The organism is Enterobacter vonholyi, assembly GCF_040834095.1.
In the GTDB taxonomy this organism is placed as follows: domain Bacteria; phylum Pseudomonadota; class Gammaproteobacteria; order Enterobacterales; family Enterobacteriaceae; genus Enterobacter; species Enterobacter vonholyi.
The window spans coordinates 2,622,460-2,679,388 of record NZ_CP162152.1; the positions used below are offsets into that span (position 1 = coordinate 2,622,460).

57 protein-coding genes and 1 pseudogene (2 of these 58 running past the window's edge) are annotated in these 56,929 nt (G+C 54.9%); 26 read left to right on the forward strand and 32 right to left on the reverse strand.

Going from position 1 to position 56,929, the window contains the following annotated elements; genetic code table 11:
- Positions 1-295, forward strand: the 3' portion of a protein-coding gene (locus AB3N39_RS12350) for a RidA family protein (protein ID WP_008500498.1). 50 nt of this gene lie to the left of the window's left edge; only the last 295 of its 345 coding nucleotides appear in the window; the start codon falls outside the window, past its left edge; its stop codon occupies positions 293-295.
- Between the two features lie 6 nt (positions 296-301).
- Here AB3N39_RS12350 and AB3N39_RS12355 read toward each other — a convergent pair whose 3' ends face one another.
- A complete protein-coding gene (locus AB3N39_RS12355; RefSeq protein ID WP_008500497.1) occupies positions 302-484 on the reverse strand; it encodes a YoaH family protein in 183 nt (60 codons plus the stop codon).
- A 61-nt stretch (positions 485-545) separates the two neighbouring features.
- Between AB3N39_RS12355 and pabB the strand changes: the two genes are divergently transcribed.
- The 4 genes from pabB (at position 546) to AB3N39_RS12375 (ending at position 5,734) form a co-directional block, all read left to right on the forward strand.
- Positions 546-1,871: an aminodeoxychorismate synthase component 1 gene (gene pabB / locus AB3N39_RS12360; protein WP_133294670.1), complete on the forward strand. Its 1,326-nt coding sequence runs from the start codon at positions 546-548 to the stop codon at positions 1,869-1,871.
- Between the two features lie 6 nt (positions 1,872-1,877).
- Entirely contained in the window at positions 1,878-2,456 is a 579-nt protein-coding gene (locus tag AB3N39_RS12365; RefSeq protein ID WP_111964789.1) for a CoA pyrophosphatase, read from the forward strand.
- A 184-nt stretch (positions 2,457-2,640) separates the two neighbouring features.
- The gene (sdaA, locus tag AB3N39_RS12370; protein ID WP_023312197.1) at positions 2,641-4,005 is read left to right on the forward strand and encodes an L-serine ammonia-lyase; all 1,365 of its coding nucleotides are present in this window, start codon (positions 2,641-2,643) and stop codon (positions 4,003-4,005) included.
- Between the two features lie 130 nt (positions 4,006-4,135).
- Positions 4,136-5,734 carry a cyclic diguanylate phosphodiesterase gene (locus tag AB3N39_RS12375; protein WP_133294672.1) on the forward strand — a complete coding sequence of 533 codons (1,599 nt, stop codon included), beginning with the start codon at positions 4,136-4,138 and terminating at the stop codon, positions 5,732-5,734.
- Positions 5,735-5,740: 6 nt separating this feature from the next.
- Here the strand turns inward: AB3N39_RS12375 and yoaE are convergent, their stop codons facing one another.
- Positions 5,741-7,300, reverse strand: a complete 1,560-nt coding sequence (gene yoaE / locus AB3N39_RS12380; protein WP_111964792.1) for a CNNM family cation transport protein YoaE — start codon at positions 7,298-7,300, stop codon at positions 5,741-5,743.
- A gap of 463 nt (positions 7,301-7,763) precedes the next feature.
- Between yoaE and manX the strand changes: the two genes are divergently transcribed.
- From manX to mntP, 5 genes are all read left to right on the forward strand, one after another.
- The gene (gene manX, locus AB3N39_RS12385; protein ID WP_367896764.1) at positions 7,764-8,729 is read left to right on the forward strand and encodes a PTS mannose transporter subunit IIAB; all 966 of its coding nucleotides are present in this window, start codon (positions 7,764-7,766) and stop codon (positions 8,727-8,729) included.
- A 46-nt stretch (positions 8,730-8,775) separates the two neighbouring features.
- Positions 8,776-9,576 carry a PTS mannose transporter subunit IIC gene (gene manY, locus AB3N39_RS12390; protein WP_008500490.1) on the forward strand — a complete coding sequence of 267 codons (801 nt, stop codon included), beginning with the start codon at positions 8,776-8,778 and terminating at the stop codon, positions 9,574-9,576.
- A gap of 12 nt (positions 9,577-9,588) precedes the next feature.
- Positions 9,589-10,440 (forward strand): PTS mannose transporter subunit IID, encoded by an 852-nt coding sequence (locus AB3N39_RS12395; protein WP_028018668.1) that lies wholly within the window; start codon positions 9,589-9,591, stop codon positions 10,438-10,440.
- Positions 10,441-10,495: 55 nt separating this feature from the next.
- Positions 10,496-10,954 (forward strand): DUF986 family protein, encoded by a 459-nt coding sequence (locus AB3N39_RS12400; protein ID WP_136195767.1) that lies wholly within the window; start codon positions 10,496-10,498, stop codon positions 10,952-10,954.
- Positions 10,955-11,352: 398 nt separating this feature from the next.
- Positions 11,353-11,919, forward strand: a complete 567-nt coding sequence (gene mntP / locus AB3N39_RS12405) for a manganese efflux pump MntP (protein WP_127731419.1) — start codon at positions 11,353-11,355, stop codon at positions 11,917-11,919.
- Here mntP and rlmA read toward each other — a convergent pair.
- From rlmA to mgrB, 7 genes and pseudogenes are all read right to left on the reverse strand, one after another.
- The gene (rlmA, locus tag AB3N39_RS12410) at positions 11,916-12,731 is read right to left on the reverse strand and encodes a 23S rRNA (guanine(745)-N(1))-methyltransferase (protein ID WP_133294675.1); all 816 of its coding nucleotides are present in this window, start codon (positions 12,729-12,731) and stop codon (positions 11,916-11,918) included. The genes mntP and rlmA overlap by 4 nt on opposite strands.
- Positions 12,732-12,796: 65 nt before the next feature.
- The gene (gene ftsI / locus AB3N39_RS12415; RefSeq protein WP_136195768.1) at positions 12,797-14,503 is read right to left on the reverse strand and encodes a peptidoglycan glycosyltransferase FtsI; all 1,707 of its coding nucleotides are present in this window, start codon (positions 14,501-14,503) and stop codon (positions 12,797-12,799) included.
- A gap of 231 nt (positions 14,504-14,734) precedes the next feature.
- On the reverse strand, positions 14,735-14,944 hold the full coding sequence (cspE, locus tag AB3N39_RS12420; RefSeq protein ID WP_001062678.1) for a transcription antiterminator/RNA stability regulator CspE: 210 nt from the start codon (positions 14,942-14,944) through the stop codon (positions 14,735-14,737).
- A 13-nt stretch (positions 14,945-14,957) separates the two neighbouring features.
- Positions 14,958-15,102, reverse strand: a pseudogene (locus tag AB3N39_RS12425) (DUF2627 domain-containing protein).
- 526 nt (positions 15,103-15,628) lie between these two features.
- Complete coding sequence (locus AB3N39_RS12430; RefSeq protein WP_367896765.1) at positions 15,629-16,618, reverse strand: MBL fold metallo-hydrolase; 990 nt, start codon at positions 16,616-16,618, stop codon at positions 15,629-15,631.
- Between the two features lie 23 nt (positions 16,619-16,641).
- Complete coding sequence (locus AB3N39_RS12435) at positions 16,642-16,932, reverse strand: YebO family protein (RefSeq protein WP_111964798.1); 291 nt, start codon at positions 16,930-16,932, stop codon at positions 16,642-16,644.
- 74 nt (positions 16,933-17,006) lie between these two features.
- Complete coding sequence (mgrB, locus tag AB3N39_RS12440; protein WP_013096124.1) at positions 17,007-17,150, reverse strand: PhoP/PhoQ regulator MgrB; 144 nt, start codon at positions 17,148-17,150, stop codon at positions 17,007-17,009.
- A gap of 161 nt (positions 17,151-17,311) precedes the next feature.
- Between mgrB and AB3N39_RS12445 the strand changes: the two genes are divergently transcribed.
- A complete protein-coding gene (locus AB3N39_RS12445) occupies positions 17,312-17,551 on the forward strand; it encodes a YobH family protein (protein ID WP_111964799.1) in 240 nt (79 codons plus the stop codon).
- Positions 17,552-17,612: 61 nt separating this feature from the next.
- Here AB3N39_RS12445 and kdgR read toward each other — a convergent pair whose 3' ends face one another.
- Positions 17,613-18,404 (reverse strand): DNA-binding transcriptional regulator KdgR, encoded by a 792-nt coding sequence (kdgR, locus tag AB3N39_RS12450; protein WP_136195770.1) that lies wholly within the window; start codon positions 18,402-18,404, stop codon positions 17,613-17,615.
- Positions 18,405-18,583: 179 nt separating this feature from the next.
- Between kdgR and AB3N39_RS12455 the strand changes: the two genes are divergently transcribed.
- On the forward strand, positions 18,584-19,957 hold the full coding sequence (locus AB3N39_RS12455) for an MFS transporter (protein ID WP_136195771.1): 1,374 nt from the start codon (positions 18,584-18,586) through the stop codon (positions 19,955-19,957).
- Positions 19,958-20,007: 50 nt separating this feature from the next.
- Here the strand turns inward: AB3N39_RS12455 and htpX are convergent, their stop codons facing one another.
- The 4 genes from htpX to AB3N39_RS12475 form a co-directional block, all read right to left on the reverse strand.
- Positions 20,008-20,889 (reverse strand): protease HtpX, encoded by an 882-nt coding sequence (gene htpX, locus AB3N39_RS12460; RefSeq protein WP_136195772.1) that lies wholly within the window; start codon positions 20,887-20,889, stop codon positions 20,008-20,010.
- Between the two features lie 193 nt (positions 20,890-21,082).
- The gene (gene prc / locus AB3N39_RS12465) at positions 21,083-23,131 is read right to left on the reverse strand and encodes a carboxy terminal-processing peptidase (RefSeq protein ID WP_127731432.1); all 2,049 of its coding nucleotides are present in this window, start codon (positions 23,129-23,131) and stop codon (positions 21,083-21,085) included.
- A gap of 19 nt (positions 23,132-23,150) precedes the next feature.
- Positions 23,151-23,837, reverse strand: coding sequence for an RNA chaperone ProQ (gene proQ / locus AB3N39_RS12470; RefSeq protein ID WP_028018656.1), 687 nt, complete (start codon positions 23,835-23,837; stop codon positions 23,151-23,153).
- A 96-nt stretch (positions 23,838-23,933) separates the two neighbouring features.
- On the reverse strand, positions 23,934-24,431 hold the full coding sequence (locus AB3N39_RS12475) for a GAF domain-containing protein (RefSeq protein WP_008500476.1): 498 nt from the start codon (positions 24,429-24,431) through the stop codon (positions 23,934-23,936).
- Between the two features lie 132 nt (positions 24,432-24,563).
- Here AB3N39_RS12475 and yebS point away from each other — a divergent pair, with 132 nt between their 5' ends.
- The 4 genes from yebS (at position 24,564) to AB3N39_RS12495 (ending at position 30,316) form a co-directional block, all read left to right on the forward strand.
- Entirely contained in the window at positions 24,564-25,847 is a 1,284-nt protein-coding gene (yebS, locus tag AB3N39_RS12480) for a membrane integrity lipid transport subunit YebS (RefSeq protein WP_045908227.1), read from the forward strand.
- Positions 25,816-28,449 (forward strand): PqiB family protein, encoded by a 2,634-nt coding sequence (locus AB3N39_RS12485; protein WP_168708035.1) that lies wholly within the window; start codon positions 25,816-25,818, stop codon positions 28,447-28,449. The genes yebS and AB3N39_RS12485 overlap by 32 nt, the downstream gene beginning before the upstream one ends.
- A gap of 71 nt (positions 28,450-28,520) precedes the next feature.
- Positions 28,521-29,969, forward strand: coding sequence for a 16S rRNA (cytosine(1407)-C(5))-methyltransferase RsmF (gene rsmF / locus AB3N39_RS12490; RefSeq protein WP_205734053.1), 1,449 nt, complete (start codon positions 28,521-28,523; stop codon positions 29,967-29,969).
- 107 nt (positions 29,970-30,076) lie between these two features.
- On the forward strand, positions 30,077-30,316 hold the full coding sequence (locus AB3N39_RS12495) for a YebV family protein (protein ID WP_008500472.1): 240 nt from the start codon (positions 30,077-30,079) through the stop codon (positions 30,314-30,316).
- 34 nt (positions 30,317-30,350) lie between these two features.
- On the opposite strand, the gene pphA is transcribed toward AB3N39_RS12495, so the two are convergent.
- Positions 30,351-30,995 (reverse strand): protein-serine/threonine phosphatase, encoded by a 645-nt coding sequence (gene pphA / locus AB3N39_RS12500; protein WP_111964804.1) that lies wholly within the window; start codon positions 30,993-30,995, stop codon positions 30,351-30,353.
- Between the two features lie 167 nt (positions 30,996-31,162).
- Here pphA and AB3N39_RS12505 point away from each other — a divergent pair, with 167 nt between their 5' ends.
- Both AB3N39_RS12505 and AB3N39_RS12510 read left to right on the forward strand, forming a co-directional pair.
- Entirely contained in the window at positions 31,163-32,104 is a 942-nt protein-coding gene (locus tag AB3N39_RS12505) for a VirK/YbjX family protein (protein ID WP_288461905.1), read from the forward strand.
- Positions 32,105-32,277: 173 nt separating this feature from the next.
- A complete protein-coding gene (locus tag AB3N39_RS12510; RefSeq protein ID WP_133294683.1) occupies positions 32,278-33,174 on the forward strand; it encodes a benzoate transporter in 897 nt (298 codons plus the stop codon).
- A 440-nt stretch (positions 33,175-33,614) separates the two neighbouring features.
- On the opposite strand, the gene AB3N39_RS12515 is transcribed toward AB3N39_RS12510, so the two are convergent.
- Genes AB3N39_RS12515 through yobA form a run of 3 tightly spaced genes read right to left on the reverse strand, consistent with a single transcriptional unit; the run spans position 33,615 to position 35,212 of the window.
- Positions 33,615-33,953, reverse strand: coding sequence for a YebY family protein (locus AB3N39_RS12515; RefSeq protein ID WP_111964807.1), 339 nt, complete (start codon positions 33,951-33,953; stop codon positions 33,615-33,617).
- A 16-nt stretch (positions 33,954-33,969) separates the two neighbouring features.
- The gene (copD, locus tag AB3N39_RS12520) at positions 33,970-34,839 is read right to left on the reverse strand and encodes a copper homeostasis membrane protein CopD (RefSeq protein WP_127731440.1); all 870 of its coding nucleotides are present in this window, start codon (positions 34,837-34,839) and stop codon (positions 33,970-33,972) included.
- 1 nt (position 34,840) lies between these two features.
- Positions 34,841-35,212, reverse strand: coding sequence for a CopC domain-containing protein YobA (gene yobA, locus AB3N39_RS12525; RefSeq protein WP_115875680.1), 372 nt, complete (start codon positions 35,210-35,212; stop codon positions 34,841-34,843).
- A gap of 137 nt (positions 35,213-35,349) precedes the next feature.
- Between yobA and AB3N39_RS12530 the strand changes: the two genes are divergently transcribed.
- The 3 genes from AB3N39_RS12530 to exoX all read left to right on the forward strand — a co-directional run bounded on the left by AB3N39_RS12530 (position 35,350) and on the right by exoX (position 37,028).
- Positions 35,350-35,580, forward strand: a complete 231-nt coding sequence (locus AB3N39_RS12530) for a DNA polymerase III subunit theta (RefSeq protein ID WP_008500465.1) — start codon at positions 35,350-35,352, stop codon at positions 35,578-35,580.
- A 110-nt stretch (positions 35,581-35,690) separates the two neighbouring features.
- The gene (locus AB3N39_RS12535; RefSeq protein ID WP_367896766.1) at positions 35,691-36,341 is read left to right on the forward strand and encodes a nitrilase-related carbon-nitrogen hydrolase; all 651 of its coding nucleotides are present in this window, start codon (positions 35,691-35,693) and stop codon (positions 36,339-36,341) included.
- Positions 36,342-36,365: 24 nt separating this feature from the next.
- Positions 36,366-37,028, forward strand: a complete 663-nt coding sequence (exoX, locus tag AB3N39_RS12540; protein WP_010432611.1) for an exodeoxyribonuclease X — start codon at positions 36,366-36,368, stop codon at positions 37,026-37,028.
- Here exoX and ptrB read toward each other — a convergent pair.
- Both ptrB and AB3N39_RS12550 read right to left on the reverse strand, forming a co-directional pair.
- Positions 37,025-39,085: an oligopeptidase B gene (gene ptrB, locus AB3N39_RS12545; RefSeq protein WP_367896767.1), complete on the reverse strand. Its 2,061-nt coding sequence runs from the start codon at positions 39,083-39,085 to the stop codon at positions 37,025-37,027. The two genes, exoX and ptrB, sit on opposite strands and share 4 nt — an antisense overlap.
- An 85-nt stretch (positions 39,086-39,170) precedes the next feature.
- Positions 39,171-39,818 carry a tellurite resistance TerB family protein gene (locus AB3N39_RS12550; RefSeq protein WP_111964812.1) on the reverse strand — a complete coding sequence of 216 codons (648 nt, stop codon included), beginning with the start codon at positions 39,816-39,818 and terminating at the stop codon, positions 39,171-39,173.
- Positions 39,819-39,989: 171 nt separating this feature from the next.
- Between AB3N39_RS12550 and purT the strand changes: the two genes are divergently transcribed.
- Entirely contained in the window at positions 39,990-41,168 is a 1,179-nt protein-coding gene (gene purT, locus AB3N39_RS12555; RefSeq protein WP_367896768.1) for a formate-dependent phosphoribosylglycinamide formyltransferase, read from the forward strand.
- Between the two features lie 41 nt (positions 41,169-41,209).
- On the opposite strand, the gene kdgA is transcribed toward purT, so the two are convergent.
- From kdgA to zwf, 3 genes are all read right to left on the reverse strand, one after another.
- Entirely contained in the window at positions 41,210-41,851 is a 642-nt protein-coding gene (kdgA, locus tag AB3N39_RS12560) for a bifunctional 4-hydroxy-2-oxoglutarate aldolase/2-dehydro-3-deoxy-phosphogluconate aldolase (RefSeq protein WP_063409039.1), read from the reverse strand.
- A gap of 39 nt (positions 41,852-41,890) precedes the next feature.
- Positions 41,891-43,702, reverse strand: coding sequence for a phosphogluconate dehydratase (edd, locus tag AB3N39_RS12565; protein ID WP_115875686.1), 1,812 nt, complete (start codon positions 43,700-43,702; stop codon positions 41,891-41,893).
- Positions 43,703-43,935: 233 nt separating this feature from the next.
- Complete coding sequence (zwf, locus tag AB3N39_RS12570; RefSeq protein WP_008500457.1) at positions 43,936-45,411, reverse strand: glucose-6-phosphate dehydrogenase; 1,476 nt, start codon at positions 45,409-45,411, stop codon at positions 43,936-43,938.
- Between the two features lie 356 nt (positions 45,412-45,767).
- Between zwf and AB3N39_RS12575 the strand changes: the two genes are divergently transcribed.
- Positions 45,768-46,637, forward strand: coding sequence for a MurR/RpiR family transcriptional regulator (locus AB3N39_RS12575; RefSeq protein ID WP_115875687.1), 870 nt, complete (start codon positions 45,768-45,770; stop codon positions 46,635-46,637).
- Between the two features lie 140 nt (positions 46,638-46,777).
- On the forward strand, positions 46,778-48,220 hold the full coding sequence (pyk, locus tag AB3N39_RS12580) for a pyruvate kinase (RefSeq protein ID WP_008500455.1): 1,443 nt from the start codon (positions 46,778-46,780) through the stop codon (positions 48,218-48,220).
- 45 nt (positions 48,221-48,265) lie between these two features.
- Here the strand turns inward: pyk and lpxM are convergent, their stop codons facing one another.
- The 3 genes from lpxM to znuA form a co-directional block, all read right to left on the reverse strand.
- A complete protein-coding gene (gene lpxM, locus AB3N39_RS12585; protein ID WP_029741765.1) occupies positions 48,266-49,237 on the reverse strand; it encodes a lauroyl-Kdo(2)-lipid IV(A) myristoyltransferase in 972 nt (323 codons plus the stop codon).
- Positions 49,238-49,358: 121 nt separating this feature from the next.
- Complete coding sequence (gene mepM / locus AB3N39_RS12590) at positions 49,359-50,678, reverse strand: murein DD-endopeptidase MepM (protein WP_367896769.1); 1,320 nt, start codon at positions 50,676-50,678, stop codon at positions 49,359-49,361.
- 15 nt (positions 50,679-50,693) lie between these two features.
- On the reverse strand, positions 50,694-51,638 hold the full coding sequence (gene znuA, locus AB3N39_RS12595; protein ID WP_127732807.1) for a zinc ABC transporter substrate-binding protein ZnuA: 945 nt from the start codon (positions 51,636-51,638) through the stop codon (positions 50,694-50,696).
- Positions 51,639-51,715: 77 nt separating this feature from the next.
- Here znuA and znuC point away from each other — a divergent pair, with 77 nt between their 5' ends.
- Together znuC and znuB are read left to right on the forward strand one after the other, a co-directional pair.
- The gene (znuC, locus tag AB3N39_RS12600) at positions 51,716-52,468 is read left to right on the forward strand and encodes a zinc ABC transporter ATP-binding protein ZnuC (RefSeq protein WP_136195778.1); all 753 of its coding nucleotides are present in this window, start codon (positions 51,716-51,718) and stop codon (positions 52,466-52,468) included.
- Positions 52,468-53,253: a zinc ABC transporter permease subunit ZnuB gene (znuB, locus tag AB3N39_RS12605; RefSeq protein ID WP_045326744.1), complete on the forward strand. Its 786-nt coding sequence runs from the start codon at positions 52,468-52,470 to the stop codon at positions 53,251-53,253. The genes znuC and znuB overlap by 1 nt, the downstream gene beginning before the upstream one ends.
- Positions 53,254-53,305: 52 nt before the next feature.
- On the opposite strand, the gene ruvB is transcribed toward znuB, so the two are convergent.
- The 6 genes from ruvB to aspS all read right to left on the reverse strand — a co-directional run.
- A complete protein-coding gene (gene ruvB / locus AB3N39_RS12610; RefSeq protein ID WP_008500449.1) occupies positions 53,306-54,316 on the reverse strand; it encodes a Holliday junction branch migration DNA helicase RuvB in 1,011 nt (336 codons plus the stop codon).
- Positions 54,317-54,324: 8 nt separating this feature from the next.
- Entirely contained in the window at positions 54,325-54,939 is a 615-nt protein-coding gene (gene ruvA, locus AB3N39_RS12615; protein WP_023617042.1) for a Holliday junction branch migration protein RuvA, read from the reverse strand.
- 80 nt (positions 54,940-55,019) lie between these two features.
- Entirely contained in the window at positions 55,020-55,541 is a 522-nt protein-coding gene (ruvC, locus tag AB3N39_RS12620; protein ID WP_003859749.1) for a crossover junction endodeoxyribonuclease RuvC, read from the reverse strand.
- 34 nt (positions 55,542-55,575) lie between these two features.
- On the reverse strand, positions 55,576-56,316 hold the full coding sequence (locus AB3N39_RS12625; protein ID WP_008500447.1) for a YebC/PmpR family DNA-binding transcriptional regulator: 741 nt from the start codon (positions 56,314-56,316) through the stop codon (positions 55,576-55,578).
- 27 nt (positions 56,317-56,343) lie between these two features.
- Positions 56,344-56,787 carry a dihydroneopterin triphosphate diphosphatase gene (gene nudB, locus AB3N39_RS12630; RefSeq protein ID WP_008500446.1) on the reverse strand — a complete coding sequence of 148 codons (444 nt, stop codon included), beginning with the start codon at positions 56,785-56,787 and terminating at the stop codon, positions 56,344-56,346.
- Between the two features lies 1 nt (position 56,788).
- Positions 56,789-56,929 carry the final stretch of an aspartate--tRNA ligase gene (gene aspS / locus AB3N39_RS12635; protein WP_111964818.1) on the reverse strand. Its footprint extends 1,632 nt past the window's final position, so only the last 141 of its 1,773 coding nucleotides appear in the window; its start codon lies off the right edge, out of view; the stop codon is at positions 56,789-56,791.

Consider the following 56,929-nt stretch of genomic DNA (forward strand, 5'->3'; position numbering starts at 1 on the left):
CCATAACCAGACGCTCTACTACACCGGCGTACCGGCTAACCTGGATGCGGATGCGTTCGAGCAAACGGCTAACACTCTGGCGCAGATTGATGCGGTGCTGGAAAAACAGGGCAGCGACAAATCCCGCATTCTGGATGCGACGATTTTCCTGGCAAACAAAGATGATTTCGCGGCAATGAACAAAGCCTGGGATGCGTGGGTTGTGGCGGGTCACGCGCCTGTACGCTGCACCGTACAGGCCACGCTGATGAAGCCGGAATACAAGGTAGAGATTAAGATTATCGCGGCGGTTTAAGCACGATTACTCTTCATCTTCATCCTCGAAACGCGCCACGATCCGCTCGCCGGTATGCGTGGCGCGCAGTTCTTCCGCCACCTGGGAAATCGCCTGTCCGCTGCTCATCCCCTGGGACATCAGTTCCTGAATTCGCTCAACCGCTTTCTGCTGCTGTTCATGGCTCAGAGAAGGTAAACCTGCAAACATCGTCAACTCCTGCTAAATTATTCGCGCTAATTATTTCACGCTGCCCGGTAGTATGCCACACATGAACATGCGCTTCCCCACTGTTATTACCCTGCCCTGGCGAACAGACGCCGCTGAATACTGGTTTGCCCGCCTGAGCCATCTTCCGTTTGCGATGCTGCTGCACTCCGGTCATGCGGACCACCCCTACAGCCGCTTCGACATTCTGGTGGCCGATCCGCTAAAGACGCTGACAACCGATGACCTGTCCTTAACTGGCGATCCGCTGGCGCAGCTTCAGCAAGCCATTAACGCGCTGGGCTTATCAGCCGCGCCGAACCCGGACTTCCCTTTTCAGGGAGGCGCGCTGGGCCTGTTTGGCTACGATCTGGGTCGCCGTTTCGAAGCGCTGCCCGAGCATGCGCAGGCTGATATTTCCCTGCCCGACATGGCCGTGGGGCTGTACGACTGGGCGTTAATTGTCGATCACCAGAAAAAAACGGTTTCCCTGCTGAGCCATCATGACGTGAAGGCGCGTCTGGCGTGGCTTGAATCGCAGCAGCCTGCACCGGCACAGACGTTCACATTGACCTCCGGCTGGCGCTCAAATATGAGTGCAGCGGAGTATGCCGAAAAATTCGCTCGCGTTCAGGCATACCTGCAAAGCGGTGACTGCTATCAGGTTAACCTCGCCCAGCGTTTCCAGGCGACGTATCAGGGAGACGAGTGGCAGGCGTTTACCCGTCTTAATGCCAGCAACAAGGCGCCGTTTAGCGCGTTTGTGCGTCTGGAACAGGGTGCAATACTCAGTCTGTCACCCGAGCGATTTATTCATCTGGCCGAGGGCACGATTCAAACCCGTCCTATTAAAGGCACCTTGCCGCGTCTTGCCGATCCCGACGCCGATCGCCAGCAGGCGGAAAAACTTGCCGCCTCGCCGAAAGACCGCGCCGAGAACCTGATGATTGTGGACCTGATGCGTAACGACATCGGCCGTGTCGCCGAACCGGGCAGCGTGCGCGTGCCGGAACTGTTTGTCGTCGAGCCTTTCCCGGCAGTGCATCATCTGGTCAGCACCATAACCGCGCGTCTGCCCGCCTCTCGCACCGCCTGCGATCTGCTCCGCGCCGCGTTTCCGGGCGGCTCCATCACCGGCGCGCCAAAGGTGCGGGCGATGGAGATCATTGATGAGCTGGAGCCGCACCGCCGCAACGCCTGGTGCGGCAGCATCGGCTATATCAGCCTGTGCGGCACCATGGATACCAGCATTACCATTCGCACGCTGACGGCCTGCGACGGAAACCTTTACTGTTCGGCCGGGGGCGGTATTGTTGCCGACAGCCAGGTCGACGCGGAATATCAGGAAACCTTTGATAAAGTTAACCGTATCCTGAAACAACTGGAGTAATCACGGGTGGAAAAAGAGAACCTGACGCTGGATGATTTTTTATCTCGATTTCAGCTACTAAGACCGCAGGTCAACCGCGAGGCGCTGAATCAGCGTCAGGCGGCCGTGCTGATCCCGGTCGTGCGTCGCGCGCAGCCGGGCCTGCTGCTCACCCAGCGTTCTCCCCATTTACGCAAGCACGCGGGTCAGGTCGCCTTTCCGGGTGGCGCAGTAGACAGCTCCGACGCCTCGCTGATTGCCGCCGCGCTGCGTGAAGCGCAGGAAGAAGTTGCCATTCCGCCTGAGACGGTGGAGGTCATTGGCGTGCTGCCGCCCGTAGATAGCGTCACCGGTTTTCAGGTCACGCCGGTGGTAGGTATTATCCCGCCGGACCTGCAGTATCACGCCAGCGTCGATGAAGTCTCTGCAGTGTTTGAAATGCCGCTTGAAGAGGCGCTCCGGCTAAGCCGTTATCATCCGCTGGATATTCATCGACGAGGGCATGACCATCGGGTCTGGTTGTCCTGGTATCAGCATTATTTTGTCTGGGGCATGACGGCGGGCATTATTCGTGAACTGGCGTTGCAAATCGGCCTGAAGCCTTGACTATACTTTACATTCCATCCTTTTTCGCAGGTTTGCGATCCGCGTCGCGCTATTAGCAAAACCCATCGTCAACCATTAGTTTAATTCATGTGAATAGTTAAGCCGAGGTCGGTGTTCCCTCTTACACTATGCGCAGTTATAACATCGTTACTGGAACCCCGGTAACCCTGTCAGGAGTGTGAAAGTGATTAGTATATTCGACATGTTCAAAGTGGGAATTGGCCCTTCGTCTTCCCATACTGTTGGCCCGATGAAGGCCGGTAAACAGTTCGTCGATGATCTGGTCGAAAAAGGATTACTGGAAAGCGTTACCCGTGTCGCCGTGGATGTTTACGGCTCGCTGTCATTAACGGGTAAAGGCCACCACACCGATATCGCCATTATTATGGGTCTGGCAGGCAATATGCCGGATACCGTTGATATTGATGCCATCCCGGCATTCATCCGCGACGTGGAAACACGCGGCCGCCTGCTGCTGGCAAACGGCCAGCAGGAAGTCGATTTCCCGCAGGATGACGGCATGCGTTTCCGTAGCGACAACCTGCCGCTGCATGAAAACGGCATGACCATTCACGCTTACAGCGGTGAAAAAGAGATTTACAGCAAAACGTACTACTCCATCGGCGGTGGCTTCATCGTGGATGAAGAGCATTTTGGCAAAGATAGCGTCGGCGACGTCAGCGTACCGTACCCGTTCAAATCGGCTACCGAGATGCTGGGCTACTGCAAAGAGACCGGTCTTTCACTGTCCGGCATGGTGATGCAGAACGAACTGGCCCTGCACAGCAAGAAAGAGATTGAAGACTATTTTGCTAACGTCTGGCAAACCATGCGCGCCTGTATCGATCGCGGGATGAACACCGAAGGCGTTCTGCCGGGTCCACTGCGCGTGCCGCGTCGTGCCTCCGCCCTGCGCCGTATGCTGGTGACCACGGACAAGTTTTCCAACGACCCGATGAACGTGGTCGACTGGGTAAACATGTTTGCCCTGGCGGTTAACGAAGAAAACGCCGCCGGTGGACGCGTCGTGACGGCGCCAACTAACGGCGCGTGCGGTATCGTTCCGGCAGTGCTGGCGTATTACGATCACTTTATTGAGCCCGTGACGCCTGATATCTACATCCGCTATTTCCTGGCGGCAGGTGCAATCGGTGCGCTGTACAAGATGAATGCCTCCATTTCCGGTGCGGAAGTGGGCTGTCAGGGTGAAGTCGGCGTGGCCTGCTCCATGGCGGCGGCGGGTCTGGCAGAGCTGCTGGGCGCAAGCCCTGAGCAGGTCTGCGTGGCGGCTGAAATCGGTATGGAGCATAACCTCGGTCTGACCTGCGATCCGGTCGCGGGCCAGGTGCAGGTGCCGTGCATTGAGCGTAACGCGATTGCCTCGGTGAAAGCCATCAACGCCTCACGTATGGCGATGCGCCGTACCAGCGAACCTCGCGTATCGCTGGATAAGGTGATTGAAACCATGTACGAAACCGGTAAAGACATGAACGCGAAATACCGCGAGACGTCCCGTGGTGGCCTGGCCATTAAGGTGCAGTGCGACTAATACTGCTTTTCGCCCATCTGCAACGGATGGGCGAATTTCCCTCTTCTTTCTCGTCTCCTTCTGCTTTCCCCACTACACTTTCACTGTTGCGTCCGGCTTTTGTGGCTGGTGGCTTATCAGGCGACCGTTCATGCAAACTGCACAAACGATCATTAAAAACTATCGCCGAAAACGCGTTATCGTCTGTGTCACGGTTGCGCTCCTCACGCTCATCCTGACGTTAGGCATTCGCTTTATTTCGCAGCGCAATGTTAACCAACAGCGGATCCTCGATTTTACCAGCCACACCGTTCGCGCCCTTGATAACGTCCTGCTTTCTTTAGAGAACCGCCGCAGCGTGCTGCAGCCCCTGGTGGGGCAGCCCTGCCCGCAGGCGCACCTCGCGCTGCGAAAGCAGGCAGCCATTTTGCAGACGGTACGCTCCATCGCCCTGATTAAAGACGGTATTCTGTACTGCTCGAGTATTTTCGGCAGCCGCAATGTGCCCGTTCGCGACTTCCTGAAAGAATTACCCGCCAGCACAGCGAAGCTGATTTTATCGAGCGACCAGTGGCTGCTTAAGGGTAGCCCGATATTGATCCAGTGGTATCCTGTTTCTCAGGACGGTGAAGCAGGCGTCATCGAGATCATTAATATCGATCTGATCGCCAAAATGATTCTGGAGCCCCAGCGCCCGCTCATCAATGACGTGGCGCTGACCGTAGGCGATCGCTTTCTGCGCTATGGACAACGCGTCAGCGACAGCCTGACGTTTGATAAGGAAGGCTCGCTTTTCCAGCAATCATCAACCCGAAATCCTTTCACCATTACGGTCAGCGGGCCAGGCCCTGGAGAGTTAGCCTTAAAAAGCCTGCCAGCCCAGCTGCCTCTCGGGCTTATGCTGAGCCTGCTGCTGGGCTATCTCGCCTGGCTGGCAACGGCAAACCGGATGAGCTTCACGTGGGAGATCGATATGGGGATTGCGGGCCGGGAATTTGAGCTTTTCTGCCAGCCGCTGGTGAATGCCCGTACCCAGGCGTGCACTGGCGTGGAGATCCTGCTGCGCTGGAATAATCCGCGTCAGGGATGGATCTCTCCGGAAGTGTTTATTCCTCTGGCAGAAGAACATAACCTGATTGTCCCCCTGACCCGCTATGTGATCGCCGAAACGGTGCGCCAGATAGGCTACTTTCCCGCCAGCGCCGGTTTTCACATCGGCCTTAACGTCGCTGCCAGCCATTTCCGTAACGCGGTGTTGATACAGGACCTGAACCGTCTATGGTTCAGCGCCAGTCCGCGCCAGCAGCTGGTGATTGAGCTAACGGAACGGGATGCGCTGCTGGATGCGGATTATCGCATCGTGCGCGAACTGCATCGCAAAGGGGTGAAGCTCGCTATCGACGATTTTGGCACCGGCAACAGCTCTCTCTCCTGGCTTGAAAAGCTGCACCCGGACGTGCTGAAAATTGACCAGTCCTTCACCACCGCCATTGGTACAGACGCCGTGAATTCAACGGTGACGGATATGATTATTGCGCTGGGCCAGCGGCTGAATATTGAACTGGTTGCTGAAGGGGTCGAGACAGAGGAGCAGGCGCGCTATTTGCGCCGCCATGGCGTGCCTGTTCTGCAGGGCTTTTTCTATGCGCGGCCGATGCCGCTACGGGATTTTCCTAAGTGGCTGGCGGGAAGCGCGTCCCCGCCAGCGCATCATAACGGGCACATCGTGCCCTTAATGCCGCTGCGCTAAGCCGGCTTACTCATCTTCGTCGTGGGCAGATTGTTCTTTAACAATACGCACCATATCAACGCGATAGTCGTTGGCTTCAACGATCGTAATGTGCAGCGGCGAAAGCTCGATCACATCTCCGACGCGCGGGATTTGCCCGTTAACCGCGATAACCAGACCGGCAACGGTCGCGATGTCTTCTTCATCGTTGATGACGTTTTCCAGCCCCAGCGTATGCGAGAGCGCGTGCAGGTCGGTGGTACCTTTAACCAGCCAGCCTTCACCGTCGGCAACGATCTCTGGCGTTTCGTCTTCATCCGGGAATTCACCGGCAATCGCTTCCAGCACGTCCAGCGGCGTGACCAGCCCCTGCACCACGCCAAACTCGTTGGTGACGATAACAAAGCTACCGCGAGCGCGGCGCAGCACCCCGAGAAGGTTGATCGGATCCAGCGTTTCCGGTACGACAATCGCAGGCGATGCGGCAGCAACGGCTTCCACGTTGACGCCCTCTTCCAGGGCCACCAGCATCTCTTTCGCCCGCACGACGCCGATGATCTCATCCAGCTCGCCGCGACAAACCGGGAACAGGCTGTGCGGTGAAGAGAGCAGCTGCTGGCGAATTTCATCCACGCTCAGGTTAGCATCGACCCAGCTGATTTCACCGCGCGGCGTCATGATGCCGCGCAGCGAGCGGGAGGCCAGAGAGAGCACGCCGTTAATCATGTAGCGTTCCTGTTCTACAAACGCCCCTTCAGGCACCGGAACCGGGTTGTGGTTTTCGGAATCAGACTGAACGTTCACCTGACGGCGACCGCCCATCAGGCGCAGAATGGCATCTGCGGTACGGGCGCGCAGCGGCTGATTTGACTGCTGCTTAATAAAGTTACGACGCGCAATCTGGTTGAACAGCTCGATCAGGATCGAGAAGCCAATCGCGGCGTACAGGTAGCCTTTTGGAATATGGAAGCCAAAACCTTCCGCCACCAGGCTCAGACCGATCATCAGCAGGAAGCTCAGACACAGCACGACCACCGTCGGATGCTGGTTGACGAAGCGCGTCAGAGGCTTTGAGGCCAGCAGCATGACCGCCATCGCAATGACGACAGCCGCCATCATTACCGGCAGATGATTCACCATGCCGACCGCCGTGATCACCGCATCCAGCGAGAAGACGGCATCAAGCACCACAATCTGCAGCACTACCACCCAGAAGCTGGCATAACCTTTACCGTGCCCATCATCGTGCTGACGGTTTTCCAGCCGCTCGTGTAGCTCCGTCGTCGCTTTGAAAAGCAGGAATATCCCCCCGATCAGCATGATTAAATCACGCCCTGAGAAGGTGTAATCCATGACGGAGAACAGCGGTTTGGTCAACGTGACCATCCAGGAGATGACGGAGAGCAGTCCCAGTCGCATGACCAGCGCCAGCGAGAGACCAATCAGACGCGCTTTATCACGCTGTTTTGGCGGCAGTTTGTCCGCAAGGATGGCGATAAACACCAGGTTATCAATGCCGAGAACAATCTCGAGCACTACCAGCGTGAGCAATCCCACCCAGATTGACGGGTCCATTAAGAATTCCATGACAAGCTCCTGCTAAAGGAATGACGAAACGGTGCCCCACTCAACGTGGGCAAAACAGAGGTAGACAGAGTCGATACGTGGCGAGGATCGCCGGTGAATAAGGCGCGAAATGGCCTGGCAGATGACTGACGTCGGTGACGGTCCATATAGTGGGCTGTAGCCCTATACTCCTGAACAATTAAACGGAGGCTAAACATATCAGAGACAATGTGTTTTTAGCAAAGATTTACGTTCCTTTGCAAAGTTCTGTAACACAGCGGCTTTACTCTACGGATAAATCTCTAACGCGAGGCTAAATTACGGATCTTCATCACATAAATTATTTTTTCACTATCTAAAATAATTCGCGGAAGTCTTAGTTTTTTTGAACTCTAACCCTTATCTGAATCGATTCGGTTCGCCAATACGATTCTCAGTACGGCTGCCTGGCAGGCGTATTAATGATAATAAAAGGAGGTAGCAAGTGACCATTGCTATTGTCATAGGCACACATGGTTGGGCTGCTGAGCAGCTACTCAAAACGGCAGAGATGCTGTTGGGCGAGCAGGAAAACGTCGGCTGGATCGATTTCGTTCCCGGTGAAAACGCCGAGACGCTGATAGAGAAGTACAACGCTCAGCTCGCGAAGCTGGATACCAGCAAAGGCGTGCTGTTTCTCGTTGATACATGGGGCGGCAGCCCGTTCAATGCCGCCAGCCGCATTGTCGTCGATAAAGAGCACTATGAAGTTGTCGCCGGGGTCAATATTCCCATGCTGGTGGAAACCCTCATGGCGCGAGACGACAATCCGTCCTTCGATGAGCTGGTTGCGCTGGCCGTTGAAACCGGTCGCGAAGGGGTAAAAGCCCTGAAAGCACAGCCGGTTGAAAAACCTGCCCCTGGGCCTGCTGCGGCACCAAAAGCAGCTGCACCGGCAAAACCAATGGGCCCGAACGATTACATGGTGATCGGCCTTGCGCGTATTGATGACCGCTTAATCCACGGTCAGGTTGCCACGCGCTGGACCAAAGAGACCAACGTTCGACGCATCATCGTGGTCAGCGACGAAGTGGCCGCCGATACCGTACGTAAAACCCTTCTGACTCAGGTTGCTCCTCCTGGCGTTACCGCGCACGTCGTGGATGTCGCCAAGATGATTCGCGTTTACAACAACCCGAAATACGCGGGCGAACGCGTGATGCTCCTGTTCACTAACCCGACAGACGTTGAGCGCATTGTTGAAGGCGGCGTGAAAATCACCTCCGTGAACATTGGTGGTATGGCATTCCGTCAGGGCAAAACGCAGGTCAACAACGCCATTTCAGTCGATGCGAAAGATATCGAGGCATTCAACAAGCTGAATGCGCGCGGTATTGAACTGGAAGCCCGTAAGGTTTCCACGGATCAAAAACTGAAAATGATGGATTTGATCGGCAAAGTTGGGAAATAAGCCCCCGCCGGTTCTCATATAAAGTTTATGTAATAGGAGAAGTGCAATGGAGATTACCACTCTTCAGATTGTGCTGGTGTTCGTCGTCGCATGTATTGCGGGTATGGAATCCGTACTTGATGAATTTCAGTTCCACCGCCCTCTGGTAGCCTGTACGCTGATTGGGGCCGTTCTGGGTGACATGAAAACCGGTATCATCATCGGTGGTACCCTGGAAATGATCGCCCTGGGCTGGATGAACATCGGCGCGGCAGTTGCGCCCGATGCCGCGCTGGCCTCTATCATTTCTACCGTTCTGGTTATTGCCGGTCACCAGAGTATCGGTGCAGGTATCGCCCTGGCGATCCCGCTGGCAGCCGCAGGCCAGGTGCTGACTATCATCGTTCGTACTATCACCGTTGCCTTCCAGCACGCGGCGGATAAGGCGGCCGAAAACGGCAACCTCACGGCACTGTCGTGGATCCACGTTTCATCCCTGTTCCTGCAGGCGATGCGTATCGCGATCCCGGCGGTTATCGTGGCGATCTCTGTCGGTACCAGCGAAGTGCAGAGCATGCTGAACGCCATTCCTGAAGTGGTCACCGGCGGTCTGAATATCGCGGGCGGTATGATCGTGGTCGTCGGTTATGCGATGGTCATCAACATGATGCGGGCAGGCTACCTGATGCCGTTCTTCTACCTCGGCTTCGTGACCGCTGCCTTCACCAACTTCAACCTGGTTGCACTGGGTGTTATTGGTGCGGTAATGGCGATTCTCTACATCCAGCTCAGCCCGAAATATAACCGCGTCGCGGGTGCCCCAGCGCAGGCTGCTGGTAACAACGATCTCGATAACGAACTGGACTAACAGGTGAGCGAAATGGTTGATATGACAAAAACTACCACCGAGAAAAAACTCACTCCGGGTGATATTCGTGGCGTGTTCATCCGTTCTAACCTGTTTCAGGGTTCATGGAACTTCGAACGTATGCAGGCGCTCGGCTTCTGCTTCTCCATGGTTCCGGCGATCAAACGCCTGTATCCGGAAAACAACGAAGCGCGCCGTCAGGCGATCAAGCGTCACCTGGAATTCTTTAACACTCATCCTTACGTTGCGGCTCCGGTTCTGGGCGTAACGCTGGCGATGGAAGAACAGCGTGCAAACGGCGCAGAGATCGACGATGGTGCCATCAACGGTATTAAAGTCGGCCTGATGGGTCCGCTGGCCGGTGTCGGTGACCCTATCTTCTGGGGTACCGTGCGTCCGGTCTTCGCAGCGCTGGGGGCAGGTATCGCGATGAGCGGCAGCCTGCTTGGCCCACTGCTGTTCTTCATCCTGTTTAACGCCGTGCGTCTGCTGACCCGTTACTACGGTGTGGCCTACGGCTACCGTAAAGGGGTGGACATCGTTAAGGACATGGGCGGCGGCTTCCTGCAGAAACTGACTGAGGGGGCGTCAATCCTGGGCCTGTTTGTCATGGGAGCACTGGTTAACAAGTGGACGCACGTGAACATCCCGCTGGTGGTATCGACCATCACCGGTCAGGATGGTCAGACCCGCGTCACCACCGTGCAGACGATTCTGGATCAGCTGATGCCGGGCCTGGTGCCGCTGCTGTTAACCTTCGCCTGCATGTGGCTGCTGCGTAAGAAAGTGAACCCGCTGTGGATTATCGTTGGCTTCTTCATCATCGGTATCGCGGGCTACGCTGTCGGCCTGCTGGGTCTCTAAGTTTCAACGCTATTGGCCGGGGGCTTGCCCCCGGTTTTTTTTATCTGGAGGATGAATGACTGTCACGGACATCGTACTGGTTCTATTTATTGCTGCCCTTCTGGCTTACGCGATCTATGACGAGTTCATCATGCCGCGCCGTCACGGCGAGACGCTGCTCTCCCTTCCCCTTCTGCGACGCGGGCGCGTGGATGCGTTTATCTTCGCGGGTCTCATCGTTATTCTTATTTACAATAACTTCACCAGCCATGGTGCAATATTAACCACATGGTTATTATGTGCGCTGGCATTAATGGCTGTTTATCTGTTCTGGATCCGTACGCCGAAAATCATTTTTAAATCACGCGGATTTTTCTTCGCCAATGTATGGATAGAATATAACCGTATTAAAGAGATGAATTTGTCGGAAGACGGCGTGCTGGTGATGCAATTAGAACAACGCCGCCTGCTTATTCGGGTGAAGAATATTGACGATCTGGAAAAGATATACAATTTACTCCTGAAAACTCAATAGCTTAGATATATAGCAACGGCTATATTCTGCGTTTGTCTTGTGCAAGAAATATAGCCGTTGCTATATCCCATTCGTTAATTTGATCTCTATTTGTTAACGATATCTTCACGCTTAAAGACAAATGAAAATCGTTATCAACAAACGTTTTAAATAATGCCTCCTCATTGTTGTTTTATATTCTCAAAATATGTTAAGGTTGCGCCCGTCGTTGGGGAGTAGCCGATTTCCTGTTTACAGGAAATGTACGTGTCAACATACTCGTTGAAAAACGTGGCGCGTACGGATCGCTTACTGCACATCTTATGTGCATTGGGATCAGGCGAGACCATAGATACATCAACTGCTGTTTACTGGGGGCAGTGATGTGTCATATGGATATCCCCGGTCTGGACGCTGTTATGAATATCTCCGCTACGATCCTCCTCGCTTTTGGCATGTCCATGGACGCATTTGCTGCATCCATCGGAAAAGGCGCCACGCTTCACAAACCTAAATTCTCAGAAGCCCTGCGTACCGGCCTGATTTTTGGTGCGATCGAAACGCTGACCCCGCTTATCGGCTGGGGACTTGGCATGCTCGCCAGCCAGTTCGTGCTGGAGTGGAACCACTGGATTGCCTTCGTCCTGCTGGTGTTCCTCGGAGGCCGAATGGTCATTGAAGGTTTTCGCGGCGGTGATGAAGATGACGAGGAGCCGCAGCAGCGCCACGGATTCTGGCTACTGGTCACCACGGCAATTGCCACCAGCCTTGATGCGATGGCCGTCGGTGTCGGTCTGGCATTCCTGCAGGTCAATATTATCGCCACCGCGCTGGCCATTGGCTGTGCAACCCTGATTATGTCCACGCTGGGCATGATGGTCGGACGGTTTATCGGCCCGTTGTTGGGTAAACGCGCAGAGATCCTGGGCGGGATTGTGCTCATTGGCATTGGTGCCCAGATCCTCTGGGCACACTTCGCCGGTTAATCTTCGCGCTGCCAGACGTGGATGCTGAAATCCGTCTGGCAGTGAAATATTGTGTGTGCAGCTAACGTTCCCCATACTTCCGGTTTTGCCCGCCATGCGAACGGCGTCATCTGCAGCAACGCGGTGGCCTCTTCCCCTGTGAGCGACATATCATACGCCACGGTTTGCTCCTGCTTCAGGCTAAAACCGGCCAGCTGTTCAGAATGAGGGGCATGCAGACGTACTTCGTCGTAGATCAGACCTTTCAGCTCCATCAGATGGCGCGGGCCCGGCGTCACGGTGATAACCCATCCGCCCGGTTTCACCACGCGAGCCAGTTCTTCCGCTTTGCAGGGCGCGTAAATGCGGATAACAGCATCCATGCTGGCATCATCAAACGGCAGTCGGTGGCTGGATGCCACGCAGAACATCACTTCCGCGTAACGCTTTGCCGCCGCACGAATGGCCACTTTCGACACGTCCAGACCGAATGTGTTTAGACCCTTATCACGGGCAACCTCTGCAAATCGTGCGGTGTAGTACCCTTCCCCACAGCCGATATCCAGCACGGCGGTGGCTGAAGCAGGCAGTATGTCATTCACCATATGCGCGACGGCCTCCCGCAGCGGCAGATAGTGCCCGGCATCAAGAAACGCGCGACGCGCCTGCATCATCTCTGCACTGTCGCCTGGATCGCGGGAACGCTTATGCTGCACCGGCAAAAGATTCACATAGCCTTCTTTTGCCATATCAAACTGATGCCCCTGCGGACAGGTATAACTTTTATCTGAGTGCGTCAGGGGCGCGTGGCAAAGAGGACAGCTGAAGGACATGGTGACTCCGGAGCATAATCAAAGGGCGAAGTGTACCGCTATTCGCCCTGGTTATAAACGCCCGGTTAACGCATAACGATTAGGTGATCGGAACCCGCCGGTAGCCCGTCAGGTTTCACATTTTCCAGACGCAGCACGTTACCCATAATTTCACTGAAGACAGGCGCGGAGACGGCCCCGCCGTAGTAGGCGCCATTTTGCGGATCGTTAATGACCACCACCAGGGCAAATCGCGGATCGCTGGCAGGCGCAACGCCGGCAGTATAGGCGACGTATTTATCGACGTACTTCCCGCTATCGTCAATTTTCTTCGCCGTACCGGTTTTCACCGCCACCCGGTAATCACGAACGGCCGCCTTCACGCCCCCGCCGCCGGGCAGCGCGACGCTCTCCATCATGTGCTCCACCTCGTGCGCAATCTCTTCCGGCATGACGCGGTGCCCGATAACGGGTGGATCGATACGCGTAATCGAAAGAGGTCGCTCGAGCCCGAAGCCGCCAATCGTGGCGTAGACGTGAGCCAGCTGGAGCGGCGTTACCATCAACCCGTAGCCGAAGGCAAAGGTCGCCCGGTCGAGCTGGCTCCAGTATTTACGCTGGGGCAGCAGCCCCGCGCTCTCCCCCGTTAAGCCAAGCCCCGTATTCGTACCAAAACCAAAGTTTCGATAGGTATCAATAAGGTGCTGGACAGGCATCGCCAGCGAAAGTCGGGACACGCCGGTGTCGCTCGATTTTTGCAGGATCCCGGTCATCGTCAGTTCAGGATAATAGCCCACATCGCGGATACGATGCCCGTCCAGGGTATACGGATGAGTGTCAATCACGCTGTCGGGCTGAACCAGACCCTGCTGCAGGGCCGTCATCAGCACCAGCGGCTTGACGGTCGAACCGGGCTCGAACGTATCGCTGATCGCGCGGTTGCGAAAATCATTTATCGTCGCACCTTCCCGATTATTGGGATTGAAATCCGGATAGCTCGCCATCGCGAGTATTTCCCCGGTTGGGATATTAATGAGCACCGAAGCACCCGACTCGGCCTTATTCCAGGCCACGGCATTATCAAGCGCATCTTCAGTAATGGTCTGCAGCCGCTCGTCAATACTCAACTGAATGTTATGCGCTGGCGAGGGTGCCACTTCCGTCAGGTTTTCAACCACGCGACCGTAGCGATCTTCCCTTACCTGCCGAACTCCGGCCTTGCCGGTCAGCTGCGCGTTAAAGCTTTTTTCCATGCCTTCAATGCCCTGCCCGTCAATATTGGTGAAGCCAATCAGGTTCGCTGCCACATGGCCTGCAGGATAAAAACGGCGGGATTCATCGCGTAAATTGATGCCGGGCAGATTCAGCTTATCGATCCACTTTGCCTGTGCGGGATCGACCTGGCGGGCAAGATAAATAAAACGCCCCTGCGGGTTGGCGTTAATTCGCGCCGAGAGTGTGCCCAGGGAGAGATGCAGCGCATTTGCCAACGCCTGCCAGCGTTCATCAACGCCAACGCCTCCTTTTGCCAGCACCGTTTTAGGATCGGCCCAAACGGCCTGGACAGGCACGCTCACCGCCAGGGGTCGACCTGCGCGATCCATTATCATGCCGCGCGGCGCATCAATCGTCAGCTGGCGGAGGGATCGCATATCTTCCTGCTTTACCAGATTGTCAGGCTTGATGATTTGCAGCCAGGCAACACGGCCCAGCAAAAAAGCCAGACTACAAAAAATCGCTAAGCAGAGCAGTGCAAAACGCGCCGGCGTGAAATTGCCAGCGGTCGTAATCATTTTCTTCTTCACCTGAACCCCAGGACTGTAAAACAACGCCCTGATTTAACGGGAAAAGATGCGTTATGGGTGGCAAAACAGTGCTACTAACCTCGCAGCTTTGCAACAAGTTACTAACAAGACCGCGAATGGTAATATTTTGAAAGATAAGGGACATAAAAAAGCCCCGCGGTATGCGAGGCTTTATGTCTGAGAGTGAAGTGCTAAGCGCTTCAGTCAGCAGCGGTTCGATCAGATAGCAGTTACGTTAACTGCAGCTGGGCCTTTCTGGCCGTCCTGAATTTCGAACTCAACGTTCTGGCCTTCAGCCAGAGTTTTGAAGCCGTTACCCTGGATTGCAGAGAAGTGTACGAACACGTCTTTGCTGCCGTCAGCAGGAGTAATGAAACCAAAACCTTTAGACTCGTTGAACCACTTAACTTGACCTTTAATCTTTGCCATTTTGCAAAATTCCTTAGAGTGTTTTCTTAGCCCGCAGGCATTAACTGAGATAAAACTGAGACATTACTGCATGAGGCACTAATATAAGGTTCGGCAGAGAAGCGGTATTCAACGACAACGTGTTTACTCAGGACTTCTTTACTGAAAATGCCACACATAAACAGAACTGTACCTCGTTTGACCCAAAACGTGTTATCACACACTATGTTTAATATGGCAAGCCATTTTTAAACATGTCTCGATCCGCCGCACAAATTCGAACAGTGCCTGTCAGGTTTTGCACAATTATGCGCATCATGTACAGACAGCCCTGCTGCGTAACAAAGACCCAGCATTGCTTGCACAACCGCTGTAATCTAAGACTTTTTTAACATAGCTCAATCATTACGAACCGTCCAGCAACCGGGAAAAGAAATCTTACGTCTTGATTGAGTTAGAACAATTTGTGAAAACTTATGCTTAAATCATTGTAACGCGACCAAATTGTTTCAGAGAAAAAACACTGTTAAAAAACCACTTCCGTCTGTATTAAAATGCACCAGTTAATAAAACAGCGTTATGCACCAAAATAATGAAATTTTTATGACTCTGCATCAAAAGAAGGCAAGCAAAACGTTTCGATAAAAATAAAACATTCCTGCGAGCGTTTACATCAAGAATATATGCAACAATTTAACGCTTCGTTTATAAGGATAAATATTCACCAATTTTCAGTATCCTGAAAGAATCATTAACTGGTGCTAAATTATCGAGCGCGTTAGTTAACTCCTGCACAGGTTCATCTAGCGCTTCATCTGCCAGTTCAAATACGCCCCAGTGGATGGGAAACGTCAGTGGACAGCCCAGCTGCTGCCACAATGCCACCGCAGATTGCGGATCCATATGATGGACAGCCATGAACCATCGTGGGGCATAGGCACCAATCGGTAAGGCGGCAGCATCTATCTGGCCCAGGCGTTCAGGAATCAACAGCAGCTCAGGTGAATAGCCGGTATCACCGCTGAACCAGAAACGGTGATGCCGTCCTTCCATCACCCAGCCGCACCACAAGGAACGATTGCGGTTCCATGGCGTGCGCATGCTCCAGTGCTGTGCCGGTACGGCGGTCAGCGTCATCCCCTGCCAGGTGAAACTCTGCCACCAGTCAAGCTCAACTACGCGTTTTGCTCCCCGACGACGAAACCAGTCGGCCAGACCCAGGGGAACAAAAACACTAACGTCGGGAAAGCGCTTGAGAATTCGGCGAATGGTCGCGTCATCAAGATGATCGTAATGATTATGGGAGATGACGACCGCATCAAGCTGATGAAGTTGCTCGACAGACAGTACGGGAGGCGTTTTGCGCTGTGGTCCCAGGAAAGGGAGCGGAGAAGCGCGCCGTGAAAATACCGGATCGGTAAGGATAATATTACTGTCCAGCTGCAGCAACACGCTCGCGTGTCCGAGCCACCATACCCCATCTCCATGAGGTTGCGTGAGCTCTACAGGTTGCCACCAATGTTGGATAAAATCTTCATAACCCAGCGCAGGTGGTTTCGGTAAACCGGCCTCTTTACGCGCTTTACGCCAACGGTCAATGTCGCCGGGTTGATGTCCGACAGGGAGGGTATTACGAAAACCGTTCGGGGTATGATGTTTCAGGGAGGGGTCATACCAGGGGTTTTTCCAGACCACAGCCACCTCCCAGGACAAAAAGATTAACGCTCAGCCACCAGGCGGATAAAGTCATCTTCGTCTTTGTTTTCTTCGACGACCGCGTCTTTCGGCGCGTCTTTCTCTTCCGGTTCGTTAGCCTCACACAGACGGCGTAGCAGCGCATTCTGACGTTTTTGCTGATCGAGCAGCGCTTCCAGCAGTTCGATCTGCTCGTTAGTCCGGGAGCTGGCTCGGTTCACGAAAAACCAAATGACCAGACCCACGAGCAGAACAACCAAAGAAATCATCAGGGATGCTATATTCAGCAGCCCTGAATTCAGTAACTCACCCATTTCACCACCTCAATAAAAACGTCTATTTTACCACTGGCGCGAAGGAAGGAAATCACGTTGAGAAAAAATGTCTCTTACCACGGAATAAACTTGTTGATTGCGCAAACGCCGCTAAAAAACTGTACATCCTGATCGCACATCACATTGATCGTCTGCGTCCATAACACCACGCACGCTATCAGCACGATAACCAGAATCACCCAGCGTATTTTTTTCACTCCACACTCCGTCTTAAAACCTGATGTAGCGAGGTTATCACGCTTATCTTAAACAAGGACTAACTGTGCCTCTATCACGCTTTTTTTCAGAATCATGCACTTGTTTCATCACGTAAACACATTACGCTAGCATTACGATAACAACGATAAAAGAGGTAATGATGCGCTTTATTGTTCGAACAATTATTGTACTCGCCCTTGTCTGGATTGGCCTTCTGTTATCGGGCTATGGCGTGCTCGTGGGGAGCACCGAAAACGCAGCCGGGTTAGGCATTCAGTGTAAATATTTAACAGCACAAGGAATGAGCACAGCCCAGTATCTGCATACTGACAGCGGGATCGTTGGCTTAACCCACTGCCCTGTACTGCGTAAAACATCCGTCGTGATTGATAATGGCTAATCAGTCTGATTATGACGCAAAAAAACGCCGCATCAGATGCGGCGTTTTTTACGAAGAGGGATTAAAACGGGTATTCGTGATATCCCATCTGTGCAGAAATTTTACGTGCGGCAGTGTGCAGAATAGCCACATACTCATGCAAACGCTCTTCAGAGAAGCGTAAGGTTGGGAAGGAGATACTTAAGCCCGCAATCACCACGCCAAAGCGGTCAAACACCGGAACGCCTATGCAGCGCAGCCCCTCTTCCTGCTCTTCATTATCTTCGCCATACCCCTGCTGGCGTACGTGATCCAGCACCGTTAACAGTGCGTCTGTGCTGGTAATGGTTCGTGAGGTACTTTGCTTGTATTCAACGCCTTCGAGGATCTGCTTCACTTCCTCACGATCGCGCCACGCCAGCAGAACCTTACCAATTGCGGTACTGTAGAGCGGGTTGCGACGACCAATGCGCGAATACATGCGCAGATTGTACATGGAGTCGATTTTATGGATGTAAACAATACTGTCTTCATCCAGCGCACCGAGATGGATGGTCTCTTTAGTCAGACGAGAGATTTCGCGCATCTGAATATCAGCGCTGCGGATCAGGTCAACATTTTGTAGCGCGCGGGCACCCAGTTCAAACAGCTTCAGCGTCAGAGAATATTTTTCAGATTCGCCTTCCTGGGCGACATAGCCCAGCGACTTCATGGTTTGCAAAAAGCGATATACGGTGCTTTTAGACATCATCACGCGCTGCGACAACTCTGTAATACCTATTTCACGCTCTTCTCCCAGCGCCTGTAAGATGCCAAACACCTTCAGCACGGAAGAAACAGAATCTGGCTGTTTATCCAAATCCGCAATAGCCATTTACCACCTCATAGAGAGTGTTTTATAAAAATCAGAACCGGTTTTTATTATAAGTTCCCGTCATGTCACCTGCAATCAATCCGCGTTTACTTCGTTACAAATCTGCGACATATCGCGGCTGTAACAATGCTAAAATAGTTATCCTGAGAATAATTTCACGCTGAGCTTTTTTAATCTTAATGGAAAAGACCCTTTCCGATGGCCTGCCTTTACCCCTGCGGTATGGCGCGATAGCCACCATCATTATCGGTATCTCAATGGCCGTCCTTGACGGCGCAATCGCGAACGTTGCCTTGCCAACCATCGCCAGCGACCTGCACGCCTCTCCCGCCAGTTCGATATGGATAGTTAATGCCTACCAGATTGCGATCGTGGTTTCCCTGCTCTCGTTCTCTTTCCTGGGCGATATGTTCGGTTACCGTCGGGTGTATCAGTGCGGTCTGGTGGTTTTCACCTTCACGTCCTTGCTATGCGCCCTTTCGGATTCACTGCATACCCTGACGCTTGCCCGCATTGCGCAAGGTTTTGGCGGCGCGGCGCTCATGAGCGTAAACACGGCGTTGATCCGCTTAATTTATCCGCAACGCCATCTGGGGCGCGGCATGGGGATAAATTCTTTTATAGTCGCCGTCTCTTCTGCCGCCGGACCAACCATTGCGGCGGCGATCCTTTCCGTTGCGTCATGGCAATGGCTGTTCGCTATTAACGTGCCGCTGGGTATTGTCGCCATCTTCTTTGCCCTGCGCTTTCTACCCGCTAACGGTCCCAAAAGCACCATGCCGCGCTTCGATGTGGCGAGTGCGGTGATGAATGCCCTGACCTTTGGCCTGCTTATTACGGCGTTGAGCGGCTTTGCGCAGGGACAGTCCCTGATGCTTACCGGTGTGGAGCTTATCGCTCTGCTGGCGATCGGCTTCTTCTTTGTTCGCCGCCAGCTCACTCTCCCTGTACCTTTACTGCCCGTTGACCTGTTGCGTATCCCCCTCTTTTCCCTCTCCATTTGCACGTCCGTCTGCTCCTTCTGCGCCCAGATGCTGGCCCTGGTTTCTCTGCCCTTCTTTTTGCAGAGCGTGGTAGGCCGTTCAGAAGTGGAGACTGGCCTGCTGTTAACCCCCTGGCCGCTGGCGACAATGGTGATGGCGCCGCTGGCAGGTTACCTCATTGAACGCGTCCATGCCGGTTTATTGGGCGCTTTGGGGCTGGCGGTGATGGCGACAGGTCTTTTCGCGCTGGCTCTGCTGCCGTCATCGCCAACCGATCTGGACATCATCTGGCGCATGATCCTCTGTGGCGCGGGGTTTGGCCTGTTCCAGTCCCCTAACAATCACACCATTATCACCTCCGCGCCGCGTCATCGCAGCGGAGGTGCCAGCGGCATGCTGGGGACCGCTCGACTTCTGGGGCAAAGCAGCGGAGCGGCGCTGGTCGCCCTGATGTTTAACCTCGCAGGACAAAACGGCAACCATATTGCGCTTCTCACCGCAGGTGCCCTTGCCTCTCTCGCCGCCATCGTCAGCGGCCTGCGGGTGACCCAGCCCAGGGTTCAGGCATAAAAAAAGCCGGGCGGAGTGTTCTCCTGCCCGGCTTATTAAGGGTCTTAGCGTTACTTCAGGTATTCCCCACTGCGCAGCGCTTCGATACGTTTATCCAGCGGCGGGTGAGACATAAACAGCTCGCTCAGCGATTTGGACTTACCGTTAATGCAGAAGGCCATCATGCTGTTCGCTTCCTGCGGCTCATAGCTGGTTTTCAGGCGCTGCAGCGCGGCAATCATCTTCTCACGACCAACCAGCTTCGCCGAGCCGGCATCCGCGTGGAATTCACGGTGGCGGGAGAACCACATGGTGATGATGCTGGCCAGAATACCGAATACCAGCTCCAGAACCATCGAAACGGCGAAGTAGATCAGCGGGTTGCCGTTGCTCTCATCACCTTCGTCACGGTTTCCGCCCATAAAGCCTGCCGCGATCTGCGCCAGAATACGGGAGATGAAGATCACGAAGGTGTTTACCACGCCCTGAATCAGGGTCATGGTCACCATGTCACCGTTGGCGATATGGCTGATTTCGTGGGCAATAACCGCTTCGGCTTCGTCACGGCTCATGTTCTGCAGCAATCCGGTGCTGACGGCAACCAGTGACGCATCGCGACGGGCGCCCGTGGCGAAAGCGTTAATGTCCGGGGCATGGTAAATCGCCACCTGCGGCATGGCGATCCCTGCCTGACGGGATTGCTGAGCCACCGTATTCATTAGCCACTGTTCCATATCGTTACGCGGCTGTTCAATAACCTCACCACCCACCGATTTCAGTGCCATCCACTTCGACATCAGCAGGGAGATGAACGAGCCACCAAAACCAAACAGCAGCGCCATAATCAACAGACCCTGAACGCTGCTCGACTGAATTCCTGTCAGGCTTAGCACGAGCCCGAAAACCACCATAACCGCCAGGTTGGTGAGCAGGAAGAGCGCGATTCGCATCATAATTTTCTTTTTACCTCAGTTTAACAAAACGCACTATGCGATTACCCACATCGTATGGGTATTGCGGCTATTTTCAAGCATCAAACGGGCGTAAGTCACCAGAAAGACACAACTTTACACAATTGGAAATCTGACTGACGGAAGGATGCAGAACAAAAAGAAACAGGCACAATTTCTTGTGCCTGTCAGGAGGTTATTTTGCCGGAGCGGGCTGTACGGCAGGTTTCTCTTTTTCCTGATTCGCCAGGTCGAGAGCGATATGCACCGTCTCGTCCAGATACGGATCCGGCTCCTGGTAATCTTTTGGCAGATCGTCCAGTTTCTTGAGAAGAGGCTTACCTTCGCGCTTGAAGCGATCGTTGATACGCGCCAGGCGAGTTGCGTCGTCTTCGTTGTTCTCTTTCTCACGCTGTGCGTAATTCAGAGAAACAATATTTCGCTTATCTTTCAGGGCATTGAATCGTGCAATATCCTTCATGATGTACTGGAATTCCGGATCCTTCGCGATGCGGTCGTTATGCGCTTTCAGCAGTTCAGGGCCAAACTGGGTCATATCACCCGCCTTCACGTAAGTCGCGGCATTGATGCTGTCCCACGGCAACGCGTTATCTTCAAACTTCTCGCCGGTTTCCGTCTCCTGGGTGCCAGTCGGCATGATGATGTCCGGCGTGACGCCCTTACGCTGCGTACTGCCGCCGTTCACGCGGTAGAATTTCTGAATGGTGTACTGAACCGAGCCCAGCGCAGGCCATTCCGGACGCAGCATCTGATCGTAAATACGATTCAGAGAGCGGTACTGCTGAACGGTGCCTTTCCCGAAGGTTGGCTCACCGACGATCAGCGCGCGGCCATAGTCCTGCATTGCAGCGGCAAAGATCTCAGACGCGGAGGCACTGAAGCGGTCAACCAGGACCACCAGCGGGCCTTTGTAGTAGACCACACCGTCGTTGTCGGCATCTTCACGGACTTTACCGTTGTTATCTCGCACCTGAACCACCGGGCCAGATGGGATGAACAGGCCAGAGAGTGAAACCGCTTCCGTCAGCGCACCGCCGCCGTTACTGCGCAAGTCGATGATGATGCTGCTAACGTTCTGCTTTTCAAGCCTCTGCAGCTGAACTTTCACATCGTCCGTCAGCCCCACGTAGAAGCCAGGAATATCCAGGACACCAACCTTCTCTTTACCCACGGTTTTCACCGACATTTTCACCGCGCGGTCTTCCAGACGGATACGCTCGCGGGTCAGGGTAACGATACGGGTTTTGGTGCCTTTACCGGCAGGCAGAATTTCCAGACGTACCTTGCTGCCTTTCGGACCTTTGATCAGCGCAACCACGTCATCGAGACGCCAGCCGATCACATCGACCATGTTCTGGCCGGTTTGTCCAACCCCCACAATGCGATCGCCTACGCTAATCGCTTTGCTTTTGGATGCCGGGCCACCCGCGACCATTGAATTGATCACCGTGTAATCATCGTCCATCTGCAGAACCGCGCCGATACCTTCCAGAGACAGGCTCATTTCGGTATTGAACTGCTCAGTGTTGCGCGGAGAGAGGTAGTTGGTGTGCGGATCGATTTCGTGCGCAAAGGCGGTCATCGCGAGTGAGAAAACATCCTCGCTGTTGGTCTGCGCCAGACGACGAATAGCAAATTTATAACGACGCGTCAGCGTGTCACGGATCTCTTTTTCGTCTTTGCCGGTCAGCTTAAGGCTCAGTTCGTCGTATTTAACTTTGCCGTCCCAAAGCGCATTCAACTCGGCTTCATCTTTTGGCCAGGGCGCTTTGCTGCGATCCAGATTAAAGGTGTCGTTGCCGGTGAAGTCCATTGGACGTTCCAGCACTTTCAGCGCGTACTGATAGCGTTCAAAACGACGCTTTTGCGACAGGTTGTAGAGATCGTAGAACAGATCCAGCTTGCCTGAACGCAACTCGTCACCCACCTCGGATTTGCGCTTAGCGAACTGCTCGACATCGCTGGCGAGCAAAACGTTATGGCTGTAATCCAGCAAGTTCAGATAGCGGTCAAAGATTTTGGCCGAAAAGGCCTGATCGAGATCGAACTGACGATAGTGCGAGCGGGTAAAACGTGAGGTCACGCGCTCGCTCACCGTCGCGTGCTGCGTCTCTTCCTTGAGTACCGGAATTTGATCAACACGCGTGATATCGTCCACTGCAAAAGCGTGACCTGTTATAGCAAACAGACCCGCCAGCGCGGTGAGCTTAAAAAAAGTGTTCATGCCAGGCTTGGCCTCCGTTTCAGAACAACAAGTGTTCTGCGCGTACAATCATTGACATACCAGAAGTCAGCTGTACACGAACGCCATCTTTGGTGATTTCCAGTACGGTGGCGTCCATAGCATTGTTACCCGCTTTTACCTTCAGCGCCTGACCCACGCTCAGGGCGTTAATGTCAGAAACCGGCGTATGGCGCGGCTCTTCACGAGGGGCACGCGGGGCTTTTGCTGCTGGTTTGTCTGCACGCGGTTTGCGATCGTTATTATCGTTACGGCGCGGCGCAGGGCGCGGTTTACGCTCACGACGAGGCGCTTCTTCCTGGCCGTTTGCCGCGGCGGCTTCGCGTTTTTTCGCCTGCTGTTCTGCACGTTGTGCCTGAACGCGTGCTTTGGCTTCTTCAAGCTGCTTGCGCGCGTGCTCAACGTGCTGCTCGTCCAGCTCACCGCAAGGGTTGCCGTCGAGGTCCACGCGGGTAGCGCCTGGTTTGATACCGTACAGGTAACGCCAGCTTGAAGTATAAAGACGTAAGGCGGAACGCAGCTGAGTTTTGCTGAGGTTCATTTCCCCTTCAACACGCGCCACCAGATCCTGAAAAATACCGACTTTCAGGGGACGAGCTTCACCTTCCGCGCTGAAGCACTGCGGGAAACGCTCGGCCAGAAATGCGATAACTTCTTTACTGCTATTCAACTTAGGTTGATTTTCCATGAAATTTCCTGATTACAACGGACGTTGCCAACAAGCGCAGGCATGAACAGGCGTCATTATAATGACGCTATCAGTAAATGCTACGTTATCCGTTGATTATCCTGCGACGCTCGCAAAGAATTTTTGATAATCGGTTGCAGCGAGTACGTTTTCCAGATTCGCCACCAGCTCGCGCAGCCCCTGTTCGTCCTCGGTTGTAAAGCGACTGAAGACCGTACTGTCGATATCCAGAACGCCAATAATCTGATTTTTGACCACCAGCGGCAAAACGATTTCAGAATTACTGGCAGCATCACAGGCAATGTGTCCGTCAAACGCATGGACATCTTCCACACGCTGGACCTGATTCTCTGCCACCGCCGTGCCGCATACGCCACGCCCTACCGGAATACGCACGCAGGCCAGTTTGCCCTGGAAAGGACCGAGCACCAGCGTTTCACCTTCCAGAAGGTAAAAGCCGGCCCAGTTTACGTCAGAGAGACGTTCAAACAGCAATGCGCTAGTATTTGCCAGAGTGGCTAAGAAGCTGGTCTCACCCGCCATCAATGCCTTAAAATCGCGGTTCAGATCCGCGTAGAATTCTGTTTTGTTCATTATTCAATCACTTAGTTGTCTTACAAATTTACCGCATAGCCTATTAAAATAAGCATTAAATGCGCTCATGCTCAAGATGAATCCGTTCATGAGTTATTATAACTTTCAACAATACTTATTTGTGCGCAGCTGATGGCCTTAAAAACAACCAAAATTACGCCGACGAGAAAGATAACTGTCCATACGGTAAGCGAAGCTTTGCCTCGTGCACATTATCAGCGTTGCCCCCAGTGCGATACGCTTTTTATGTTGCCGAAGATGAAATCGCACCAAAGTGCCTTTTGTCCTCGCTGCGACGCTAAAATTCGCGATGGTCGCGACTGGTCGTTGACCCGCCTCGCCGCCATGGCCGTCACCATGCTGCTGCTGATGCCCTTCGCCTGGAGCGAACCGCTGCTGAAACTCTACCTGCTTGGCGTGCGCATTGACGCCAACGTGCTGCAGGGTATCTGGCAGATGACCCGTCAGGGCGATCCCATCACCGCCGCCATGGTGCTGTTCTGCACCGTTGGCGCGCCGCTGGTGCTGGTCGCCGCCATTGCCTATCTTTGGTTTGGCAATATTCTCGGCATGAACCTTCGCCCGGTGCTGCTGATGCTGGATAAACTCAAAGAGTGGGTGATGCTGGATATTTATCTGGTCGGCGTGGGCGTTGCGTCAATAAAGGTACAGGACTATGCCTTTTTGCAGCCCGGCATCGGACTCTTTGCCTTCATCTGTCTGGTATTGCTGAGCATCCTGACGCTGATACACCTGAACGTTGAGCAGCTCTGGGAGCGATTTTACCCGCAGCGCCCCGCCACCCGTCCCGATGAAAATCTGCGCGTCTGTCTGGGTTGCCACTATACCGGGTTACCCGACCCGCGCGGACGCTGCCCGCGGTGCCACATTCCATTAAGGCTGCGTCGAAACAACAGCCTGCAAAAATGCTGGGCGGCGCTGATCGCCTCCCTGGTGTTTCTGATCCCCGCCAATATGCTGCCTATTTCCATCATTTACGTGAATGGCGGACGTCAGGAGGATACTATCCTCTCCGGGATTATCTCCCTTGCGCACAGCAATGTCGGGGTGGCGGCGATCGTTTTTATTGCCAGTATTCTGGTTCCCTTTACCAAAGTGGTGGTGATGATTACCCTGCTCATCAGCATTCACTTAAAGTGTGAACAAGGCTTACGAACCCGCATTCTGCTTCTGCGATTCGTCACCTGGATTGGCCGCTGGTCAATGTTAGATTTGTTCGTAATTTCGCTGATGATGTCTCTCATCAATCGCGACCAGTTACTTGCTTTTACAATGGGACCCGCGGCTTTTTATTTCGGCTCTGCGGTGATATTGACTATTCTTGCTGTGGAATGGCTGGATAGCCGCTTACTTTGGGATGCACATGAGTCAGGAAACCCCCGCTTCGCCGACTGAAGCGAGAATTAAAACAAAACGCCGCATTTCGCCATTCTGGTTGCTGCCCGTCATCGCCCTGATGATTGCAGGCTGGCTTATCTGGACGAGCTATGAAGATCGCGGTAGCACCGTCACCATTGATTTCCAGACCGCCGACGGCATCGTCGCCGGGCGAACGCCCGTTCGCTTCCAGGGGGTTGAAGTGGGTACGGTTCAGGACATCTCTCTTGGAAAAGGGCTGAACAAGATTCAGGTGCGGGTCAGTATTAAATCTGACATGCAGGATGCCCTGCGCAGTGAAACGCAGTTCTGGCTGGTGACGCCAAAAGCCTCTCTGGCCGGTGTGTCCGGGCTGGATGCGCTCGTGGGCGGTAACTATATTGGCATGATGCCGGGTAAAGGAGAGCCGCAGGATCACTTTGTTGCCCTGGATACACAGCCGAAGTACCGCCTCAATAACGGCGATTTAATGATCCATCTGCAGGCGCCGGATCTCGGTTCTCTGAACAGTGGCTCACTGGTCTATTTCCGCAAAATCCCGGTTGGCCGTGTGTACGATTACGCGATCAACCCAAATAAACAGGGCGTCACCATTGACGTGCTGATCGAGCGTCGCTTCACCAATCTGGTGAAAAAAGGCAGCCGCTTCTGGAACGTGTCCGGGGTGGACGCGGACCTCAGCCTGAGCGGTGCGAAAGTGAAGCTGGAGAGTCTGGCCGCGCTGGTTAATGGTGCCATTGCCTTTGACTCCCCGGAAAACTCAAGCCCTGCCACCGCTGATGATTCATTTGGATTGTACGCTGACCTGGCGCACAGCCAGCGCGGCGTGATCGTCAAACTCGCCCTGCCCGATGCTAAAGGGCTAAAAGCGGGTTCAACACCGCTGATGTATCAGGGATTGCAGGTTGGTCAGCTCACCAAAATGACGCTCAACCCGGGCGGCTCGGTCACCGGCGAAATGACGGTCGACCCGAGCGTGGTCGATCTCCTGCGCGAGAAAACGCGCATCGAAATGCGCAGTCCAAAGCTCTCTCTGAACGATGCCAGCCTCAGCACGCTGTTGACCGGCAATACGTTTGAGCTCATCCCTGGCGAAGGTGAACCCCGCAATAGCTTCGTGATTGCGCCGGCTGATAAAGCCCTGCTGCAAAAGCCGGGCGTAGTGACGGTCACGCTGAATGCGCCAGAAAGTTACGGTATCGAAGCCGGACAGCCGTTAATTTTACACGGCGTGCAGGTTGGTCAGGTGCTGGAGCGTAAGCTCTCCGCGAATGGCGTGACTTTCTCGGTCGCCATCGATCCGCAATACAGCGACCTGGTGCATGGCGATAGCAAATTCGTGGTGAACAGTCGCGTCGACGTGAAGGTGGGTCTGGACGGCGTGGAGTTCCTCGGCGCCAGCGCCAGCGAATGGGTTAACGGCGGTATCCGCATTTTGCCGGGGAATAAAGGCCCCGTGCGCGACAGCTATCCGCTGTATGCCAACCTGGAGAAAGCGGTTGAAAACAGCCTGAGCGATCTTCCTACCACCACGCTGACCTTAAGCGCCGAGACGCTGCCGGACGTACAGGCGGGTTCCGTGGTGCTGTATCGCAAGTTTGAAGTCGGGGAAGTGATCACCGTTCGACCCCGTGCGGACGCGTTCGATATCGAACTGCATATCAAGCCGGAGTACCGCAAGCTGCTGACGCCAAACAGCGTCTTCTGGGCCGAAGGCGGCGCGAAAGTTCAGCTTAACGGTAACGGGCTAACCGTACAGGCCTCTCCGCTGTCACGCGCGCTGCGGGGGGCGATTAGCTTCGATAACCTCAGCGGTGCGGGCGCGAATCTGCGTAAAGGCGATAAGCGTATTCTCTTCCCATCCGAGACCGCCGCCCGCGCGGTGGGTGGGCAGATTACCCTGCACGCCTTTGATGCCGGCAAGCTTGCGGAAGGCATGCCAATCCGCTATCTGGGCATTGATATCGGGCAGATCCAGAAGCTGACGCTGATCACCTCGCGCAACGAGGTGCAGGCCACTGCCGTGCTCTACCCGGAATATGTGCAGACCTTCGCCCGCACCGGCTCGCGCTTCTCGGTGGTCACGCCGCAGATCTCGGCCGCTGGCGTTGAGCACCTCGACACCATTTTGCAGCCGTACATCAACGTTGAGCCAGGCCAGGGCAATGCCCGCCGTGATTTCGAGCTGCAGGAAGCCACGATCACCGACTCGCGCTACCTTGGCGGCCTGAGCATCGTGGTGGAAGTGCCGGAAGCGGGCTCGCTGAACATCGGCACTCCGGTACTATTCCGCGGTATTGAAGTGGGTACGGTCACGGGCCTGACGCTCGGTACGCTCTCCGACCGCGTGATGGTGGCATTACGTATTAGCGAACGTTACCAGCACCTGGTTCGAAATAACTCGGTATTCTGGCTGGCATCCGGCTATTCGCTGGACTTTGGCCTGACGGGAGGCGTGGTGAAAACCGGCACCTTCAACCAGTTCATTCGCGGCGGTATCGCGTTTGCCACGCCGCCGGGAACGCCGCTGGCGCCAAAAGCGCAGCCGGGTAAACACTTCCTGCTGCTCGAGAGCGAACCAAAAGAGTGGCGCGAATGGGGAACCGCCCTGCCGCGTTAATCTGACAGGCTCCGGTGTCAACGCACCGGAGCCTTTATGCTACACTGCGCACCTGAATTTTTCCCTGTGGTGTGCCCGTGGCTCAAAACTCCGTATTTCTTCCCGAACAATTCCTGGCGCAGATGCGCGAGGCGCTTCCTTCTCACCTGTCGTTAGACGATTTTATCGCCGCCTGCCAGCGTCCGTTACGCCGGAGTATTCGCGTCAACACGCTGAAAATCAGCGTCGATGATTTTCTGGCGCTGGTCGCTCCGTACGGCTGGCAGCTTACGCCGGTACCGTGGTGCGCTGAGGGGTTCTGGATAGAACGCGATGACGAAGCTTCACTGCCGCTGGGCAGTACCGCTGAACATCTGAGCGGTCTGTTCTATATTCAGGAAGCCAGCTCGATGCTGCCGGTTGCCGCCCTGTTTGCCGATGGCAATTCGCCAGAGCGCGTAATGGATGTTGCCGCCGCGCCCGGCTCAAAAACCACCCAAATTGCCGCCCGTATGGGTAATCAAGGGGCGATCCTCGCCAACGAGTTTTCCGCCAGCCGCGTGAAGGTGTTGCATGCCAACATCAGCCGCTGCGGTATTCATAATGTTGCCCTGACGCATTTCGACGGACGCGTGTTTGGCGCCGCCCTGCCGGAAGTCTTCGACGCCATTCTGCTGGACGCCCCCTGCTCAGGCGAAGGGGTGGTGCGTAAAGATCCCGATGCGTTAAAAAACTGGTCAGTTGAGAGCAACCTTGAGATCGCGGCCACGCAGCGAGAGCTGATCGACAGCGCATTCCATGCCCTGCGCCCCGGCGGCACGCTGGTTTATTCGACGTGCACCTTAAACCGCGATGAGAACGAAGATGTCTGCCTGTGGCTGCAAGCGCAATATCCGGATGCGGTCGAGTTTCTGCCGCTCGACGATCTGTTCGCCTCAGCACAGGAGGCTGTCACCCCGGAGGGGTTCCTCCATGTTTTCCCGCAGATTTACGACTGCGAAGGGTTCTTTGTGGCGCGTCTGCGTAAAACGCAGGTGGTGGCTCCCCTGCCCGCACCTAAATTCAAGGTCGGTAACTTCCCGTTTTCCCCCCTTAAAGGTCGAGAAACCGCACAGCTTGAAGCCGCCGCTAAAAAAGCGGGACTGGTCTGGGATGAGAGCCTGCGCCCCTGGATGCGTGATAAAGAGATATGGCTGTTCCCGGCACAGATCGAGCCGCTCATCGGAAAGGTCCGTTTTTCCCGAATCGGGATCCGCCTGGCGGAAGTGCATAATAAAGGGTATCGCTGGCAGCATGAGGCCGTAATCGCCCTTGCCGGACGCGACAATACCTTTGCCCTGACGCATCAGGAAGCCGAAGAGTGGTACCGTGGTCGCGATGTCTATCCGGAGAGCACGCCATCAGGCGATGAAGTGATTGTAACGTATCAGGGATACCCGCTGGGCCTGGCAAAAAAGGTCGGCTCAAGGCTGAAAAACAGCTATCCACGCGAGCTGGTTCGGGACGGTCGGCTGTTTACCGGTAACGATCGCACGGATTGATAAAAAGCGCATTTTTTTACTGGCGATTTTGCTCTCTTTGTCTACGATCAAAAATGGGTGGCCACACTGGTCATACCAGATTTTTGACAACCGACCCGGAGAGCACTATGACGAAAACCAGCGTGCGTATTGGCGCTTTTGAGATCGACGACGCAGAGCTGCGCGGCGAAGCACAAGGCGATCGAACGTTAAGTATTCCCTGCAAATCCGACCCGGATTTGTGCATGCAGCTTGATGCATGGGATGCAGACACCAGCGTCCCGGCAATACTTGATGGCGAACATTCAGTCCTTTACCGTGAGCATTACGATAGTAAAACCGATGCCTGGGTCATGCGTCTTGCCTGACCTAAAGAGAACCCGCCCGAAGGCGGGTTATTTATTACTGCAGCTGAGCCAGCGTAAAGTAACCGTCAAATACGGCACCCGTATCAATGTAGTGGAGATTGTCAAAATCATACCTTCTGTCGACGGGCGTATGTCCGAACCAGAAATGATCCGCGCCGCTGATGCCCTCTCCTTTACCCACCATAAACCCCATCAACCGATCGCGGTTCCATAAGACGCGCTGGTCACTGACAGGTTTTTGCCAGCGGTATTCCGCGGCCGGATAATCAGCATGGGCAATCACATTAAGACCGTTCGCACAGGTTATCTCGATGATATGCGGTAAGTCGCGACAGGCGTCAAGCAACGACAGTGCAAGCTGTTGCCGATCGCGTTCAAGATGCGAAAACCACATTCCGCCATTCATCATCCAGAGAGAAAAATCGTTATTATCCAGACCGTCGAGCGCCATTTGCTCATGGTTTCCCCGCACGGCACGAAACCATTTTTCATTAATTAACTGCAGGCATTTAACGCTATCAGGGCCACGATCGATCATATCCCCGACAGAAATAAGTAAATCCTCATACGGATTAAAATGACGGCGTTTAAGTTCATCCATAAGCCACTGGTAGCAACCGTGTATATCGCTGACAACCCAGACGTGACGCCACATTCCACCTTCAATTCGCTGATACATAGCACCTCCTTTAAACAGTATAGCTGCCGCAGAAAAGTCGACGGACAGGCGTGGTCATCACGAAATCAAACAAACGGTAAACCAAACAGAAATAAAGATCCTCGCGCTATTAATCCCCTTTTCCTGGCTCTTTAGAATAAGGGCAGAAAAAAAAGAGGGGTCTTCACGTGTCTAATACGCACCTGCATAACGATGTTTTCTATCCGCATCGCACAAATATTATTTCCGAGCTGGTGAACGGCAAACGCGTTCCGGGGCCGATCTGGCGCAAACGCGAATATCGCCTGAAGTTCCTGTTACGTTCGCTGGTGTTCTGGTCTTCTACACATCGCATGCTGGAAGCCCTTTCGGGTCGCGACGATTTTGACAGGCTGCTGGCCTCTCAAATTACATTGCCGAGCAAGACCCACCGGCAGTACCTGATGCGCGGCCTGACAGCTAACGATCGCGCCGACGCTATCGTTAGCCATTATTACTGGATTGACAGCCTGAAAGAGAGCGGTCTCGCCCAGGCCCTGACCAGCCCGCAGGAACAAGCCGTTGCGCAGTTCCATGCAAAAGACGGTGTAACCTATACGGTCAATGCTTCCTCTGCGGGGAAAGCCGAGCGCGAAGGCGAAAGCACGCTGTGGCTACGCGACAACGAGGACACGCTGCTGGCCAGCCTGACCTTTAGCGTCGCGCGCAGCAATGGTCAGCAAGTCATGGTGATTGGCGGGCTTCAGGGACCCCGCCGCTGCGTATCGCGAGACGTCATTAAACAGGCCACCCGCGCCTGTCATGGTCTTTTCCCCAAACGGGTGTTGATGGAAGTCCTCTTCCAGCTGGCTGCGCAGTCATCCGTCCGGGCGATTTTTGCCGTCAGCGATGAGGGTCACGTTTTCCGCGCGTTGCGGTATCGCCTGAGCAAAGGTCGCCATTTCCATGCCAGCTACGATGAATTTTGGGCATCGCTGGACGGTAAAAAGCTCTCGGCCTTCTGCTGGCAGCTGCCGCTACAGATGGAGCGTAAATCGCTTGAAGAGATCGCCAGTAAAAAACGTGCCGAATACCGCCGCCGCTTTGAGCTGCTTGATGAAATAGAGGTATCCGTTAAGTCCCACTTTTAGCCTGGCTGGCGTCTTCGCTCACTGCATAATGGATGCAATCTATTTATAGGATGAATAATAAAGCAGTGTACTATTGCGCAGGGCGAGTGCGCTCAGTTAGCATTGCGCGAAATGATACCGGCGAATGCGTTGGGAAAAGCGCAATGTGGGCGCAAAAATGAGGGACTTCGGTAATGATCTATGACTGCTTCTTATATTACGACGAAGATATGCTTCTCGAAATCAGGCTGAACACGCTAGCGGACGTTGTCGATCGCTTCGTTATCGTTGAGTCAACGCATACCTTTACCGGTAAAAAGAGGCAGCTGCATTTTGACATTAATAAATACCGTCAGTTTAAAGATAAAATTATCTACGTTGTGCATGATAAAGAACCGATTACGAAAGCCGCTGAAGAATCACATCCGGCCCGAGAGGTGATCCCGGGTTTGCCAGAGGGAATGGTAGTGGATGCGTGGGCAAATGAAGCCGCGCAGAGGAATGCCATCATGCAGGGTTTGTCCCATGCCAGCGATGATGATTTGATTTTAGTTTCCGATGTGGACGAGATATTTTCACCTCAGGTAGTAGCATCGATAAACCCCAAAAAGCTCTGCACTACTATTTATCAGAATTTTTATAATTATCAGTTTAACCTGCAGGTTTTTAATACAGATAACACGCCAAGAAAATGTAAATTACCGAGAGCCACCCAGTATAAAAATCTCGTTAACTTCTTTGGCGGTGAACCTGAATCATTCAGGAATCTTAAACGCACCCGAAGTGTTAAAAACTGGTCCTGGCTAAAGTGGAACTGGTTCAAGATTAACAACCGCATCATTGAAAATGGTGGGTGGCATTTCTCATGGGTGATGACACCCGAGCGCATCTCAGAAAAAATGTCGACCATTTCCCATACTGAATACGATCTCCCTGAGTTTAACAACCCGGAACACATCATGAAGGTCATTAAAAACGCGGAAGATATCTGGGGGCGGGACAGGACGTTAATCAGGCAAGAGCTAACGGTTGAAAACTTCCCTGAGTACATTGTCCAACACAAAGACAAATTCAGCGCGTTCATTATTTAACTTAAGGGTTGCCCTTTCGAACGTCAGAAGGCGTTTGCTCAGCGGTCGCTCGGCCACAAAATTTTAACAAAGATCCCAAAAAACCCTGGACGCACGCGGTCCTGAGTATGTTATGGTTTAGAGAGGATATGGAAAGTTCGAGAAAGTTTCGGGTGATGTCGAGTCAGTACCGAAAAATGCTTTGAAAAACATACAGATAAAAAGAGACCGAATACGATTCCTGTATTCGGTCCAGGGAAATGGCTCTTGGGAGAGAGCCGTGCGCTAAAAGTTGGCATTAATGCAGGCTAAGTCGCCTTGCCTTTTAAGAATAGATGACGACGCCAGGTTTTCCAGTCCACAGCTAAAGCGGTCGGAAAAAAAGCGCCAGAGCATCATTAAATGTGAAAAACCGCAGTGCTTTCGCAAGCATCTGCGGTTTTTTATTGGAAACCCGAACGTTAGCAGAGCTTGTCGGCGCGCTCGATAAACGGTGCCAGACTCATTTTTTGTCCCGGATGCGACGGGTCATCGATCTGAATAATGCTAATCGGCTGGCCGCTGCTTTTACCGCTGGCTACCTGCTGCTCTGCGATATCATTCAGCGGATATTGCACCAGCGTGCTCGGGTTGATCGCATACAGCGCATGGCCCGGACGGCAGGTCAGCATCACTTCTTCGCGATTGAAAGCCCATTTGTCCTTACCCACTTCAAAACGGCTGACGGTGATAACCTGCGGTGCGGCAAGCGCGCTCCCCGTACAGGCCAGCAAGATGAGAGAAAGTACTGTCTTTTTCATATGATATTTAACCTTATCAGAAGGGTTCCCAGGTGGCGAACAGACTGACCGTTGCCAGCACCAGCGCTCCCAGCACCACTTCTGCCTGCGTCATCCTGATAAAAATCTGTTGTGCTCGCCCGCTCTCCGGACGAAACCGTGGCACCAGAAAATACCGATTTGCCAGCGCAATTACCACCATCAACGCCACCAGCGCACATTTGAACAACAAAAACTGTACGTAACCAGCCTGCCAGGGAATATGGACACCCAGTATCATGAGCGCATTGATCGCTCCGCTGAGCAGCACGCCCGCGACGGCGTAATGGCCCACGCGCGAAAAGCGCATCATGGTATAAATGGCGGCATTCTGCCAGCGTCCTTTGGCCAGACGCATGCAGAACAGCAGAGGCAGTAATCCGCCAAGCCAGGTTGCGGCGCAGATCATGTGAAAAGCATAATTAAGACGCTGCAACGCCCCCATCGGACCGTCGTTCATTGCCGCGTGCCCTACCCCAGCCAGCAGGATAAGCTGGCCCATCGTAAGCAACAGCAGCCGCGAACCTTTCAGCGGTGCGAGCCATGCTGCGCCGACCGTGGTCGCAGCGAGTATGATTTGCCACAGCCAGACGCCGCCAAACTGCGTCCTCATTACGCCGTACCAGACCTGCGGGGCAAACACATCTCCCCAGCCGTTACCCATCAGTCCGCCCTGAAGCATAAACATCAGGAGCGCTGCCGCCAGGCTCATTAAGGCCGCCACTTTCTGCTGCAGCTGAAATCGCCGGGACATCAGGCGGTGGAGAGAGGAAGGCGCAAACCAGACGCTGTAAAGCGCGTTGCCAAAAACAAGCATCAGCGCCCCGAAATGGATAAAGCGCAACCCGATATAACACAGCGCCAGCATGCTATTTCACGCTAAAGTGATAGCTGCCTTTGGTTTTATGGCCGTCTACGGAGACGACATGCCAGTCTACCTGGTACGTTCCTGACGTCAGCGTTTGTTCCAGCGGAACGGTGAGTTGCGCCTTGTTCTTTTCGTCGCGCGTGGCGGTTCCCGTTTTGATGACCTGCTTTTGCGCATCCGTTACCACCACACCGCTAAACCCCGGTTCGATGCCTTCTGAAAAATTCAGCGTAAGTGCCTGCGGAGCGCTCACCACGCTGTCTGCTGCCGGGCTCTGCTGTTTAAGATGTGCATGTGCCAGCGCGGAGGGCGCCATCATTGTCGAGGCCACAAAAACCAGTGCGCATACCGCGCGGGAGGCGGAGAAACCCATCGCAATCATTCCTTTTTGTTATGTCTGTATGCTAAAGAATAACGCTGTATAATAAACGAGTCGAGGATCATCCTGCCTCCGCTTGTCATCGTCGTGCAATCGCGGTAACGTTGCCGCCGCAGAAAAAGGAGAAGGTAATGAAGATCAATCTGGCCGCCCTTCCGCAGGACGAGATGGATAAAGTGAATGTCGATCTCGCTGCCGCTGGCGTCGCGTTCAAAGAGCGTTACAACATGCCTGTCGTGGCTGAAGTCGTTGAACGGGAACAACCCGCCCATCTGCGCGACTGGTTTCGCGAAAGATTAATCGCCCACCGTCTCGCCTCGGTTAACCTCTCCCGTTTACCGTACGAACCTAAAGTTAAATAAGCTTAACGAGTCGTTACACTTCCTTACGCGGAATCTGGCAGGATAAGAAAACCCTGATAAATTTAGGTGTATTCTTATATCCCTGCGACTCAGTGTATAAGGAAGTCACGATGTCACATTGGAACATAGCGGCAGCCCAGTATGGCGGGCTGCATCAGAGTGTGAATGACCATGTTACGCACCACCTGCGCTTCATCGCCGAAGCCGCACGGCAGGGGTGCGATCTGCTGGTCTTCCCTGAACTCTCCTTAACGGGCTCTGGCGCGCCGACGCTACCTCCCCCACCCGATGACGCGCAGCTGGAGCCGCTGCTTAACGCGGCACATTTTTACCAGATTACCGTTATTGCGGGACTCCCCCTGGATCAGGATGGGCAGAGACAGAAAGGTCTTGTGCTGTTTTCGCCTGCCCGCCATCGCATTTTGCGCTATCCGCAAGGGCGCGGAGCGAGCCTGGTGCCGGGGGACAAGCACCTTAGCATCATTGATGCACATCCCGATTCTCCCAATCTCGATCCCAGAGCAACGCTTGTTACCAGCTGCCAGTCGGTGGGGGATAATCGCTGGCGGCAGTCCATCAGTAACCTGCAGCGCTTCGCGCATAAATATGCTATTGCGGTGCTAATGGCGAACGCCTGCGGCGGCAGCGCGCTGTGGGATGATAAAGGCCAGCTGATCGTCCGCGCGGATGAGGGCGAGCTTCTGGTGACCGGCACGCTCGGCGGAGAGGGTTGGCAAGGCGATATCATTCCTTTAGGCTAGGCGTTTTAAGCTCAGGAGTTTTCAATGCTGCGCGTCATCGATACCGAAACTTGCGATCTTCAGGGCGGAATAGTGGAAGTGGCCTCTGTCGACGTGGTTGATGGTAAAATCGTCAACCCAATGAGCCATCTGGTGCGTCCCGATCGCCCCATCAGCCCCCAGGCGATGGCTATCCATCGCATTACAGAATCGATGGTGGCGGATAAGCCCTGGATTGAAGAGATCATTCCGCACTACTACGGTAGCCCGTGGTACGTCGCGCATAACGCCAGCTTTGACCGCCGGGTGCTACCTGAAATGCCGGGCGAATGGATTTGCACAATGAAGCTGGCGCGTCGTCTCTGGCCGGGCATCAAATACAGCAATATGGCGCTGTACAAGTCCCGCAAGCTCAGCGTTCGTACCCCTGAGGGGCTTCACCATCACCGCGCCCTGTATGACTGCTATATCACCGCCGCGTTGCTGATTGATATTATGAATATCTCAGGCTGGACACCGGATGATATGGCGACGATCACCGGACGCCCCGCGTTACTGACCACATTTACCTTTGGTAAATATCGCGGGAAGCCGGTGTCCGAGGTAGCGGATAAAGACCCGGGCTATTTGCGCTGGCTGTATAACAACCTCGACAGAATGAGTCCGGAACTGCGCTTAACGCTGAAACATTATCTGGGCGACGCTTAACCCTCCGCACGACCTGGCAGCGTGTCCTGCGCCAGGCCAATCAGGAAGGCATATTCCAGGGCAACCCCTTCGTACGATTTAAATCGTCCCGATTTCCCGCCGTGTCCGGAGTCCATATCGGTACACAGCAGCAGCAGATTGCCATCGGTTTTCAGCTCCCGCAGCTTTGCCACCCATTTTGCCGGCTCCCAGTACTGCACCTGAGAATCATGCAAACCGGTGGTGACCAGCATGTGCGGGTAGGCTTTCGCCTCCACGTTATCGTACGGGCTGTACTCTTTCATATAGCGGTAGTACATCTCATCCTGCGGATTTCCCCACTCCTCAAACTCCCCGGTGGTAAGAGGGATAGATTCATCGAGCATGGTCGTGACCACATCGACAAACGGTACCTGCGCGACAATCCCCTTAAAGCGATCGGGACGCTGGTTGATAACCGCCCCCATCAGCATGCCGCCCGCGCTGCCTCCCATGCCAAAGCAGAGTTGCGGATCGCCATAGCCCTGCTCAATTAGCGCATCGCAGACGTCGAGATAATCATTGAAGGTGTTTTTCTTTTTCAGGAATTTCCCGTCTTCATACCAGTGTTGGCCCAGCTCACCGCCGCCGCGAATATGGGCTATGGCGAAAACAAAACCGCGATCGAGCAGGCTTAATCGGCTGCTGCTGAAATCGGCGTCCATGCTTGAGCCATACGAACCGTAGCCGTAAACCAGGATCGGGTTTTTGCCTTTCTGGAAATGGGCTTGGTGATAGACGAGCGAGACGGGGACCTCAACGCCATCCCGGGCGGTGACCCAGAGGTGCTCGCTGCGGTAGTTTTCAGACTCAAAACCTTTTACCTCGGTCTGTTTAATCACCTGGCGCTGCCCGGTATCCATGTCCAGCTCAAACAGGGTGTCCGGTGTGGTCATGGATGAGTAGCCGTAGCGCAGCCGCGATGATTCGGGTTCGGGATTGAATCCAATCCACGTCACATAGGCCGGGTCGTCGAACGCAATCCCCACCACTTCACGCGTTTTGCGATTGATTTGCCGGATACTGGTCAGCCCGCGCTGACGCTCCTCCACCACCAGCCAGTCGGTAAACAGGGTGAACCCTTCCAGCATCACCTGATCCCGCGCGGGAATAAGCACCTCCCACTTGCGCTCATCGCGCACTTTGGTTTTATAGAGACCAAAGTTTTTGCCCTCACGATTGGAGCGCAAATAAAAGCTGTGCTGGAAATGATCCAGGCTGTACTCGTGATCCTTGCGGCGCGGCAGAAAACAGAGCGGCTGGGCGTCAGGCAGTTCGGCATCCAGCAGCAGAACTTCCGACGTCGTCGCGCTGGCAAGGAAGATAATCACATAGTGGCGCGAGGAGGTTTTATGCAGGCTGACATAAAACGTTTCGTCTTTCTCTTCATAAACCAGCTCGTCGTCAGCGGAGTCCGTTCCCACGGTATGCCGCCATACCTGATAAGGCAGTAGCGTCGAGGCGTGCTTTTTGACGTAGTAAACCGTCTCGGAATCATTCGCCCAGACAAAATCCGGGGAGACGTTTTCCAGCATTTCCGGATACCAGTTGCCGGTCTCCAGATTGCGAAACCGCAGGCCGTACTGGCGGCGGGAGAGATAATCCTCCGCCAGTGCCATCACCGCATTGTCAGGCGAAATGGACATGCCACCCAGGGTATAAAACTCGCTGTGGGCAGCGCGCTGGTTGGCATCCAGCAGAATATCCCACTCGTCCCATTCGGCGCTTAACACCGACTGACGCTGGTAGATGGGATACTCATTGCCGGGCTCGTAAATATGGCGATAGCGATAGCCGTTTTTGGTCCAGGGCGCGGAGATATCGCGCTGCGGAATACGCTGCACCATTTCATTCAGCAGCTGGTCCTGAAGCGTCTGCTGGCTGGACATGACCTTGCGGCCATAGTCGTTTTCCTCGTGCAGGTAGTCGAGCACCTCTGGCCGGGAGCGCGAATCGTCCCGTAGCCAGTAATAGTTGTCTATACGCGTATCGCCATGCGTGGTGATCGCATAAGGTATACGTCGGGCTTTCGGTGGCATGTCATCATTCTTTTTCGTTTTACACCCTATAAGGTTGGCAAAACCCACGCATGATGCAAGCGAAACAGGGTCGCAACGGCGAGAACTATCCCTGTAACGCCTGTTTTTGTTCCCGGATATCCCGCTCAATGCCTTCGCGCACGTCTTGTGGGATCTTTAACGCATCGCCCAGGGCGTTAAGGTAGCTCCGCTCCATAAAGTGATCGATATCGATGGCGGCACAGCTGAGGAAATAGAGTTCAAGCGCCTCTTCCTCATTTTTCACGCTTTGCGCCAGACGCTGCGGCTCCAGAGGCTGTTCGATGGCCTGCGCCACCAGCGTTCTGCCCTTCTCTTCAACGCCGGCTTCACGCAGCTGCTGCTCGATCGCCAGTCGTTCCTTATCGTCGATATGTCCATCACTTTTCGCGGCAAAGACCAGCGCCAGGATTAGCCGTTCGGTACGCAGATCCAGCGGCGAGGTGTGCTCGCCGTAATGCGGTTCATCGCTGTGCGCGGTCCTGACCCTGTCCTTGTATTTGTTCCACAGGACGGTACCCGCAATGGCGCCCCCACCGGCCAGCAGTGCGCCTGTCCCGTACTTTGCCAGCAGCTTGCGCGAGGATTTATTCGCGACCAGCAGGCCTGCCAGCCCGCCAAGCGCCCCGGGTACCAGCAGTTTGCTCAGGTCCCGCTCGCCAGACGATGTTTTCTGCCCTAACAGGGATTGCAATTGATTTAGCCAGCCAGACATGATTTCCCTCACTTAACGGTGAATATGTTCCACAGCGTAAGCGAGCGGGCGTCAGGAAATGTCTGGACGGGCTAAAGAAGCGCAAATTTCTTCTCCCCTCACCTGGCCGTGTACAAGACATACGCAAACGTTTTCGTTTATACTGCCCGCAACTTTTTCAGGGGGATTGTTATGATTCGTTTAGGAACCGCGCTGCGACCTGCGGCGACGCGAGTGATGCTGTTGGGATCGGGCGAGCTGGGGAAAGAAGTCGCCATTGAGTGCCAGCGTTTAGGCGTGGAAGTGATTGCCGTGGACCGTTACGCCGACGCCCCAGCCATGCACGTCGCCCATCGTGCTTATGTGATTAACATGCTGGAGGGCGATGCCCTTCGCGAGCTGATTACGCGCGAGAAACCTGATTTTGTCGTGCCGGAAATTGAAGCCATTGCCACCGATACGCTGATCGCGCTTGAGCAGGAAGGCCAGCGCGTGGTGCCCTGCGCGAAAGCCGCAAAGCTGACCATGAACCGCGAAGGCATTCGTCGCCTGGCGGCAGAAGAGCTGGGATTGCCCACGTCGAGCTATCGTTTTGCTGGCGATAAGGCAGCATTCCTGCAGGCTGTAGACGAGATTGGCTACCCGTGCATCGTTAAGCCGGTGATGAGCTCCTCCGGTAAAGGACAGAGCTTTATTCGCGACAGCAGCACGCTGGAAAAGGCGTGGGAGTACGCCCAGCAGGGCGGCCGCGCCGGCGCCGGTCGCGTCATCGTCGAAGGCGTCGTGAAGTTTGATTTCGAGATCACCCTGCTGACCGTCAGCGCCGTTGACGGCGTCCATTTCTGCGATCCGATTGGCCACCGCCAGGAGGATGGCGATTACCGCGAATCCTGGCAGCCGCAGCAGATGAGCGCCCTGGCGCTGGAACGTGCTCAGGAGATCGCCCGTAAAACCGTCCTGGCGCTGGGCGGCTATGGCCTGTTCGGCGTGGAGCTGTTTGTGTGCGGCGACGAGGTGATTTTCAGCGAAGTCTCCCCTCGCCCGCATGACACCGGCATGGTGACGCTGATTTCGCAGGATCTCTCCGAATTCGCTCTGCACGTGCGTGCCTTCCTCGGCCTGCCCGTCGGGGGTATCCGTCAGTACGGCCCGGCCGCCTCGGCGGTGATCCTGCCGCAGTTAACCAGCCAGAACGTCACGTTTGATAATGTCGACGGGGCGGTGGGTGCCGGGTTGCAGGTACGTTTGTTCGGCAAGCCTGAGATTGATGGAACCCGGCGTCTTGGCGTGGCGTTAGCCACCGGGGATAACGTTGACGACGCCGTGGCGAGAGCCAAAGCGGCCGCAGCAAGCGTTAAGGTAACGGGATAAAAAAACGGGCCGAAAGGCCCGTTTTTCATGCGACGAGAGACTTACTGCTTCGCGCCTTCTACCGCTTCGCGAGCCAGTTTGGTGATGCGATCCCAGTCGCCCGCTTCCAGCGCATCCGCCGGAACCAGCCATGAGCCACCGATGCACAGGACGCTTTTCAGTGCCAGGTAGTCACGGTAGTTGGCAGGAGAGATGCCGCCCGTCGGGCAGAAGCGTACCTGAGAGAATGGACCCGCAATCGCCTGCAGCGCTTTGGTGCCGCCGTTCGCTTCAGCCGGGAAGAATTTAAACTCTTTCAGACCGTAGTCCATGCCCAGCATCAGTTCGGAGACGGTGCTGATACCCGGGATCAGTGGAATAGTGCCTTCGGTCGCGGCTTTCAGCAGCGACTCGGTCAGCCCCGGGCTAATGGCAAACTGTGCGCCCGCTTCGGTCACTTCAGCCAGCTGTTTTGCGTTCGTCACGGTACCCGCACCGATGATGGCGTCCGGCACTTCTTTGGCAATCGCGCGAATGGCATCCATCGCGCAGGCGGTGCGCAGGGTCACTTCCAGAACGCGAACGCCACCCGCAACCAGCGCTTTCGCCATCGGTACAGCGTGCTCCAGCTTGTTTACCACGATAACCGGCACGACAGGGCCAGTGGTCAGGATTGATTCTGCACTTGTTTTCCAGTTTTTCATCAGAGTTTTCTCTCGCCAGATCGTTAAAATCAAGTCGTCTTAAAACGTAATACAGGTAGCGCCCTGCTCCGCACCGGAGAGTTTCTCACGCAGCGCGCTGAACATTTCGCGTCCGGTCCCCACGCGCGATGCGCTCAGGTCAGGAATATGGGGCTGACGTGCCGCCAGCTCGGCGTCATCGACCAGCAGGGTTAACTCACCTGTCTGACCGTTCACCCGGATCGTGTCACCGTCACGCACTTTCGCCAGTAAACCGCCGTCGTAAGCTTCAGGCGTCACGTGGATGGCTGAAGGCACTTTACCGGATGCCCCTGAGAGGCGTCCATCGGTTACTAACGCAATTTTGAAACGGCGGTCCAATAATACACCAAGTGGTGGCATAAGTTTATGTAATTCTGGCATCCCGTTAGCTTTAGGCCCCTGGTGACGCACCACCACCACGCAGTCTTTATCAAGCAGGCCGGCGTCAAAGGCAGGTAATACATCGTGCTGGCTTTCAAACACCACCGCCGGCGCTTCGATAATCTGGTTCTCTTCCGGTACGGCAGAGGTTTTCATCACCGCGCGACCGAGGTTACCGCTCAGCACTTTGGTGCCACCGTGAGGAGAGAACGGTTTGTCGATAGTGGCAATAACCTGCGCATCAAGAGACGCGCTCGCCCCATCACGCCAGTCCAGCTCGCCGTTGTTCAGCCACGGCTCCTGGGTGTAGCGCTGCAGGCCAAAGCCAGCCACGGTATTCACGTCTTCATGCAGCAGACCGCCCTTCAGCAGCTCGCGCATCAGCAGCGGTACGCCGCCAGCGGCCTGGAAGTGGTTGATGTCCGCCGGGCCATTCGGGTACAGGCGTGCCATCAGCGGCACCACGGAAGAGATCTCGGAGAAGTCATCCCAGTTAATCAGAATGCCCGCCGCACGCGCCATAGCCACCAGGTGCATGGTGTGGTTGGTTGACCCCCCGGTTGCCAGCAGCGCGACAATCCCGTTGACGATGACTTTTTCATCGACCATTTTACCCATCGGCATCCATTCGTTGCCGTTTCCGGTCAGACGCGTAACCTGACGGGCCGCGGCCTCGGTCAGCGCCTTGCGCAGCGGCGCATCCGGCTGGATAAAGGACGAGCCCGGAAGCTGCATCCCCATAAACTCCACCACCATCTGGTTAGTGTTAGCCGTACCGTAGAACGTACAGGTCCCCGGCGCATGATAGGACGCGGCTTCCGCCTCCAGCAGCGCCTGACGGTCTGCTTTCCCTTCCGCGTACAGCTGGCGGATACGCACTTTTTCTTTGTTCGGCAGGCCGCTTGCCATTGGACCGGACGGCACGAAGATAGCAGGCAGATGCCCAAACGACAGCGCCGCCATCACCAGACCCGGGACAATCTTGTCGCACACGCCGAGATAGAGCGCGCCATCAAACATGTTGTGTGAAAGACCCACCGCCGCGGACATGGCAATCACTTCGCGGCTCAGCAGGGAGAGCTCCATACCGTCCTGACCCTGCGTTACGCCGTCGCACATGGCGGGTACCCCACCCGCGACCTGGCCCACCGCATTCACGCTGTGCAGCGCTTTACGGATGATATCCGGGTAAACCTCATAGGGCTGGTGCGCGGAGAGCATATCGTTATAAGCGGTAATGATGGCGATATTGTTACGCAACATGCTTTTCAGCGACGCTTTATCGTCAGGCTGGCAGGCGGCGAAGCCGTGCGCCAGGTTACCGCAGGCCAGCTGAGATCGGTGGACGGTGTTGCTCTTTGCCTGCTCAATCCGGGCGAGGTAGGCCGAACGGGTCTCTTTCGAGCGCTCAATAATGCGCTGTGTTACGCGTAACAATGTCGGATTCATAAAAGCTCCTCTCATTTATCTGTCCGGGCTCGGGAGTTTACAAAGTCGCTGGCAGTTGTTAACAACGCTGAAACGCTTGCTGTCCGGAGCTCAGGGGCAAAATCACTTCCGGCAGTGTAATAAAAAAAGCTCCGCGGGTGAATCCACGCGGAGCTTAAAAGTTGAAAATTGTGCCACTAGCTGTGTTAGATCATGTTACCGGTAAAATAACACTTTCGGGCTAGCGGATTATCTTACTCAAACTCGTTCCAGGAGCGGCCATCGCGGGTGATCATCGCCACCGACGCGACAGGTCCCCAGGTGCCCGCCTGATACGGTTTTGGCGCATCCTGATCGGCAGCCCAGGCTTCGGTGATGGAGTCGACCCATTTCCATGCTTCTTCCACTTCATCACGGCGCACGAACAGCGCCTGAATACCGCGCATGGTTTCCAGCAGCAGACGCTCGTAAGCATCGGCCAGGTGCGTCTGGTTGAAAGTTTCGGAATAGCTCAGATCCAGCTTGGTGGTCTGCAGGTTGTGTTTATGATCCAGGCCCGGCACTTTGTTCAGGATCTGGATATCCACGCCCTCGTCCGGCTGCAGACGAATGGTCAGTTTATTTTGCGGCAGTTCCTGCCAGGACTCTTTGAACAGGTTCAATTCCGGGTTCTTAAAGTAGACAACCACTTCGGAACATTTGGCCGGCAGACGCTTACCGGTGCGCAGGTAGAACGGAACACCCGCCCAGCGCCAGTCGTCGATATCCACGCGGATAGCCACGAACGTCTCGGTGTTGCTGGACTTGTTCGCGCCCTCTTCTTCCAGGTAGCCTGGCACTTTTTTGCCTTGCGCAAACCCGGCGGTGTACTGGCCGCGAACGGTCTTCTCGCGCACGTTGGAGCGGTCGATGCGGCGCAGCGACTTCAGCACTTTCACTTTGGCGTCGCGGATGCTGTCAGCCGTCAGGTCAGACGGAGGAGACATGGCAATCATGCACAGAATCTGCAGCAGGTGGTTCTGGATCATGTCGCGCATCTGACCGGCCTGGTCAAAGTAACCCCAGCGGCCTTCAATCCCCACCTCTTCCGCCACGGTGATTTCCACGTGGTCGATAGTGCGGTTGTCCCAGTTATTCACAAACAGGGAGTTAGCGAAACGCAGCGCCAGCAGGTTCAGAACCGTCTCTTTACCGAGGTAGTGGTCGATACGGTAGACCTGGCATTCTTCAAAGAACTCGCCCACCTGGTCGTTGATTTCGCGCGAGGTTGCCAGCGACGTACCCAGCGGCTTCTCCATCACGACGCGCGCCGGTTTGGCGTTCAGTTTGGCTTCGCCCAGACCTTTGCAAATGGCGCCGAAGGTGCTTGGCGGCATGGCGAAATAGTTAATGGTGACACGGTTTTTCTGATCCAGCATCGCGCCCAGGCGGGCGAATGCGCTGACGTCATTCACGTCCAGGTTGCAGAAATCGAGGCGTCCACTCAGGGTATCCCACAAACTTTCATCAATTTTTTCTTTCATGAAAGTTTCGAGCGCCTCGCGGACGACTTTGGTATAAGCGTCCTTGTCCCAGTCGGCGCGCCCTACACCCAGGATACGGGTATCCGGATGAATTTGGCCCGCTTTCTCCAGTTGATACAGGGAAGGCAGCAATTTTCGGCGTGCAAGATCGCCTTTCGCGCCGAAAATGACCAGGTCACATGCCTGGGCTGTTTGCGTTACCGCCATGTCATTCTCCTCAGTTGGATCACCTGGTGCTTCTGCCAGGTATCGTTGTAATTTTATTACAATGCACTGTACTGCTTTTACGTCATTCCCGAAACCATTAGCGCTTATCGTCGCGTGCGATACCGCGATTTTTCACCCTTCGGATGATTTCGACGGTTTAATGACGCAACAACCGTCGTTTCTTTGCGCAACAGGGTCATAGCAAAACCCGACACCGATCAAGTAATGAAAAAAAACAACAACATTATCTTGTCGATTGTTACCCTTAATGGAAGCCACAAGGGTAATATCGGCTAAATCGAATCTCGATTTCATCAATTTATGAAATCGTTTACACCCATGAGCGTCCTGTTAACATGAACATGCTGGAAAAAATCCAGTTTCAACTGGAACACCTTAGCAAATCCGAGCGTAAAGTGGCCGAGGTCATTATGGCCTCCCCCGCTCAGGCGATTCATTCAAGCATCGCCGCTCTGGCACAGGAAGCGGGTGTTAGCGAACCCACGGTCAATCGCTTTTGCCGCAGTCTGGAAACGCGCGGCTTTCCTGATTTTAAACTGCATCTGGCACAAAGTCTGGCTAACGGCACCCCTTATGTTAATCGTAATGTGGATGAAGACGACAGCGTTGATGCCTATACCACGAAAATTTTTGAGTCGGCCATGGCTTCGCTTGACCACGTCCGTCAGTCTCTGGACATGAGCTCCGTGAATCGCGCGGTGGATTTACTCACCCAGGCCAAGCGAATTGCGTTCTTTGGGCTCGGGTCGTCGGCGGCCGTCGCGCATGACGCCATGAATAAATTTTTCCGCTTTAACGTTCCGGTTATTTATTCCGATGACATTGTGCTGCAACGCATGAGCTGTATGAATTGCAGTGAAGATGACGTCGTGGTACTGATTTCGCATACCGGCCGCACCAAAAGTCAGGTAGAGCTGGCGCAGCTGGCCCGTGAAAACGATGCCATGGTGATTGCGCTCACTACAGCCGGCACGCCGCTGGCGCGTGAGGCAACGCTGGCAATCACCCTCGACGTGCCGGAAGACACAGACATTTATATGCCGATGGTCTCCCGACTGGCCCAGCTCACCGTGATTGACGTGCTTGCGACCGGTTTTACCCTACGTCGCGGGGCAAAATTCCGGGATAACTTGAAGCGGGTCAAGGAAGCGCTGAAGGAATCGCGTTTTGATAAAGAATTGCTTATAAAGAGCGATGTTCCCTGATAGTTGATAACGAATACGTCACGAATAATGACGATGTAACGATTTACGGCATTCGGTCCCCTCGCCGCTGCCTTGCAGCAGATGAAGGCCGATTCAATGTTCACGCAACACCAAAGTTGTTTCAGTCAACGGAGTATTACATGTCCAGAAGGCTTCGCAGAACCAAGATCGTAACCACCTTAGGCCCGGCCACCGATCGCGATAATAATCTCGAAAAAATTATCGCCGCCGGTGCCAACGTGGTGCGTATGAACTTCTCTCACGGTACGCCAGAAGACCATAAATTACGTGCCGATAAAGTGCGTGAAATTGCAGCAAAACTGGGCCGCCACGTTGCTATCCTCGGCGATTTGCAGGGTCCAAAAATCCGTGTATCGACCTTTAAAGAGGGTAAAGTTTTCCTCAATATCGGCGACAAATTCCTGCTTGATGCCAACCTGGGCAAAGGCGAAGGCGATAAAGAGAAAGTTGGTATCGACTATAAAGGCCTGCCGGCTGACGTGGTGCCTGGCGATATCCTGCTGCTCGACGACGGTCGCGTACAGCTGAAAGTGCTGGAAGTTCAGGGCATGAAAGTGTTCACCGAAGTCACCGTTGGCGGCCCGCTCTCCAACAATAAAGGCATCAACAAACTGGGTGGCGGCCTCTCAGCAGAAGCGCTTACCGATAAAGACAAAGCGGACATCGTAACTGCCGCGCTGATCGGCGTTGACTACCTGGCCGTCTCCTTCCCGCGCTGTGGCGAAGATCTTAACTATGCGCGTCGCCTGGCACGTGATGCAGGCTGCGATGCTAAAATCGTCGCTAAAGTTGAACGAGCGGAGGCCGTTTGCGATCAGGATGCCATGGACGATGTGATCCTCGCCTCTGACGTTGTCATGGTTGCGCGTGGTGACCTGGGCGTGGAAATCGGCGACCCTGAGCTGGTCGGTATCCAGAAAGCGCTGATTCGTCGCGCACGTCAGCTGAACCGCGCGGTGATCACCGCCACTCAGATGATGGAATCGATGATCACCAACCCAATGCCAACCCGTGCGGAAGTTATGGACGTGGCCAACGCCGTGCTGGACGGTACGGATGCGGTGATGCTCTCTGCGGAAACCGCTGCGGGCCAGTATCCGGCAGAAACCGTGGCCGCCATGGCGCGAGTCTGCCTGGGCGCTGAAAAGATCCCAAGCATCAACGTCTCTAAACATCGTCTGGACGTGCAGTTCGACAACGTGGAAGAAGCGATTGCGATGTCTGCGATGTACGCGGCAAACCACCTGAAGGGCGTTACCGCGATCATCACCATGACCGAATCTGGCCGCACCGCGCTGATGACCTCTCGTATCAGCTCTGGCCTGCCAATTTTCGCCATGTCCCGTCACGAACGTACCCTGAACCTGACGGCGTTGTACCGCGGCGTGACGCCGGTTCACTTCGACAGCACTAATGATGGCGTAGCTGCAGCGCACGATGCCGTAAACCTGCTGCGCGACAAAGGCTATCTGGTGTCCGGTGATATCGTTATCGTGACCCAGGGCGATGTGATGAGCACCATCGGCTCAACCAACACCACGCGCGTTATGACCGTCGAGTAATAACGTTTGTGTTAAAAAGCCCTCTCCGTCTGGAGAGGGCTTTTTTTATTTCCTCGGATAAAGCTCTTTGCGTTTGTAGGGCTCTGTTTCACCCGGTTTACGCGTTTTAAGCAGCTTCAAAATCCACGTGTACTGTTCGGCATGCGGCCCCACCAGGATCTCCACCTCTTCGTTCATTCGACGCGCGATGGTGTGGTCGTCCGCGGTGAGCAGATCGTCCATCGGCGGACGGACCTCAATACTCAGGCGATGCGTTTTGCCGTCATAGACCGGGAATAGCGGGATCACGCGGGCACGACAGACTTTCATCAGTCGACCAATCGCGGGGAGCGTCGCTTTATAGGTCGCAAAGAAATCGACAAACTCGCTGTGCTCTGGGCCGTGGTCCTGATCCGGCAGATAGTAGCCCCAGTACCCCTGACGTACCGACTGAATGAAGGGCTTAATGCCATCGTTACGCGCATGCAAACGTCCGCCAAAACGACGACGCACCGTGTTCCAGACAAAATCGTAGATTTTATTTCCCTGGTTATGGAACATCGCCGCCATTTTCTGGCCCTGAGACGCCATGAGCATCGCCGGAATATCAACGCCCCAGCCGTGGGGGACAAGGAAAATGACTTTCTCGTCATTGCGGCGCATCTCCTCGATGATGTCCAGCCCTTTCCAGTCAACGCGATCGACGATTTTATCCGGCCCTTTCAGCGCCAGTTCCGCCATCATCGCCATTGCCTGCGGGGCAGTGGTATACATCTCATCAATAATTGCCTCACGTTCGGCGTCGCTTTTCTCAGGAAAACAGTAGTAGAGATTAATCTGCGCGCGGCGGCGAGCGCTCTTGCCTAAACGCCCGGCCAGACGGCCAATTTTCCCCAGAACTGGGTCTCGGACGGAAGCCGGCAGCAACGCCATCCCCGCAAAGGCGTAAACACCAAGCCAGGCGCCCCAGTTGCGCGGATGGCGAAAGGATTTTTCAAACTCAGGAATGTATTCAATATTGTTTTTTTTGGTTTCCATGCTGGATCCAGGGTCTGATGAAGCAAAATTTTATTCAGATAGTGTAGCGAGGCAGTCGTCCCCGCACAAAAGAAAAAGCCGGCGTCAGTGTGCGCCGGCTTTTTTAACAAAAACAGAGGGCTTAGTTTAAGCTCAGCTGCGGTATCACCTCTTTCACCTGCGCCAGATAATCAGTACGATCTTTACCTGTCAGGCCTTCGGTGCGCGGCAGTTTCGCCGTCAGCGGGTTCACTGCCTGTTGGTTGATCCACACTTCATAGTGCAGATGCGGGCCGGTAGAGCGTCCGGTATTGCCGGAAATCGCGATACGGTCACCACGCTTCACCTTCTGGCCCGGTTTGACCAGCAGCTTGCGCAGGTGCATGTAGCGGGTCGTATAAGTACGACCATGCCGTACCGCGACATAATATCCGGCGGCACCGCTACGCTTGGCCACCACCACTTCGCCATCCCCTACCGCCAGTACCGGCGTACCCTGCGGCATGGCAAAATCAACGCCACGGTGCGGCGCGACGCGCCCGGTTACCGGGTTCAGACGACGCGGGTTAAAGTTAGAAGAGACGCGGAACTGTTTTGCCGTCGGGAAGCGCAGGAAGCCTTTCGCAAGGCCCGTACCGCTGCGATCGTAGAACTTACCGTCTTCGGCACGAATCGCGTAATAATCTTTACCCTCAGAGCGCAGTCGGACGCCCAGCAGCTGGCTTTGCTCGCGCTTGCCGTCCAGCATCTCGCGTGACATCAGGACGGAGAACTCATCGCCCTTCTTCAGCTTGCGGAAATCCATCTGCCACTGCATGGCTTTGATCACCGAACTGATTTCAGCGCTGGTCAAGCCTGCATCGCGCGCGCTTGAGACAAAGCTCGCGCCCACGGTGCCTTTCAGAACGCTGTTAATCCAGTCACCCTTCTGCATTTCGCTGGTCATCTTGAAACCGTTTGCAGTGCGATCGTAGGTGCGGGTTTCGCGGCGGGACATTTCCCAGGTCAGACGCTGGAGATCGCCATCCGCCGTTAATGTCCAGGAGAGCTGCTGTCCGATTTTCAGATTACGAAGATCTTTATCCGCAGCCGCCAGCTGGCTGATATTGCCCATGTCGATGCCGTACTGGTTCAGCACGCTGCTCAGCGTGTCACCGGTAGACACTACATATTCGTGGATACCCGCTTCGTTCTCGGTTTTATCGTCCAGTTCATCCTGCGGGATAGCTTCATCTTCCTGAGCCGCCTGGTCGATAGGCTCACTGGCTTCAGGCAGCAAAGAACGGATTTCGCTCTTTTCAAGCTCAATGGTTTTGATGATAGGGGCAGAACTCGGGTGGTACACATAGGGCCGCCAGACGGCGACCGCTAAGGTGAGTACTGTAAGCGACCCCAGCATAACGCGGTGGGGTCGAGGCAGATTGTTAAATGCCAGGGCGACAGAGCGGGCTATCTGTTGCACGTATTCACTTCCTCGTTATTCTCCTTTCAGGCAGCTCGCATACTGGTTCGCCAGTTGGCTGAGGAACTGCGAATAGCTCGCTTTGCTCAACTGGATATTCGTACCTAGCGGGTCAAGGGTTCCCATGCGCACGGATGTTCCCCTGGCCACGGCTTCTACGACCGCTGGCCTGAACTGTGGCTCAGCAAAAACGCATGTCGCTTTCTGCTCAACCAGCTGTGTTCTGATTTCATGTAAACGCTGCGCACCAGGCTGAATTTCAGGGTTGACGGTGAAGTGGCCCAGCGGGGTCAAACCGTAGTGTTTTTCGTAATAGCCGTAGGCGTCATGAAAAACGAAATACCCTTTTCCTTTCAACGGTGCGAGCTCATTACCCACCTGCTTATCGGTTGCGGCTAATTGTGCCTCAAAATCCTTCAGGTTGGCGTCTAGTTTGGCTCGACTTTGCGGCATAAGTTCCACTAATTTGTCATGGATTGCAACCGCTGAAAGCCGCGCTATCTCTGGGGATAACCAAAGATGCATGTTGTACTCGCCGTGATGGTGATCTCCATCACCTTTTTCACCGTCTGCAGCATGGTGGTCATGTTCGTCGCCGTCGTCATCCGCCCCTTTCATGAGCAACGGTTTCACGCCGGGGAGGTCGGCAATCGCGACCTGTTTTTCACCCGCCACCTGTTTTGCTGACTTCTGCATGAACGCTTCCATTTCAGGACCAATCCAGACGACTAAGTCCGCGTTTTGCAAGCGTTTTACATCTGACGGGCGCAGGGAATAGTCATGCTCAGATGCACCATCAGGGAGCAGAACCTGGGTCTCCGTTACGCCGTCTGCAATGGCGGACGCGATGAATCCAAGTGGCTTAAGCGAAGCGACAACCGCAGCGTTAACATCTTGTGCGGTTGTCCCCCAAAGGGCAGCAGATAATGCTGCGAAAAGAAGCGTATTTTTATGTAACATAATGCGACTAATCATCGTAGTGAATGCGTGGAATGTGATATTATAACATTCGTTGACTTCTTCAAGCTTAAAATGACATGACGACATTGGTTTCTCTTGAAAATATTTCGGTCTCATTTGGCCAGCGCCGCGTCCTCTCTGACGTGTCGCTCGATCTGAAGCCCGGCAAAATTCTGACGCTTCTCGGCCCCAATGGCGCAGGTAAATCCACCCTGGTACGCGTGGTGCTGGGTCTGGTCGCACCCGATGAAGGCGTGATTAAGCGCGAGGAAAAATTGCGTATTGGCTATGTACCGCAAAAACTTCATCTCGACGCCACGCTGCCGCTGACGGTCAGCCGTTTCCTGCGTCTGCGCCCCGGCACGCGTAAAGCCGATATTCTCCCGGCACTGAAACGCGTGCAGGCGGGCCATCTTGTCGATGCGCCGCTGCAAAAACTCTCCGGCGGTGAAACTCAGCGTGTTTTACTTGCCCGCGCGCTGCTGAGCAGCCCGCAGCTTCTGGTACTGGATGAGCCGACTCAGGGTGTGGATGTTAATGGTCAGGTTGCGCTTTATGATTTGATCGACCAGCTACGTCGCGAGCTCGATTGCGCAGTGCTGATGGTCTCCCATGATCTCCATCTGGTAATGGCAAAAACCGACGAAGTGCTGTGCCTCAACCACCATATCTGCTGCTCAGGTACGCCTGAAGTCGTCTCCATGCATCCGGAGTTTATCTCCATGTTCGGCCCTCGCGGCGCCGAGCAGCTTGGCATTTATCGTCATCATCATAATCATCGCCATGATTTACAGGGACGAATCGTACTGCGTCGGGGAAATGGACACTAATGATTGAACTGTTACTGCCCGGCTGGCTGGCCGGGATTATGCTTGCCTGCGCCGCGGGCCCGCTCGGCTCGTTTGTGGTATGGCGCAGAATGTCTTACTTCGGTGATACCCTGGCGCATGCGTCCCTGCTGGGCGTGGCTTTTGGCCTGCTGCTGAACGTCAACCCGTTCTACGCGGTGATTGTGGTCACGCTGCTGCTGGCGGCCGGTCTGGTCTGGCTGGAGAAGCGTCCTCACCTCGCCATCGATACCCTGCTTGGCATCATGGCGCACAGCGCCCTGTCGCTGGGCCTGGTGGTGGTCAGCCTGATGTCGAACATCCGCGTGGATCTGATGGCCTACCTCTTCGGTGACCTGCTGGCCGTGACGCCGGAGGATCTCATCGCTATAGCCATTGGCGTGCTGGTGGTGCTCGCTATTCTGCTCTGGCAGTGGCGGAATTTACTGGCCATGACCGTCAGCCCGGATCTGGCATTTGTCGACGGCGTGAAGCTGCAGCGCGTTAAGCTGCTGCTGATGCTGGTGACGGCGTTAACCATTGGCGTAGCGATGAAGTTTGTCGGCGCGCTGATTATTACGTCCCTGCTGATCATCCCTGCCGCTACGGCGCGTCGTTTTGCCCGTACGCCTGAGCAGATGGCCGGCGTAGCCGTGATCGTCGGGATGATTGCGGTAACGGGTGGACTCACCTTCTCGGCGTTCTATGACACGCCTGCTGGGCCGTCCGTGGTGCTGAGTGCTGCGGTGCTGTTTATCTTCAGTATGATGAAGAAGACCGCACAGTAGTGGGTATGTCCCCGGTGACGCTTCGCTTACCGGGGCTACAAATTATCGCTGCTTACGGCATTGCCGGTGGCGTAATACCGAAATGATTCCACGCCCGCACCGTCGCCATACGTCCACGCGGGGTGCGCTGCAGGAAGCCCTGCTGAATCAGATACGGCTCCAGCACATCTTCAATCGTCTCACGCTCTTCACCAATAGCCGCCGCCAGGTTATCCAGCCCGACCGGGCCACCAAAGAACTTGTCCAGCACCGCCAGCAGCAGCTTGCGGTCCATGTAATCAAAACCTTCGGCATCGACGTTCAGCATGTCCAGCGCCTGGGCGGCAATCTCGGCGGAAATCGAACCGTTGTGCTTTACCTCTGCAAAGTCACGCACGCGGCGCAGCAGGCGGTTGGCGATACGCGGCGTACCGCGGGAACGCTTCGCCACTTCAAACGCGCCCTCTTCGCTCATTTCCAGCCCCATATAGCGGGCGCTGCGGCCAACGATGTGCTGGAGATCGGCAACCTGATAAAATTCCAGACGCTGCACGATCCCGAAACGGTCGCGCAGTGGAGAGGTCAACGACCCGGCTCGCGTCGTTGCGCCAATCAGGGTAAACGGCGGCAGATCGATTTTGATGGAGCGCGCGGCCGGACCTTCGCCGATCATGATATCCAGCTGGTAATCTTCCATCGCCGGATAGAGCACCTCTTCTACCACCGGTGAGAGACGGTGGATCTCATCGATAAACAGCACGTCATGTGGTTCGAGGTTGGTCAGCATCGCAGCGAGATCGCCCGCCTTCTCCAGCACCGGGCCGGAGGTGGTGCGCAGGTTAACGCCCATCTCATTGGCGACGATATTCGCCAGCGTGGTTTTGCCTAAACCGGGAGGGCCAAAAATCAGCAGGTGATCGAGCGCATCGCCGCGCAGTTTTGCCGCCTGGATGAAAATCTCCATCTGGGAACGAACCTGCGGCTGGCCAATGTACTCATCAAGCAGTTTTGGGCGAATCGCGCGATCCACCACATCCTCTGCCTGAACAGTGCCTGCCGAAACCAGGCGGTCTGCTTCTATCATCCTTTACCTCACAATGCAGCGCGCAGCGCTTCACGAATCAGGGTTTCACTGCTGGCGTCCGGTTTGGCAATTTTGCTCACCATACGGCTGGCCTCCTGAGGTTTATAGCCCAGCGCCACCAGCGCGGCAACCGCTTCCTGCTCGGCATCATCATCCGTCGCAGGCGCACCTGGAGAGGTCAGTACCAGATCGGCCGCCGGCGTGAAGAGATCGCCATGCAGGCCTTTAAAGCGGTCTTTCATCTCGACAATCAGACGCTCTGCCGTTTTCTTACCGATGCCCGGAAGCTTAATCAGCGCCGCAGGATCTTCGCGCTCAACAGCATTCACAAACTGTGGTGCAGACATGCCGGATAAGATCGCCAGCGCCAGTTTCGGCCCGACGCCGTTGGTTTTAATCAGCTCGCGGAACAGCGTGCGTTCCTGCTTGTTGTTGAAGCCGTACAGCAGCTGAGCATCTTCACGCACCACAAACTGAGTAAAGACAATCGCCTCTTTGCCCGCGTCCGGCAGCTCGTAGAAGCAGGTCATCGGCATATGGACTTCATAGCCCACGCCACCCACTTCCAGCAGCACTAACGGGGGTTGTTTTTCAATGATGATGCCTCTGAGTCTGCCTATCACGTGACGCTCCTGCGTTCTGGAAGAAATTAACTGCCGACATAATAAAAAAAGGCTGGATAAACATCCAGCCTGATTTGTCATTATCGTAACCTGCCTCGCGCCAGATTGAGCCGCGACTCGCTCATTTGCATCGCGTTCTGGCTCACGTGACAGTGGGTAATCGCAATCGCCAGCGCATCCGCGGCATCGGCCTGCGGGTTCGCAGGGAGCTTCAGCAGGGTACGCACCATGTGCTGCACCTGACTTTTCTCCGCGCTACCAATACCCACCACCGTCTGCTTAACCTGACGCGCCGCGTATTCAAATACCGGCAAATCCTGGTTCACGGCAGCGACAATGGCAACGCCACGAGCCTGGCCGAGCTTCAGCGCCGAATCGGCGTTTTTCGCCATGAAGACCTGCTCGATGGCGAAATAGTCCGGCTGAAACTGGGTGATGATCTCCGATACGCCCGCATAAATGAGCTTCAGGCGCGACGGCAGATCGTCAACTTTGGTGCGGATACAGCCGCTGCCCAGGTAGGTTAACTGGCGTCCCACCTGACGGATAACGCCATAACCGGTGACGCGTGAGCCTGGGTCAATCCCGAGAATAATCGACATCACGCGTCTCCTGTAACGGATTTATACGCTCTCATCAGAGAGTCGCTGCAACCTCATCAGAGATTTCACCGTTGTGGTACACTTCCTGCACGTCGTCACAGTCTTCGAGCATGTCGATCAGACGCAGCAGTTTTGGTGCGGTTTCCGCATCCATGTCCGCTTTGGTGGACGGGATCATGGAGACTTCAGCGTTGTCCGCTTTCAGGCCTGCCGCTTCCAGCGCGTCGCGCACGGCACCCATCTCTTCCCATGCGGTATAAACGTCGATAGCACCGTCGTCGAAGGTCACTACGTCTTCCGCACCGGCTTCCAGCGCCGCTTCCATGATCGCATCTTCGTCGCCTTTCTCGAAAGAGATGACGCCTTTTTTGCTGAACAGGTACGCAACGGAACCGTCAGTGCCCAGGTTGCCACCGGTTTTGGTGAACGCGTGGCGCACTTCCGCAACGGTACGGTTACGGTTGTCGGACAGGCACTCAACCATCACCGCCGTACCGCCAGGACCGTAACCTTCATAAATGATGGTTTCCATGTTCGCGTCTTCGTCACCGCCCACGCCACGTGCGATTGCACGGTTCAGGGTGTCACGCGTCATGTTGTTGGACAGCGCTTTATCAACCGCCGCGCGCAGACGCGGGTTAGACGCCGGGTCGCCGCCGCCCAGACGCGCTGCCGTCACCAGCTCGCGAATGATTTTGGTAAAGATCTTACCGCGCTTGGCATCCTGTGCCGCTTTGCGGTGTTTGGTGTTGGCCCACTTACTATGACCTGCCATAAAAATATCCTCAAAGAGCGCGCCTTTTCAGGCAGCGTTAATTACAAATTCTTCAATCGCCTGCCGGTTGCTCCACGACTTGGTCAGCGCGGCAGCATCCGCCGCATTCACCCAGCGGTAGGTCAGGTGTTCGGTAAACACGATCTCCCGTTCATGGGGGAGCGCGAGACAGAACCACGATTCCGTATTGCGCTCGGTACCCGGCGCGTAGCGATGACGTAAATGGCTAAAAATTTCGAACTCCACCGTGCGCTGACAGTCCTTCAGGGTCAGTTGCTCGCGGGCAACGTCAATGGCGACCTCTTCCTTTACTTCACGCGCGGCGGCCTGCGGCGCGGTCTCCCCCTCTTCCAGACTGCCGGTAACCGACTGCCAGAATTCAGGGTCATCACGCCGCTGCAACATCAGCACCCGCTTCGTGTCTTCTGCATAAATGACCACCAGGACCGAAACGGGGAGCTTATATGTCATATCAGTTTTTCTCTTCCTTCTTCACCACCTCAATGCCCAGCTCAGCCAGTGCGGCCGGGTTGGCAAAGCTTGGCGCTTCGGTCATCAGACACGCTGCGGCAGTGGTTTTCGGGAAGGCGATAACATCACGGATGTTATCGGT

Excerpts from the sequence above, each read along its gene's own strand:
- AB3N39_RS12355 (WP_008500497.1), bottom strand. The coding sequence starts at position 484 with ATGTTTGCAGGTTTACCTTCTCTGAGCCATGAACAGCAGCAGAAAGCG.
- pabB (WP_133294670.1), top strand. The coding sequence starts at position 546 with ATGAACATGCGCTTCCCCACTGTTATTACCCTGCCCTGGCGAACAGAC.
- AB3N39_RS12375 (WP_133294672.1), top strand. The coding sequence starts at position 4,136 with ATGCAAACTGCACAAACGATCATTAAAAACTATCGCCGAAAACGCGTT.
- yoaE (WP_111964792.1), bottom strand. The coding sequence starts at position 7,300 with ATGGAATTCTTAATGGACCCGTCAATCTGGGTGGGATTGCTCACGCTG.
- manY (WP_008500490.1), top strand. The coding sequence starts at position 8,776 with ATGGAGATTACCACTCTTCAGATTGTGCTGGTGTTCGTCGTCGCATGT.
- AB3N39_RS12395 (WP_028018668.1), top strand. The coding sequence starts at position 9,589 with ATGGTTGATATGACAAAAACTACCACCGAGAAAAAACTCACTCCGGGT.
- AB3N39_RS12400 (WP_136195767.1), top strand. The coding sequence starts at position 10,496 with ATGACTGTCACGGACATCGTACTGGTTCTATTTATTGCTGCCCTTCTG.
- mntP (WP_127731419.1), top strand. The coding sequence starts at position 11,353 with ATGAATATCTCCGCTACGATCCTCCTCGCTTTTGGCATGTCCATGGAC.
- rlmA (WP_133294675.1), bottom strand. The coding sequence starts at position 12,731 with ATGTCCTTCAGCTGTCCTCTTTGCCACGCGCCCCTGACGCACTCAGAT.
- ftsI (WP_136195768.1), bottom strand. The coding sequence starts at position 14,503 with ATGATTACGACCGCTGGCAATTTCACGCCGGCGCGTTTTGCACTGCTC.
- cspE (WP_001062678.1), bottom strand. The coding sequence starts at position 14,944 with ATGGCAAAGATTAAAGGTCAAGTTAAGTGGTTCAACGAGTCTAAAGGT.
- AB3N39_RS12435 (WP_111964798.1), bottom strand. The coding sequence starts at position 16,932 with ATGGGTGAGTTACTGAATTCAGGGCTGCTGAATATAGCATCCCTGATG.
- AB3N39_RS12445 (WP_111964799.1), top strand. The coding sequence starts at position 17,312 with ATGCGCTTTATTGTTCGAACAATTATTGTACTCGCCCTTGTCTGGATT.
- kdgR (WP_136195770.1), bottom strand. The coding sequence starts at position 18,404 with ATGGCTATTGCGGATTTGGATAAACAGCCAGATTCTGTTTCTTCCGTG.
- AB3N39_RS12455 (WP_136195771.1), top strand. The coding sequence starts at position 18,584 with ATGGAAAAGACCCTTTCCGATGGCCTGCCTTTACCCCTGCGGTATGGC.
- htpX (WP_136195772.1), bottom strand. The coding sequence starts at position 20,889 with ATGATGCGAATCGCGCTCTTCCTGCTCACCAACCTGGCGGTTATGGTG.
- prc (WP_127731432.1), bottom strand. The coding sequence starts at position 23,131 with ATGAACACTTTTTTTAAGCTCACCGCGCTGGCGGGTCTGTTTGCTATA.
- proQ (WP_028018656.1), bottom strand. The coding sequence starts at position 23,837 with ATGGAAAATCAACCTAAGTTGAATAGCAGTAAAGAAGTTATCGCATTT.
- AB3N39_RS12475 (WP_008500476.1), bottom strand. The coding sequence starts at position 24,431 with ATGAACAAAACAGAATTCTACGCGGATCTGAACCGCGATTTTAAGGCA.
- yebS (WP_045908227.1), top strand. The coding sequence starts at position 24,564 with ATGGCCTTAAAAACAACCAAAATTACGCCGACGAGAAAGATAACTGTC.
- AB3N39_RS12485 (WP_168708035.1), top strand. The coding sequence starts at position 25,816 with ATGAGTCAGGAAACCCCCGCTTCGCCGACTGAAGCGAGAATTAAAACA.
- AB3N39_RS12495 (WP_008500472.1), top strand. The coding sequence starts at position 30,077 with ATGACGAAAACCAGCGTGCGTATTGGCGCTTTTGAGATCGACGACGCA.
- pphA (WP_111964804.1), bottom strand. The coding sequence starts at position 30,995 with ATGTATCAGCGAATTGAAGGTGGAATGTGGCGTCACGTCTGGGTTGTC.
- AB3N39_RS12510 (WP_133294683.1), top strand. The coding sequence starts at position 32,278 with ATGATCTATGACTGCTTCTTATATTACGACGAAGATATGCTTCTCGAA.
- AB3N39_RS12515 (WP_111964807.1), bottom strand. The coding sequence starts at position 33,953 with ATGAAAAAGACAGTACTTTCTCTCATCTTGCTGGCCTGTACGGGGAGC.
- copD (WP_127731440.1), bottom strand. The coding sequence starts at position 34,839 with ATGCTGGCGCTGTGTTATATCGGGTTGCGCTTTATCCATTTCGGGGCG.
- yobA (WP_115875680.1), bottom strand. The coding sequence starts at position 35,212 with ATGGGTTTCTCCGCCTCCCGCGCGGTATGCGCACTGGTTTTTGTGGCC.
- AB3N39_RS12530 (WP_008500465.1), top strand. The coding sequence starts at position 35,350 with ATGAAGATCAATCTGGCCGCCCTTCCGCAGGACGAGATGGATAAAGTG.
- AB3N39_RS12535 (WP_367896766.1), top strand. The coding sequence starts at position 35,691 with ATGTCACATTGGAACATAGCGGCAGCCCAGTATGGCGGGCTGCATCAG.
- exoX (WP_010432611.1), top strand. The coding sequence starts at position 36,366 with ATGCTGCGCGTCATCGATACCGAAACTTGCGATCTTCAGGGCGGAATA.
- ptrB (WP_367896767.1), bottom strand. The coding sequence starts at position 39,085 with ATGCCACCGAAAGCCCGACGTATACCTTATGCGATCACCACGCATGGC.
- AB3N39_RS12550 (WP_111964812.1), bottom strand. The coding sequence starts at position 39,818 with ATGTCTGGCTGGCTAAATCAATTGCAATCCCTGTTAGGGCAGAAAACA.
- purT (WP_367896768.1), top strand. The coding sequence starts at position 39,990 with ATGATTCGTTTAGGAACCGCGCTGCGACCTGCGGCGACGCGAGTGATG.
- kdgA (WP_063409039.1), bottom strand. The coding sequence starts at position 41,851 with ATGAAAAACTGGAAAACAAGTGCAGAATCAATCCTGACCACTGGCCCT.
- edd (WP_115875686.1), bottom strand. The coding sequence starts at position 43,702 with ATGAATCCGACATTGTTACGCGTAACACAGCGCATTATTGAGCGCTCG.
- zwf (WP_008500457.1), bottom strand. The coding sequence starts at position 45,411 with ATGGCGGTAACGCAAACAGCCCAGGCATGTGACCTGGTCATTTTCGGC.
- AB3N39_RS12575 (WP_115875687.1), top strand. The coding sequence starts at position 45,768 with ATGAACATGCTGGAAAAAATCCAGTTTCAACTGGAACACCTTAGCAAA.
- pyk (WP_008500455.1), top strand. The coding sequence starts at position 46,778 with ATGTCCAGAAGGCTTCGCAGAACCAAGATCGTAACCACCTTAGGCCCG.
- lpxM (WP_029741765.1), bottom strand. The coding sequence starts at position 49,237 with ATGGAAACCAAAAAAAACAATATTGAATACATTCCTGAGTTTGAAAAA.
- znuA (WP_127732807.1), bottom strand. The coding sequence starts at position 51,638 with ATGTTACATAAAAATACGCTTCTTTTCGCAGCATTATCTGCTGCCCTT.
- znuC (WP_136195778.1), top strand. The coding sequence starts at position 51,716 with ATGACGACATTGGTTTCTCTTGAAAATATTTCGGTCTCATTTGGCCAG.
- znuB (WP_045326744.1), top strand. The coding sequence starts at position 52,468 with ATGATTGAACTGTTACTGCCCGGCTGGCTGGCCGGGATTATGCTTGCC.
- ruvB (WP_008500449.1), bottom strand. The coding sequence starts at position 54,316 with ATGATAGAAGCAGACCGCCTGGTTTCGGCAGGCACTGTTCAGGCAGAG.
- ruvC (WP_003859749.1), bottom strand. The coding sequence starts at position 55,541 with ATGTCGATTATTCTCGGGATTGACCCAGGCTCACGCGTCACCGGTTAT.
- AB3N39_RS12625 (WP_008500447.1), bottom strand. The coding sequence starts at position 56,316 with ATGGCAGGTCATAGTAAGTGGGCCAACACCAAACACCGCAAAGCGGCA.
- nudB (WP_008500446.1), bottom strand. The coding sequence starts at position 56,787 with ATGACATATAAGCTCCCCGTTTCGGTCCTGGTGGTCATTTATGCAGAA.